Source organism: Oscillospiraceae bacterium (assembly GCA_034925865.1).
Classification (GTDB): domain Bacteria; phylum Bacillota; class Clostridia; order Oscillospirales; family SIG627; genus SIG704.
The window spans coordinates 1-57671 of record JAYFRN010000005.1 but is presented as its reverse complement, the minus strand read 5'-3'; the positions used below and the strand labels follow the sequence as shown (position 1 = coordinate 57671).

The following is a 57671-nucleotide window of genomic DNA, read 5'->3' as shown; positions in this document are numbered from 1 at the left end:
ATGTGTACCTTATTTACAAAATAACCTTAAAATGGCGTAGCCGAAAGGCTGCGCACTTCCGTATATAATTACCGTTTTGAATAATTTGAGCCATCTTTAAATGTTATCATGGGACCATTCTGGTTTCCCTTAATTGAAAAACAACGCTGATTCTCGAAATAAGACGAATAAGGCGATTTATCTACAGCTTTTAATGAACCATCAGAATATAACAAGCATATCACGAATATTCCTCCTGAGAAAAGTAAAAACAGAATAGCAAAAAGGAATACAGACTTATTATTAATACGAGATAATCTCACCTCCATTTTCCTCCTTTCCATAACAAAGCAAATTAAATGCCATTTAAAAGTACTTTCTGTCAAGGCTCCGCAGCTGAACAGCCTCAAGCACATGATCAGACCCGATCATGTCCTCTCCTTCAAGATCGGCAATAGTCCTTGAAACCCGCAGGATTCTGTCGTATCCCCTCGCTGACAAGTTAAGGCGTTCAAAGGCGGTCTCAAGCACGTTTTTCGCGGCTTCACTGTAATTACAGTATTTTTTCGCGTGTGACGGACCGAGCAAACCGTTTGCAAAAACGCCGATCTCCTTATATCTTTCCGCAGCGATCTCACGCGCTTTTTCGACGCGTTTCCTAATTTCAAAAGAGGATTCGGACGAAACCGGAGCGGTGATCTCGTCAAATGAGACCGCCGGAACCTCGATCTGGATATCTATCCTGTCAAGCAGAGGACCGGAAATTTTAGACAGATATTTTTCAACAGCTGCCTTTGTGCATGTGCATTTGCGCTTTTCGCTTCCGTAATAACCGCATGGACAGGGATTCATTGCGCAAACCACCATGAACGACGCGGGAAACGTGATCTTTCCTGCGGCGCGTGTTATTGTAATGACGCGGTCCTCAAGCGGCTGGCGCAGCACCTCAAGCGCTCTTTTATCGAATTCCGGGAGCTCGTCAAGGAAAAGGACGCCATTGTGACACAGAGATATTTCACCCGGCATAGGAACGGCTCCGCCGCCCGCAAGACCGGCGAAGGACATGGTATGATGCGGCGCGCGGAACGGACGTACCCGAACCAACGATTCGTTCGGTGGCAAAATTCCGCTTACCGAATGGATTTTCGTGGTTTCTATCATTTCACTGAAGCTCATTTGAGGAAGAATGCCCGGTATTGCCTTTGATATCATGCTCTTCCCGCTTCCGGGAGGACCGATAAGCAGCACATTGTGCGCCCCGGCGGCGGCAATTTCTATTGCGCGCTTTGCGGTTTCCTGTCCCTTTATATCCGCGAAATCTATCGCCGGGGCAACGAACCCGAAAGCCGATTCCTTTTCGAACACTGCTTTTTCTATCTGCTCCGCACCGTTGAGATGTGCAATTAATTGTATAATATTTTTTACGCCGTAAACGTCTATCCCGTCGACGACGGCTCCTTCCGCGGCATTTTCCGCCGGGATGAACACCCGGCGTTTACCGTCGGCCTTGGCCGCGAGACACATAGGCAAAACGCCTTTGCACGGACGCACATCACCCGTCAGAGACAGCTCTCCGATAAAACAGGCGTCCGAAAGCTCGGCCGAGGGCATCACGCTCTGAGCCACGATCGCGACGATGATCGCGAGGTCGAATCCGCTTCCGCTCTTCTTGCGGTCGGCAGGCGCGAGGTTTACGGTAGTGCGTCCCTTGATAAACGGAAGTGAATTATTTGAGGTCACGGCATGTATGCGTTCTATCGCTTCCTTGATGGCCGCGTCGGGCAGACCGATTATTTCTATCGACGGCAATCCTCTGTCGGAAAAGCATTCAACTGTAACGGTGAATCCTTCTAGCCCGGAAAGCGATGCTGAATATACTGTTGTAAGCATGATCGATGCTTTCCTCCGTAATTTTGTTTTCGTTTAACGTGGTTTTATGTAAAATATAATTATATTGCTTAGCTCGACTGTCCTGTGTATATTCGGGCAAAATCCATACTATATTATTCATCAGTAATTTATTATAGCACATAAAACGGACGTTGGCAACAATCATCGCCATGATTTGACATTATGCCTGTCAAAACACGCCTCGAATTCATATTATATATAGGGCGCGAATTATAGCGCCTCCATCAGTTCTTTTTGAAAGAAGCGGTAGCGTAATGAAAAAACAATATGAAAAAGGAAATAATTATATAATAAACCAGGCCGGCGGCATGACGCCTTCCGATACATCGGAGCATACAATGGATATTGATAAATCAGGATTAATAAAAGTGGGACCAAAAGGGAACGAGTATATCGATTGTTCCGCATATATCTCCGAAAGTAATGCATTTTCCCAAAGTAATGCATTTTTACGAAGCAAAGGCGAAGAAGATGATTCAATCGGCATTGAAAAAAAGACCGGTGATATCGTTACTTTAAAGCGTGACGCCGTTTATATCAACGGTATACCGGTTCCGGCACGTTATATCGGTGTGCCGCTTACCGTATCTGCGGAAAATAACGGCGTGCTTTTATTAAGAGAAATATGTTCATGGGTTGATAAAAGCGAAATAAATTACGAAATATGAAATATAAATACTTCTGAAAAGGCGGTTTCTCAATGGATGCCGCCTTTTTTACGTTATAGTCCATAATACGGCTTTTTTCTTGTATTTTCTACTTGAATTAAAAATACATAAGTGTTATAATACAACAGTATGCTCAGAAGTGAGATAATTTCGTCATAACATCGTTAAGAAAATAACAAACATATACCCAAGGAGGACTTTATCCGTGGCAAAAATTAAATCGAATGTACCGTTTAATGGTACGCCAGAGCAGGAGCAAAAGCTCAATGAGATAATCGCACAGCATAAGAATGAAAAGGGTGCGCTCATGCCCATAATGCAAAAAGCACAGGATATCTACGGCTATCTTCCTGTTGAAGTACAAATCATAATCGCGGAGGCTCTCAATGTTCCGCTTTCAGAGGTGTACGGAGTTTCTACATTCTATTCTCAGTTTGCTCTCGTTCCGAAGGGTGAAAACGTAATCAGCGTCTGCACAGGCACAGCCTGCTATGTAAGAGGCGCGAAGCTCATAGTCGAAGCTGTTGGCAAAGAGCTCGGCATCGGTCTCGGCAAAACAACTGCAGACGGCAAGTATACTTTCCAGGAAACCCGCTGCCTCGGCTGCTGCGGACTCGCGCCCGTCATGGTTGTCAACGGCGAGGTTCACGGAAGACTTGTTGCTTCCGATATCAAAAGAATTATCAGCGCCATTAAATAATCCGGCATTATGGACTGTCGGGATGTGACTAAGAAAGGCACATAATATGAAGATCAGCCGTATCAGAGAACTGCTCAACGCCGAGATACTTTGCGGCGCGGACAAAGCCGAAAGCGAAGTAAGCTCCGCCTGCGGAAGCGATATGATGAGCGATGTGCTCGCTTATGTAAAGGAGCAGGCCGTTCTTCTTACCGGGCTTGTCAATCCGCAGGTCATACGGACAGCAGAGATGATGGATATGAAATGCGTCGTCTTTGTAAGAAGCAAACGTCCTTCACCGGAAATGATATCATATGCGATAGACTGCGGTATCGTGGTAATGGCGACCGATATGCGTATGTATGAGGCTTGCGGCGTCTTGTTTTCCTCGGGACTCAAATATGAGTGAATCTTTAAAATTTCACTATAATGTAGATGGCGAAAATTTTTCATCAGCCGGAGAAGCGGCAATACTTTTGAAAAAAAAGCTCCGTCAGCTCAATTTTGATCCCGAAACCATCCGCCGCGTTTCAATCGCAATGTACGAGGGCGAAATCAATATGGTCATTCATGCCGGAGGGGGAGCGGCCGATGTATATATCACAGAAAATGATATTACCATCGTGCTTGAGGATCACGGCCCGGGAATTGCCGATGTGGATCTCGCCATGCAGGAAGGATATTCAACCGCGCCGGAACGTATCCGGGCGCTCGGCTTCGGAGCCGGCATGGGGCTTCCTAATATGAAGCGCTATACTGATGATATGATTATAGAAACCGAGGTCGGCAAGGGTACGAAAATCACAATGACAGTAAATATCAAATAAAAGTCAACAGAGTAATTGTGCATTCTTTTTGTATGTCAAAGTCCATATAACAGTAAAATGGTTTCAGGTAAATCGATATTTAATCGGCAATTTATTACATAGTAATCACTTTATTTAGGATAATGCATATATCAAAGCTATTTCCCTTATGAAGCACGATTATTAAATTACCTGATTATAAATTAAAAGGAACCTCTGATAACAAAAACTTACAACAAAATGAGAAGCAGCTGTCGCTGCTGCACAATCGATTTTAAATACAACGTTGCGAATTATCGTGTTTTCATAGGTTACCTAAAAACACATGGGAGATAGTCATCATGCCTGATTACAAGCATTCGGTATCGCTTGATGTCTCGAAATGCAAGGGCTGCACCACCTGTCTCAAGCGATGCCCGGTCGAGGCTATCAGAATACGCGACGGGCATGCTCAAATAAACGCCAAGCGATGTGTCGATTGCGGCGAATGCATAAGAGTATGTCCATACAAAGCAAAAAAAGCCATAACCGACGACCTGTCCGAGGTTATGAAATCCAAGTATAAAATCGCGCTTCCGGCGCCGTCGCTTTACGGACAATTTGACAATCTTGATGATATTGATTATGTTATTCAAGGACTGCTTGACTGCGGATTTGACGAAGTGTACGAGGTAGGCGCCGCCGCCGAAATCGTAACGGGTTATACTCGCCGGTATTTAAAGCGGGACGATATTCCCCGCCCCATAATAAGCAGCGCGTGTCCTGTGGTGGTCAGGCTCATCAGTCTGAGGTTTCCTTTCCTGTGTGAAAACGTAATGCCGATACTTCCGCCGATCGAGATTGCCGGACTTAAAGCGCGGCAGCAGGCAATGGAAAAGCATCCGGAGCTCAGGGCTGAGGATATAAACGTTTGTTTTATCTCACCATGTCCGGCAAAAGTCAGCTATGTAAAAAACAACCTTTCCGGGAATACCAATATTGACTCTGTGGTATCGATGAACGACGCTTATTTCGCGCTTCTTGGCGTTATGCGTAAATCCAAAGCTCCGCCGCCCGTTTCGTCGGTCGGTATGATCGGCATAGGCTGGGCGTCGACCGGAGGAGAAGCGACAGCAATTTTCCGCGACCGTTATCTGGCTGCCGACGGTATTGAAAACGTGATACGCGTGCTGGAGGAGATCGACAACGGAAATATTCCAGAGCTTGATTTTATTGAGCTCAACGCATGCAGCGGAGGCTGTGTGGGCGGAGTCCTGACAGTCGAAAACCCATATATAGCACAGGCCAGGCTTCAGACTCTCAGGCGTTATCTTCCCGTCTCTCTTAATCAGGTATACACTTCTCCCGGAAAAAACGAAGGATATATTCCTGACGGGTTTTTCTTAAAACACGGCCTGACATATCAGCCTGTTTCTCAGCTTGACAGCGACCGCGGCGAAGCAATGAAAAAAATGGCGGCACTTGAAAAAATCCTTCAGGAGCTTCCTATGATCGACTGCGGCTCATGTGGGTCTCCATCATGCCGCGCCTTCGCTGAAGATATAGTAAAAGGCGAGGTGTCTGCGGACGAATGTGTAGTGAAAATGCGAGCAAAGCTTAAAAACCAAATCGATAAAAATGATATTAAAAACAATTGAAGGGATCAAAGCTATGACTGCAAAAGAGCTTGCGAAAGGCCTTGGCGCTGAGATTCTCGCTATGTCCGACCGCGGAGCTGCGGCCGAGGTTGACGGCGCATATACCGGTGATCTGCTCAGCTATGTAATGGGCAACGCGGAACACGGCAACGCCTGGGTCACAATCATGACTAACATCAATATAATAGCGGTTGCTTTGCTTGTCGGAACGAGCTGTATAATCGTATGCGACGGTTCTGAAATTGATGATAACGTAGTTTCGGCCGCAAAGGTACGCGATGTAACTCTTCTGCGCTGTAAAACGGGCGCATACGAAACCTGCGCCTCGATATCCAGATTGATTTAACACCGTAATGCGTCTTTTTTACGATCTGCACCTTCATTCGTGTCTGTCTCCGTGCGGCGACGATGAAATGACCCCGATGAATATCGCCGGAATGGCAAAAATTCTCGGGCTTGATATTATCGCGCTCACCGATCATAATTCCGTCGCGAATTGCAACGCCTTTTTTGAAGCGTGCGAAATATACGGAATAGTGCCAATCCCGGGCATGGAGCTTACGACATCGGAGGAAATTCATCTTGTTTGTCTGTTTTCATCTCTCGAACAGGCCGACGAATTCGGAAGAATCGTGAAAAGAGTTCTGCCGGGAATAAAAAACCGTCCGGATATTTTCGGCAGACAAATCATATATGCTCCCGGAGATATACCTGCCGGCGAAGAGGAACTTTTACTTATAAACGCCGCCTCGCTTTCACTTGAAAATGCCGCCGACACCGTCCGTTCAATCGGAGGCATATGCTTTCCAGCTCATATTGACCGCGACTCCGGCGGAATCATTGCGATACTCGGCGATATGCCACCGTATCCAAGGTTCGGTCTGTGCGAAATCAGCGACATATCTAAAATTAACGGATATATTAAAAAGCACCCGCTTCTTTCCGGATGCCGCTTTATTTCCGACAGCGATGCTCATTCTCTTGAAACAATGAAAGAAGCGCGGAATGCGTTCGAGATTTCTGTCCCTGCAGGCGAAAATTCCGACACTATCCGCAGCGGCATTATCGAATATCTCCGATCATTAAGTCAACAATAATATCTGGAGGCACTCCGAAATGAAAGAGTTATCTCTGAACATACTCGATATCGCAATGAACTCGGTTAAAGCAAACTCAAAAAACATTGAAATAACGCTTGACGAGGACGATGACAAGCTTGTTTTTACAATAACAGATGACGGTTGCGGCATGAGCGAGGATACTGTCAAAAAGGTCACAAGTCCGTTTGTAACCTCCCGCACGACGCGAAAAGTCGGCATGGGCATACCATTTTTGGTTCTTGCCGCCGAGCAAACCGGCGGAAGCGTAAAAATCACCTCTCAACCGGGTAAAGGTACAACCGTAAGAGCAGAATTCATAAAGCATAATATTGATTATACTCCATTGGGCGATATCACTTCAACAATTATCACCTTGATTAATGGAAGCCCGGATATAGATTTCATATTCAGACATAATATGACCGATAGAGTGATATTTTTTTCAACGAAAGATATCAGAAAGGTTTTGGGCGATGTCCCGCTGTCAAACGCGGAGGTAATAACCTTTTTAAAGGAATATCTCAGCGATCAGTATGAAGGCAATCCCGGCTGATTCACAACATCAGAAACAATATATTATTTACATATATTATTCATTATGACCAAACAGAAAGGAATAAATCATGAAATCACTGCAAGAGCTTGCGGCAATCAGAGAGAAAATGAAGGATAAAGTTTCTCTTCGCGAGGGAGTTAACGACATTCGTGTCGTCGTCGGCATGGCAACCTGCGGCATTTCCGCCGGTGCGCGCCCCGTTCTCAACACACTCGTAGAGGAAGTCGCCAAAGAAGGTCTTTCCGGCGCAGTCACCGTCACTCAGACAGGCTGTATCGGCATCTGCCAGTTCGAGCCGGTCGTCGAAGTCTTCCAGGGCGGCAAGGAAAAGATCACATACGTAAAAATGACGCCGGTCAAGGCGAAGCGCGTCGTCGCCGAACACCTCAAGGGCGGCAAGCCGGTCGAGGAATACACGATCGGAAATGTAAAAGCATGAATTCATGGGAAATGCAAAAGCATAAATACAAAGGCATAAAGGAGTATAATTTATGATTCGTGCACATGTATTGGTTTGCGGCGGTACCGGCTGTACCTCCTCAAACAGCCCCGCAATAGCGGAAGCAATGGAAAAAGAACTCGCCGCAAAGGGGCTTGCTGATGAAATAAAAGTCGTCAGAACCGGATGCTTCGGCCTTTGCGCGCTCGGACCTGTCATGATCGTCTATCCGGACGGCACATTTTATAGCAAGGTCACGGTAGGAGACGTCCCCGAAATCGTCGAAGAGCATCTGCTCAAGGGCAGACCCGTTACGCGCCTTGTTTATGATGAGGCGGCCGACAAGGATACCCACGGGGTCACCAGTCTTTCCGACACCGCATTTTATAAAAAGCAAATGCGTCTCGCGCTCCGCAACTGCGGTGTTATCAACCCCGAAGTCATCGACGAATACATAGCGCTTGACGGATATATGGCTCTCGGAAAGGTTCTCACCGAAATGAAGCCTGTTGATGTCATTCAGCTCATGAAGGACAGCGGGCTGCGCGGCAGAGGCGGCGCAGGATTCCCAACAGGAACAAAATGGGACTTTGCCGCCAAGAGCGTTTCCGATAAAAAATATGTCGTATGCAACGCCGATGAAGGCGACCCGGGCGCATTCATGGACAGATCAATACTCGAAGGAGACCCGCACGCCGTCATTGAAGCGATGGCAATAGCCGGATACGCTATAGGTGCCGACGAAGGATATATTTATGTCCGCGCGGAATATCCTATCGCAATCAAGCGTCTTGAAATAGCCATCGCTCAGGCAAGAGAATACGGCCTGCTCGGAAAAGACATATTCTCCACGGGCTTTAATTTTGATATACAGCTTCGCTTCGGCGCGGGCGCTTTCGTCTGCGGCGAGGAGACGGCGCTTCTCACTTCCATTGAAGGCAAGCGCGGAGAGCCCCGCCCCCGTCCTCCGTTCCCGGCTGTAAAAGGTCTTTTCGGTCAGCCAACGATAATAAACAATGTCGAAACGCTCGCGAATATTCCGCAAATAATTCTTAAAGGCGCCAAGTGGTTCAATTCCATCGGTACTGAAAAATCAAAGGGCACAAAGGTCTTCGCGCTCGGCGGCAAGATAACCAATACCGGTCTTGTCGAAATACCGATGGGTACGACGCTGCGTGAGATTATATACGATATCGGCGGAGGCATACCCAACGGAAAGAAATTTAAAGCCGCGCAAACCGGCGGTCCCTCCGGAGGATGCATTCCCGCATCTCACCTTGACACTCCGATCGATTACGATTCACTGATATCAATAGGCTCCATGATGGGCTCCGGCGGACTTATCGTAATGGATGAAGATAACTGTATGGTCGATATCGCAAAATTCTTCCTGGAATTTACCGTCGATGAATCCTGCGGTAAATGCACTCCGTGCCGTATCGGAACACGCAAGATGCTCGAAATCCTTGAAAAGATCACCTCCGGTAACGGCGAGGACGGAGATATTGAAAAGCTTGAAGAGCTCGCTTACAGCATCAAGGCCAGCGCTCTCTGCGGTCTCGGTCAGACCGCTCCCAACCCCGTTCTCAGCACGCTCCGTTATTTCAGAGATGAATACGAAGCGCATGTATATGAAAAACGCTGCCCCGCCGGACAATGCAAGGCTCTTGCACGGATTACAATAGATCCTGAAAAATGCAAGGGCTGTACGCTCTGCGCTAAGATATGCCCGGTCGGTGCCATTTCCGGTACCGTTAAAAATCCGCATGTCATAGATCAATCCAAGTGTATAAAATGCGGAGCCTGCATGGAAAAATGCAAGTTCGGCGCAATCTCCAAGGCGTGAGCCGATTATCAGAAAGGATGCTAATTATATGAATACCGTTACTTTAAAAATTAACGGCACCGAGGTAGAGGCGCCCGCCGGTTCCACGATTCTTGAAGCCGCACGCATTGCAGGCGTCAAGATTCCGACTCTCTGCTATCTTAAAGATATCAACGCCATCGGCGCATGCAGAATGTGCGTTGTCGAAGTCAAGGGCGCCCGCAGCTTTGCCGCCGCCTGTGTATATCCGGTTACCCAAGGGATGGAGGTTTTCACCAACACTCCCAAAATAGTAACTGCGCGCAAAACAACTCTTGAGCTTATGCTCTCAAACCACAGAACCGACTGTCTTTCCTGCGCAAGAAACACCAACTGCGAGCTTCAGGCTCTCTGCCGTGACTACAGCGTCGACATGAACAAATTCCATGCCGACACAAAAAAGCCAGACATCGAAGACAGCGCGATTCATCTCGTCAGAGATAATTCCAAATGCATACTTTGCCGCCGCTGTGTTGCGGTCTGCCGTCAGAACCAGCATGTCGGCGTGATAGGCGCGGTCGAAAGAGGCTATGACACCCACATCGCCAGCCCATTCGATATGCCGCTTGCCGAAACCTCCTGCGTAAACTGCGGCCAGTGCATCGCCGTATGCCCAACCGGCGCTCTCACCGAAAGAGACGACACCGGAAAGGTTTGGGCCGCGCTTAACGATCCGACAAAGCATGTCATCGTCGCGCCCGCTCCCTCTGTCAGAGCACAGCTCGGCGAATGCTTCGGCATGCCGATAGGCACCAACGTCGAAGGAAAAATGATCGCCGCTCTCCGCAGACTCGGCTTTGACAAAGTGTTCGACGTTGATACTGCCGCCGATCTTACGATTCTTGAGGAAGGCACGGAGCTTCTCAACCGTATTAAGAACGGAGGAAAGCTTCCGCTTATCACCTCCTGCTCTCCCGGTTGGATCAAGTTCTGCGAGCATTATTATCCCGAATTCATCGACAACCTTTCATCCTGCAAGAGCCCGCAACAGATGTTCGGCGCGATGACAAAGACATACTATGCCGAAAAAGCCGGTATCGATCCCAAAGATATATTTACCGTCAGCATCATGCCCTGCACGGCAAAGAAATATGAGATCCAACGCGAAGATGAGAACGCCTCCGGATATCCGGATATCGACGTTTCTCTCACTACCCGCGAGCTTGCCGAAATGATCAAAAAAGCCGGCATTATGTTTACGGAGCTTCCTGACGAAACCTGCGATCCCGTCTTCGGCATCGCATCAGGCGCCGGACACATCTTTGGCGCGACAGGCGGTGTTATGGAAGCGGCTTTACGTACGGTATACGAGATCGTCACAGGCAAAACGCTTGACAAGCCCGAATTCACCGAAGTACGCGGCATAGCAGGCGTAAAGGAAGCCCAATACGACCTCAACGGACAGAAAGTTCGCGTTGCCGTAACCTCGGGCCTTGAAAACGCTTCAAAGCTTCTTGACAGAGTAAAATCCGGCGAATCGCAGTATGACTTCATCGAGGTCATGGCATGCCCGGGCGGATGCGTAAACGGCGGCGGTCAGCCTTATCAGCCAGGTTACGTCCGCAACTTCACCGATATACGTTCGCTCCGCGCGAAAGCGCTCTACAGCGAGGATGAAGCGATGACGCTCCGCAAGAGCCATGAAAATCCGGTGATCAAGGAAATATACGACACATATCTCGGCGCTCCAGGAAGCCACAAGTCGCATGAAATTCTCCATACCTCTTATGTAAAGAGAAGCAAATATAACAATAAATAATGTGAGTTAATTCAATTCACATAGAGAACCCCCGGCGCAATCGCGCCGGGGGTTCTTGTAATTTTTTTGCTGCAACCCATAATTTATAGCATGAATTAATTTAGAAGTTAACGTAAATGATTCACAGCTTAGTCGTTGATTTTAATCATCTTGTGAGTTTATAAACATTTTTTTGCAGCAAAGTCTAACCATCCACTTTGATAAAAATGCAATTATGCAATGGTGGCCAACCAGGCTTGATTGATTCGTTCAACCGTTGTGCCACAATGTTTTTCAAACTCATGTATATTTGCGATTATATCATCACTGGTATAGGCATCTACATCTCATGTCTAAAATGAAGCGCGCTCCACAAAAGTGAAGTGTGTAATATTTCTGACGCGGGTCATCATTTGCCGCCGTTGAAATAACACAAGCAACCTTGAGCTTTTTGAGCTGTTCAATGTCAATGTTAAGGGGACTATATTTCCCAAACTCGTAAATTCTACGCTACAACAGGCAATCGAGTGTAAGCTTATAGCGGTGCGCAGCTTCTTTGCTGACGCCGACAACTTGTGCTTTGAAGCCATTTGTAAACACAGTGCTGATATAGTGGTCGAGCAAAATGACCGCCGACGATGTGAACACATTGAAAGCGTCCGCCATTACATTTTTATATCGAACCGTTTCGACTGCCTGCGAAAATTCCGGGCTTACTTTTTTATCGGCGTATTCTTTGTTTACCTTGTTTACCGCCGATTCCTCGGCGGCTTTCATTGCCTGATTGTATTTTCGATGAAGTTCTGTTTCGTAAGACTTAGAGATTTCAGTGCAATATCCGGCAAAGCAGTGCCTACCGCTATATTAATGAGAATCAGTAGAAATGCTTTGTACCGCTTAATAAACACTATCATTACAGCACCACTCCAATCACAACCGCGGCAATCAAAGAAAACACAAAAGCTGCAATATTTCTAACTATCGTGGCACGTTTTCCAAAGGTCTTTATCTCAAGCGGCAGTGTTACAACGCCAACCGTCATGAGCGTGGAGACGAACGCTGCGATCTGCATGTATCCCGCACCGTTCTTAAGTAGCGCGACAACCAACGGGAACGCGATTAATCCCGGTATCAGCGTAACAGACTCAATAATCGTAGCTCCGAGCACGCCCCAAATTTCTGAGCGCATTCCGAGAAAATTTGTAATTGTTTCGGTACTCAGAATTGCCAGCGCAAGACCGATAAAAATGGAATACCCGGAAAGGATCTGATGTTCTTTCCGGGGTGACCAATTATCTGACCTTTTGTAGAATTTTTACAACCTCTTCTGTTTTAAGAACCTTGCCGTAGGAAACCACTTTACCATCTACAACGAGTGCAGGGGTAGACATAACGCCATATGCCGCGATCTGTGAAAAATCAGTCACATGGTCGATCGTCGTGTCCATGCCAAGCTGTTCTAAAGCGGCTTTTGTAGCTGCTTCAAGTTGATTACATTTCGCGCAGCCGCTGCCTAAGACCTTAACGCCCGCACCCTCTGTTTTTGCGTTTTCAGCTTTTGCCATGCTTTCCGCATTACAATTACCGCCGCAGCAGCATGAAGTTGTTTTTTCCTCTTTGTCTTTCTTTCCGAACAGTGCCATAATCAATATCTCCTTTATAAATTATTAGATTCCAAGATAGAATAGATAAAAACCAATGAGTAAAATCAATGAACCCATCACTATTTTTAACATGATACTTGCCTTACCATATTTTTCGCTGGAAGACAGCTTTTGCATAAAGCCTATCGATGTTCCGGCGACAATGGCGAGTATTCCGTGTCCGATAGAATAAAGTAGTAATAATAGTATACCCCAAATAATATTGCCTTTTCCGGCAACAATGGCAAGTAGCGCAATAAGTACAGGCGTGGAGCAGGGCGACGAAAAGATGCCGCCAAGTATACCAGCGATGAACGCGCCTATAAAACCCTTTTTTGTGTTCTTCGATATGAGATAACTTGACGGGATAATCTCAAATATGCCCCAGGTTTGCAGCGCCATCAAAATCATAAGAACCCCCAGAATGATGTACCACCATGAAGCCCCGTATCCGATCATCTTCCCGGCGAGGGAAGCAAAAACTCCAAGTACGGTGAAAGTAACCGCAGCACCCGCGGCGAAGGTCACAGAAAGCCAAAAAGCTTTTTTCGTGTTCCTCTGACCGATACCACCCACATAGCCGATAACAAGGGGAATACTTGACAGCGAACAGGGAGTAAATGAAGTAAGAATACCAGCAAAAAGGGCGAGAATCGGCGCCAGCCAGCCGCTTGTGTTAATAAGGTTTGATAAGTTTTCAAGTAATTCTGTCATCATTTAATTCCCATGTCAGCAAGAATTACCCGCATCTGATCTTCGGTCAGACCGCCTTGATGTACCGTGAAGGCATGTGCCCCGGTATCTTTGTAATCATACATAGTAAATTCAATACCAATATTGTTGCTCGGAACGTATGGTATCCCGTCTGTGTTGAAAAAAATCTGCGTCGGAATATACTGTATCGGGTAACCGTCCGCCGCTCCGGCATGCTTCCAGACGTCAACAAACTTAATAATGACCTTGCCCTGCATTTCGGCGTTCATGGTCTGAAGAACGGGGGCCATTGCCTTGCACGGGATACATGAGTCCGATCCGAAATCAATAATAATCGGCAAGCCATAAGCTTTTAATGCTTCAAGGTCGATTGATTCCGCCTCAAGAACAAAGTCTGCTATGTTTCCGTTTTCATCAATCTGAGTAGGTGTCGGATGCGTTTTTACTATCCAGATAACAGTAAGAGACACCGCAATCAATACCGGAACCAATATTTTAACGAATAGCTTTTTCTTATCAGTTTTTTTATTATCCATCAGCAACAATTACCTCCGCATGAACATCCGGATTTGCTTTTCTTTCCATTAAAGAAGTCTCTCAGATTTTCGGGTAGTTGATACTCGCCACAGGAACAGCCAGTTTCAAGTTGCCCAAATACAACACTTAGGATGGCTTCGGCGAGCATTTCTTTTGGCGGCACTTCATACGATTCCCCGTTATATTCAAACACCCTACAGTCCACATCGGTTCCACTGATGTCACTGCAGCAGCCGCAGCTGTTTTCAGCAACCGATTTACAGATGTCCTGACCGTTTACACGAATTGTAGGAGAAGAAAGGAACTTATATTGCGTTGCAATTTCCGCTGTCTTCATATCAATTTTATTATATTCTACTTCAAAGCCCGAGATTTTTAATGCCGGGGTAATCGTCATCATGACCTCGTCAAGTACGTTGTCCGTTCCAATACAGCGGTCACAGGTCTGCAGATCAAGATAAAGATATTCAATAATAACCTTCTTTTCAGAAGCCGTTTCACACCCGCAGGAACAGCAGGATTCTTCCTCTGGTAGTTCTCCGTTTGGCGGTGTCCAGCCTGTGTCCTCGCCTACATAAGTTATCGCTCCTACCGGACAACGGTTGCCGCATCCATAGCAATGGTCTGCGCAGGATTCAGGGTTCTTTACAACAGGTGATGGCGCTTTCGATGTGTCATATACACCATGGGGACACTTTGCGATACAGGTGCCGCATTCTACACAGGTCAAGTAATCGATAACGGGATACCATGTTTTAGCCATAACAGTTCCTCCTAGATAATAAATGATTGAATTGCGTTAAAAAAGTAGCCCACGATGATGATGCCAATGGTACATATGGCGATGAACAACGCCAGGAGCTTTGGTTTAACAGCTTTTCGCAGCATAATCATTGACGGCAGAGACAGTGTTGTGACCGCCATCATGAAAGACAGGATAGTGCCAAGCTGAGCGCCTTTGGAAAGCAGTGCTTCCGCAATCGGAATTGTACCGAATATATCGGCATACATCGGTATGCCTATGAGTGTTGCCAGTATTACTCCAACAGGATTATTGCTGCCAAGTACGGCCGCAACCCATTCTTCGGGTATCCAATTGTGGATGACAGCGCCTATGCCAACACCTATCAAGATATATGGGAATACTTTTTTAAAGGTTGTAAGCATTTGCTCTTTTGCATATACAAGGCGGTCTTTTCTTGTCAAATCGGGGGATTCTATATCTACGCTGCCTGCAGTTAGTATAAAGCTCTCAACATGCTTTTCCATGTGTAGTTTCTCGATAAGTGTACCGCCGACGATGGCGACAATTAACCCTACAATCACATAGATGACAGCGACCTTTGCGCCGAAAATACTCATCAGGAGAACCAAAGAACCAAGATCAACCATTGGAGAAGATATCAAAAATGAAAATGTCACGCCCAAAGGCAGTCCGGCGGATGTAAAGCCAATAAATAGCGGTATTGATGAGCATGAACAGAATGGCGTTACTGTTCCAAGTAAGGCTGCGACAGAGTTCGCTCCGATACCATGAAAACGCCCTAAAATCTTCTTGCTTCGCTCAGGTGGAAAATAGCTTTGTATATAACTGATAAGAAATATGAGAAAACACAGCAGTATCGTGATTTTTATAACGTCATATGCGAAAAACTGAATGCTTCCAATCCAGCGGTTTATGGTGTCAAAACCTAATGCTTGAAGACCGCTGCCGATTAATTCATTTAGCCATTTCATTCCAAGTATTTGATTCTGGAAAAAATCCCAAATTAACTTTAGTATTTGCATAGCGTATAAACCTCACTTTCAATAAAAGGACAATAATATCAAATAATTTTGATGTGTTTCGCTGTTTTAAAGCCATCGTCAGATGGCTTATTTTTTGCAGCAATTTTTTTCTAATGTAACCGCATTCGGTGTCGTCAGTTCCTTCAGCAGAATACCGGCATAAGCACTGCCTTGTTCACTTATTGTATAGTGTGTCCATTTGCCCTTCTGCCTACTCTCTACAACGCCTGACTCAACCAGAATCTTCATATGGTAAGAAAGTCCCGACTGCCCCAAGTCCAGTTGCTCAAGTAAAACGCAGGCGCATTTTTCTCCGCCACGCAGTAGCTCAAGAATTTGCAAACGCTTTTCATCACAAAACGCTTTGAATATCTTTGCGTTTTTTTCATATATAGTTTCCAAGTGATCACCTCATATCATAATTATTTGATATGTTGTTATTATATGCGTCAAATCAAGTTTTGTCAATATGTTTAGAGCATTTTATAGAAAATATTGCTTTAGTGTTCTATATTTTGTACCTTTGTCAGAGAATAGCTATTGAAAAAGTAAATATTTATGCTATAATTCAACAGGATGAAATTGAAATAATTAATGTAACCGGAGGCTGTTATTTTAGAGAATTTAAATAAAATCCGAACGCCAGAATGCTTGTCTGTTTATAAAAAAATTATATATATTCATCAATTATATTTGCTATTGGAATTGCACTTGGCATAATTTCAAAAGCATTGGATGTGACTCCGAGCAATTTGCTGCCAGCATTTTTAGAAGCTTTGGATTTGAATAATTTCTTTTCACGTATGGGTGTATGGATGTTTATTGGCGTCTGTATATCTGTCTATTCAAAGACACCATTAAGAGCTGCCTTAAATAGCTTTATGTTTTTTATAGGTATGGTAGGCAGTTATTATATATATACAATAAAAATAGCCGGCTTTTTTCCAAAGTCATATATGATGATTTGGATAGCCATGACAGTATTATCACTGTTTTTAGGAGCAGTATGCTGGTACGCAAAAGGAACTCATGTTGTATCAGTCTGTATTTCGGCAGTTGTTTTTATGATGTTTGCACGGCAGGCGTTCTATTTTGGATTTTGGTATTTTGATATCAGCTATATTCCGGAATTGATTCTATGGGCAGCGACAATTATGGTTTTATATAAAAGCCCGAAGCAAATAACTTGTGTTTTAGTAATTGGCACAGCTCTGTTCTTTATAATGTCGCAAATAAACCTGTTCGGGGAATGATGTAAGTTAAGATTTGCATAATGAGCATAATCCACAATAATTTCATGATGGACTTTCTTGGCACAGGTAAACGACCGCGTTACCATCGTGGTTACGGTTACAGTTGCCGTTACTGAAGCTATGAAAAAGCATTGATGATACCGGCATAAATGTTATAATATATAATGAAAAATAGAGGAAGTGAACGGCATGGATAAAAAAGCATTTATGAAAAAGGCAGCTTTGGGTTTTATTTTATTAATGGGTATCGTAAGCTTGTTTTCCGATATGACCCACGAAGGAGCGGCAAGTATACTTGGAGATTTTCTTAGTCTTGCAGGAGCTTCCGCTGCGGCCATAGGCTTTGTGTCCGGTCTTGGTGAGCTTATAGGCTATTCCCTTCGGCTCGTCACCGGTTGGATAACGGACAGGACGAAAAAATACTGGCTGTTGACCGTTTTGGGTTATCTGATAGACTGTATGGCTATTCCCGCGTTGGCTCTGGTCGGGCGCGGCGGCTGGCTGCTGGCATGTATGCTGATTGTTGTGCAGCGCGCAGGTAAGGCCATCAAGAAACCTGCGAAGGATACGATATTATCCTTCGCCACATCGCAAACCGGTGCCGGAAAGGGTTTTGCCATACAGGAGTTCCTTGATCAGATCGGCGCGTTTCTCGGACCGGTTCTGCTCTTTATAGTTATGCTCCTGAATAAAAGCAAAGATCATTTTACCACGTATAAAATCTGTTTTGCAATACTCGGTATTCCCGCCATAATAACCGTAATTTTACTGCTGATCGCAAAACAGCGTTATCCGAATCCGGAAGAATTCGAACCTGCCGCGAAAGAAACTGTACCTTTCAGAATGAACCGTTCGTTTATTCTTTATATCATCGCCATCAGCTTATTTGCCGCCGGCTTTCTGGATTTTACTATGATAACTATGCATACCGCCCGGACCGGACTCATTTCTACTGATACATTACCGCTGATTTATGCGGGAGCTATGGCAGTGGACGCTTTTTCCGCTCTCTTTTTCGGATGGCTGTTTGATAAACGCGGTATCAGAGTTTTGATGTTATCCACTCTTATTTCTGCGCCGTTTGCTATTCTGATTTTCTCGGTTACGTCGCGATGGGCGCTGTTTCTCGGTGTCGCATTATGGGGTATCGGCATGGGGGCGCAGGAATCAATACTAAAAGCTGCTGTGTCAAGTATCGTACCAAAGCAAAGCCGTTCCTCCGGTTTCGGTATTTTCCAGACTGCTTTTGGTATATGTTGGTTTCTGGGAAGCTGGATGATGGGCGTTCTTTATGATTTATCGCCCATGTGGCTGGTAATATTTTCAGTGGTTATGCAGTGCGCGGCACTTCCGTTTTTCTGGATGTCAGACCTTACCCACAGTTTTAAGCCAACTAAATAAAAATAATTGATGAAATTTTTAAAATGTCATGCTTTGTTACAGATTACTTGACAGACTATGTATATTGTGTTAAAATGTTATTTGTTAATCTAGATGTGTATATGCTTTTAGCTATACATCTGGACAAGTGGACAAGTGGACAAAATATTGTCCAAATATATTTGAAAAAGGTAAAATGATGATTATCAAACGGTTAAAAAAGATTATTTCCTATACTTTATGCTTTGCTCTCACGCTCACTTGTATGATATCTGTCGGTTGCAGCCGTAATGAATGCACGATAAACAGCTTGGTGTATGCAGGCGTGCCTGTATCATCCGCTGTTTTAAGCGTATACGACACAAGCGGCAAGCAAATTCTTAAATCAGATAACCTTATTACTGACGAGCAGGGCAGAATGCTGATTAAAACATCAGCTCTTCCCTCTGACTTCAGAATTGTCACCGAAGACGGCACTATATACAATGAGAAATTCTCAGGAAAACTGAGCGTTGATGTGCGTGACTATAACACTGAATCAGATACAATCTACATAAATCCCGTCACAACCATTGTCAGCGCATATCTCGACAAATATCCTGAAGCAAGTCTTACCGACGCTTTTCTTGCGGTAAAAAATCTTCTGGAAATACCGGAATGGTTTGATCTTCCGAGCGGGACGCAGATTTCAAATGAATATTTCAACAATGATCAATTTTTGAAAGAAGCCAGTGAAAACGGCGGAATAAATCCTTTTATAGAAAAGCTTCTGATTGAGATTGACTCCGGTAAAACTCATCCATTTCAGGAATCCATAATGCTGCAAGGTGCCGCCTCTTGGCTGGCAACTACGCTTGCAGAGGGTGCAGTGTCCTATGTCGGCGGCGAACTGATGGGCTGGGGACTTGACAAAGCCGGGATCAACTTCGGCGAAGAAGACCATACCGCCGAGGAACTGGCGAAAATCCAGGATGGCATGGCTGATATGAAAGCAGAAATGACGAAAATGTCTATAAAGCTTGACGCAATCAGCAATCAGCTTGACAATATCGTCACACAGCTGAAAGATATGCTTAAACAACTAACGCATCAGCAGGCTTTGTCTGATTACGGGAATCGAGTACTGCAGTTAAATGATCTGATTTCTAGTGTATACAGTATACGAAGGGATTTAAACAATTTTATAACTAATCCGCCCGCAAATCCCGAGACAGCAAGACAGAGTCTTATAAACAGGATTGAATCGAAAATTATCGATAACGCGGATGTGATTCACAACCAGCTTGTAGGTTTGGCCGGTGAAAAACCTCTTCTAACTCTTTGGCACGAGATCGTTTATGAAGACCGCTATCTGGATTCTGATGACTATAACAAAGTCAAGGCGCAATACGATTTCTTCAGACAATATCAGGATGCTATTCTTATTCTTCAGGTTGAGTATTATCACGCCACAGAACAAAAAACCGGGGACAATGCTGCAATAATAATGGACTGTATTAATCGATATAAATCCCATCTGGAACAGCAAGAAGCGCTCATGGTTCTTCCTATAGAGAAAAATATCGTTGTTGATGCAAAATGGGATGGCATGTATTATTCAAAAAATATTGAGTTTGGAAACTCCGGTGATGATTTTATAATGGCAGGCAAAACGAAAAATCAAGTTACGACATATATGTCCGAGCTTGCCGGTTCCAATTATGCAGGATTTAATGATTGGAAGGCTCTGGATTATGATTCCATCGGAGCACTCATCGAGAATCACATTCAAAATAAGACTCAATGGAATTGGTCAGAGTTCATGGTGGCTCAAGGCTGGCCGGGCGTAAAGCTTGATACCGGGACAATTGTTCCGTTCTATAATACATCAGATAGCTCAAAGTTTGTCTTTTTGCTGAATGATAGTTCTCATTTTCATAATATCTTTGATTTTCCTGAAAACGGATTAAAAAACACAGCGTTCAATATGATTATGGTTTATCGTGAAATTTCGGCTAAAGACTATGGGTATGAACATTTGAAGAAATAAAGCAAACCGCTTTTATTTCAAAGCGGTTCACCATACTGTATGGATGTAGTATAAACAAGAAGCGAAAAACAACAGCTAAGGCGATGACTTGGCTGCTGTTTTTTCATGTGTGTCTCACAATGTGAGCCGAATAATTATTATTGAATTGCTGTTTTAATAATAACTCTGCATCTGTCACTGCTCATTAAAGTGCTTTCAACTGAAATTTTCTTAGAGTCCATTTTACCAACGGCGGATAACATGGCGATCATCGGATCAAGACACCATCCATTACATGGGTTTGCTCCTCCCATCTTCTTTGATAACGCACAGAGCTTACACGATGTTGCAGTAGCTATGTAAACATCATCAGTTTTCTCCAAAGACCAGTCTGCGCAGCCATAGACCTCCGAAAGCTTATAGAAAACGTCTTCAATGCATTCAATGCTCAATTGCTGATTAAGATAAGGCGCTGTCTGCATCTGCCTTTCTTTTCTTCGCTCAACAACTACCTCCAGCGCTTTTAACTTTTCATATGTGTTGACCGTTTCTGCGACTGATGCTGCATATGTGTTTTGCAGCAATGCAAGCCTTTTTTCAATTTTCACTTCTGCATCTCCTTTTCAATTTATTATTATTAACTCGGCATTTAAATGATTACCGCTTATAGAGAGAAAAACTCTGGTGTATGGGCTTTTCTCTCTTATGAAACAAGGCTTATTTAAATGCCGTTTTAATAGCGCGGCAATAAATATTATAAACCAATATCTCATTGATTTTTAATAACGTTCGTTAGATATCGAGGTAAATATTAACCGGCATTTTCATATGCCGGCTGATTTTGCGTTAAATTGTCAGCTTATATATAAATTATTCGCATCCGCGAAGGACAACATCGATTTCTTCCCGAATCTCTTTTTCAGACAGATATCTATTTTTCACGATGATGTTTTCGATCATTGTTTCCAATAAGTGCACCAGAGTTCGAGTAATTACCGTATCGTTATTCGTATTCATCAGATATGGCTGCAGAATTTTATAGTGTCTGGGAAGTATGGTCTTTTCCCACTCATCCATGAGTTTCATTAGTTCCTCATCTCCGTCAAAGGACAGATAAACCTTGATACCAAGTCGGTAAACTTGTTTATCATAGTTGCTCAGGTCGTTCAGATCATATACGAACTTCGTATAAAAATCTATTATATTGTTGATTTTCAAGAGCAAAGCTTGCCTTTTTAAAAGATTAAAATAATCTTTTTTTATAATTTCATCAAACAATTCTTTTTTATTCTTGTAATAATAATAAATCATCGGCAAGGAACAATTCACATCGCTTGCTATGTTGCGTATGGTTGTTCCATAGTATCCTGTTCTGTTGAAATGCTCAACAGCCACTTCTTTAATTCGCTCTTTTAAATCTTTATCGACCATAATACATATTCCTTATATTTAACGTTCGTTATAATTATAGCACACCAATGACCATTTTGCAATAGTATTATAAATTTATTTATTAACTCGGCATTTAAATAATTATAGCTTAATGAGAGAAAAGACTCTGGTATATGGGCTTTTCTCTCTAAATGCCGTTTTAATAATATGTGATAGGGTTTTAATCGATTGTTATAGATAATAGCTTAAGAACCGGCTGTGTCAAAGCGCAAATCATGCGCAAAGATACAGCCGATTTTTTATCGCGCTCTCGTTTAACATAATGTCCGTTTTACCATATACTTATTATAGAAACTATGCCGGAGGTTATCTAGTCATGAAAATATATATTGATCAGGGGCATAACCCTAATAATACTGATGCCGGAGCAGAAGGTCACGGATACCGTGAACATGAGCTTACATATGAAATCGGGCTGCTGATTGCCGCAATACTGAATGATAACGGTTTTGAAACTCGTTTATCGCGAAATTCACCTGATATACAGCTGGGTTATTCAAGATCAAGCTCGTCGTCTGTGCGGATCGACGATGCAAGGAGGTGGGGAGCGGATTATATTATAAGCTTACATACAAACGCTTCAACAGATCCGTACGCGACAGGTTCAGATTGTATTGTATCTTCTCCCGATGCGAAGCCGCTTGCTGAGACAATTCTGGAACAGCTATATATTACGACAAAGCTGCAGAACCGCGGCGTTTATATAAATCCGGGCTTTCATTCTTCCGTTAGAAATGCCATACCCGTAATCCTTATCGAAATGGGATTTATAACAAACAAGGGTGATGCCGATCTGATGTTCGATCATCCCGATCAATTTGCGTTTGGCATTTCAAACGGTATAATATTTTATTTTCATTTAGCCACAATGTCCGAAGCATATGATCCGGCTCCCACTCCGTTTTACCAGCTGTATCCCGATAATAACAAAGGAGTATGCCGCCTGTTTATCGAAGTGTATTCTCAAGACAAGAGACATAATCCGGTATCAAAAGCTGATGTTATTGTTTACCGCGGTATGTGCGGAAATCATATCGTTATCTATCACGGACAAACCGATTTGTCCGGACGCACAATACCGGTCGAGCTGCCTTTATATGACGCAATAGATTCTGATACCGTTGACAAATCAAGCGGAAATAGAATCATGTATTGCATATGCGTACGCCATCCGGAGTATTTGCCTAATAATCATTGGATAAATATCGACAGCAGGAAAATCATGTATGAAACGATTGAGCTTGTTGAAAGACATAAGTAATTATTAAAACGGCATTAAACAATTTTTGTTTTTATAAAAGAAAAAACCTATATATTAGAGCCTTTTCTCTCTGTGAGCGGTAATTATTCAAATGCCGAGTTAATAGTATATCATCCTAATTCAGACAAACGATTAACGGCAACATAAATATTGGATATTTTATACCATGTCGCGAAATCTACAACTCCTGTAGCCGGCAAATAAAATATTTTCTGAAAGGTTTTTACCGCATTGGCGGTTTTCGGACCGTAGATACCGTCTACCTTGATCTTCGGAATCATCGGATAGTTATCGGATATGCTGTTCAGCTGTGTTTGAATAGTACGTACATCCATACCGGAGGATCCGATTCTGAGCGCTTCACCGGGATAAGAAATCGGGACGCCCTGAACCTTATCGGCCTGCTTCAGGTATACATTTGAGCCATAATATGAACGCAGGATCGTGAGGGCATCCTTTCCCTGGTCTCCCATACTTTTTGAGCCCCATTGCTCAAGGCCATCGCAGGTTACCCGTGAACCGTCACAAAATTGAGTAAAAAGCGGTTGTCGTATACCGGGTTTGGTTACATAAGTTGTAAACAAATCATCGACAATATTTTGTATATTGTAATAATAATTGCGTCCGTAAACAAACATGAGATCATAAGCGGTGCTGTTTGTTATTGTAAAATCATAGCCCTTCCCACGATACCATTCGGTATATACACGATTCAACGCAAAAGATAATATAGCTAAAATATTGGCGCGTATAGTTTGTACTGGCCAAGTGGAATAAATTTCCGAGCAGGTAACGTTTGTAATATAATCCTTGAAAGGAATCCAGACATTTCTTGCGGTTTTATCATTCGGCACTCCCAAATGTACGACCATATATTCAGGAATTGCCGGTTGGGGAAGCACGATATAGCCATTGCCGTCGGGAAGCGGCTTGACCTCAGCCTCGGGTATCTTTGGCGGGAATGTTCCCCATAATGTATGTTGCTCGATAGTTATTTCCTGCGTCCCGGGTGTATTGGTCGCAAAAAGACGTATATCCTGTATCGCGGTACTCTCTGAAAACAGCTGTACTCCGTTAACTGTGACACGTTCATATCCGGGAGCCTCAACATCTACCTGATATTCCGAATAAGGTTTCACGCCGAGCACTTCCTCTGAATATTCCACAGGCGGCGCTCCGAGCGGAATGGTTTCAGTTTGACCGGCAGAGTCTGTATTCAACACTTCAACAACCGTATTTGGTTTGGATACAGTTACTTTTGCATCTGGAATAGGCTGTGCGTTGCGAACAGACTTAACACTGACATTTAGATAACCGGTGTCCACTTCCTCATTATTTCTATTCATAATTATCACCTCCGTAATTGAATTTTATGACTGTTGCTTTCTTATTATTACTTTTTATTAATTACAGTCACAGTTTATTATCGGCAATTTTTAAAGTTGTCTTATAGATAATATTTGCGTGGAAATAAACGTGTCCATAACACGGGATTATTACCAAAGGAGAAAAACAATGGATATACGGGAACAATTAATAAGGCAATTCCAGGGCTTCGATCCGGAACAAAATATAGAAGTTATAATAAAATATCACGGCAGCCTTGATGAAATCGCAGAAAAACTGGAAGCCTCCGCTGAAGAATTAAATGAAAATTACGCAATCTTGACATTGCCCGCTTATCGTATTCCCACAATTATACAACTAAGTCAAATTGAATATTATGAGCTGCCAAAAACGGTCACTTATCAATTGGAACGCAGCCTTGACGCCGCCTGCATCAGTCCTGTTCAGCTTGAAAGCGGTTATAATCTGTCAGGCAAAGGAGTATTTATCGGAATAATAGATTCCGGCATTGATTATACGCATCCGGATTTTCGACAACCTGACGGAACAAGCCGTATTATGTACCTGTGGGATCAAACTGCTGCCGACATCTCTCCGCCCTCGGGATTCAAAAACGGTCACCTTTATACAAAAGCTGATATTGATCTGGCGCTTGCGAGCGATAATCCATTATCAATTGTACCTGAACAGGATTTTTTTGGACACGGAACAGCTGTCGCCGGAGTCGCAGCGGGAAACGGCAGAGCCAGCAATGGAGATAACATCGGAGTGGCTCCACAAGCTGAAATAATAATAGTAAAACTCGGTTCTGATAAACCCGGTTTTGCAAAAAGTACGGAAATCATGCGGGGAGTGAAATTCTGCATTGATATAGCGCAAGGCGTAGAGAAACCGATTGCGATTAATATAAGCTACGGAACAAATGACGGGGCGCATAACGGCACTTCACTTTTCGAGGGTTACCTTGATTCAGCCGCGCAGAGATGGAAAAACGTCATCTGTGTGGCCTCCGGAAATGAAGGAAGCGCGGGGCATCATTATCACAACCAATTGAAGCAACTGCAAACTGACAATGTAGAATTCTCCATCGGTGAAAATATAAGTCAGCTTTATATGACCTTATGGAAAAATTTTGCCGATTCATTTCAAATTGAGTTATTTACTCCGTCAGGAATTTCAACAGGAGTAATAAACGCTTTTGAACGCGTGAAACAAGTAACATTAGGCAATGTTAAAATAATGATCCTTTACGGTCAGCCAAATCATTATAACTTCAATCAGGAAATATATATTTCGCTGCAAAGCGTATCCGGTTCAATGAATCAGGAAATATGGCGGCTCGCAATTACCGGGACGAAAATTGTAGACGGCAATTTTGATATATGGCTTCCTATGACTGATATGGTCACAGAAAAAACCGCTTTTCTTGTGCCAAGTATTGAAAACACAATAACACTTCCTGCTACATCATTCAGAGTTATCGCTGTCGGCGGATATTCCGCAATTCTAAATACCTGCGCCGAATTTTCCGGACGAGGCACAGGATATTGGACATATGGGCAAAAGCCGGATCTGGTTGCTCCGGCAATAGATATAACAACTGCCGCTGTCGGCGGAGGATATGACAGCTTCAGCGGCACGAGTATTGCCGCGCCTTTTGTTACCGGAGCGGCAGCACTCATGATGGAATGGGGTGAAAATCAGAAAAACGACTTCTTCCTGTACGGGCAGAGAATAAAAGCCTTTTTATGCAGAAACGCCGAAAGAAAATTCCCCATAAAATATCCTAATCCTATATGGGGATACGGAACACTTAATCTATGTGATACCATGGATGATCTCGTGTTATATAACCAGTAAGGGAGTATATCATTTTGGACAGCTATATAGATTGCGAAAAGAATAAATGCTTATTACAGAAGTTGCTTTTGGATCCGGACTCAGTGGCTTTTGTCATACGCAAAAACCAGTATTCAGAAACATTAATAAATAAATATGATATAGCATTGGCGAAAACACTTTTAGGACAATATACAATATGTTATTCCAAGCAGGATATTTTTTCAGATATAAGAAAAAAGCTGGGCGCAGGGGTGATAAGTATCAGGGGAGTAATTCTCGGATTACTTGATAATATAAGCCTTAAATCAAGCGGTATTACTCAAGTTCATGATCAGCCATATCTGAATTTAAGAGGTGAAGGAGTCATTATCGGGTTTGTAGACACCGGAATTGATTACACATTGGATATCTTTCGGTATGAGGATGGAAGCAGCAAGATAGTATCAATTTATGACCAAACAATTGAAGACCGTCCTCCGGAAGGATTTTATTTCGGTACGGAATATACAAACAATCAAATCAACGCTGCTCTTAAAAGCGATAATCCTAAACAGCTTATCCCGGAGGAAGATGTCTCCGGCCACGGAACCTTTCTGGCATCGGTGGCTGCCGGACGGGAAACGGCCGATTTCATCGGCGCTGCACCGGATGCCGAGATCATAGCCGTCAAGCTCAGGAAAGCAGCACCTTATTACCTCGATTTATTTTCCGTGCCAGAAGCACAAAATTATGCTTTTGAATCCAGCAACGTCATGATAGGGATTGAATACATATTGGAAAAAGCGAGTCGTCTTAACAAACCCGTCGTCATTTGTCTTGGTCTCGGCACTAATTTCGGAAGCCATGATGGTTATACAATATTTGAAGAGTATCTAAACAATGTATCCAACCTTAAAGGCGTTTGCCTTTGTATTGCGGCGGGAAATGAAAGCCAGGCAAAGCATCATGCAGAAGGTCTGATCACGGCAACCGGCGAAACTCAAGATATTGATATAATAGTTGGTGAAAACACAGGGAACGCCTTAATTTCAATATGGACAGGTGTGTCAGACAGAGTTTCAGTTTCAATCCGTTCGCCAACCGGTGAATTAGTACCGAGAATACCCGCTCATTCAGGAAGCATTTTTACGACAAAGTTGTTATTGGAAGGAGCATCCATCGGTATATCATATTATTTTCCGATAGAAGGTACGGGCGGACAGCTTACGGCAATTAAACTCATCAATCCAACGCCGGGAACATGGACGATTACTGTTTTCGGAGAAATCATTTTAAACGGTAAATTCAATGCGTGGCTGCCCATGACAGGGTTTGTTGATCCGAGTATAATATTCCTTGCTCCCAATCCAAATTATACCGTAACCATCCCGGCAACGATGATAGGAGCCATTGTCTGTGGCGCTTATAATTCCAGCCTGAACAGTCTATACTCATATTCATCCTGGGGACCGACAAGTATTGGAAATTTATCTCCCGATCTTGTTGCGCCCGGTGTTAATATAGATGGCTTTTATCCTTATGGGCGCGGAACAATGGACGGAACCAGCGCGGCGGCAGCAATAACCGCAGGCGCCGCGGCTTTGATGCTTCAATGGGGAATAGTCAAAGCAAACAATCCTTCCATGAGTACATATCACATAAAAGCTTATATGATCCGTGGATGTAACCGGAGCGAAAATATGACATATCCCAATAACAGATGGGGTTACGGAAGCCTCAATCTGATACAGGCCTTTCAAATAATGAAAGAAATGTAAATAGCGACATGTTGGATTGTTTTTAATGTGGCAATTAACGTATATTATTAAAAAGGCAATTCAATATACCTCTGCCGCATATTTAAAACTTTTGACATATAGGATTTTAATCATATAAAAGCATTATTCTATTACCGTTTAAAAACAGTAAAGGAGTGTATTGATATAGACAGCTACATTAACAGTCCGGAAAACAAAGAATTATTGCAAAAGCTGCTTTATGATCCTGACACTGTGGATTTTGTCATACGAAGTAATGAATTCACCGAATCAATAATTAAAAAATACGAAGTTGCTATCGCAAAACAGTTTGGAGGACGGTATTTAATTGCTTATTCCAGACAGGATGTTTTTATCGAAATGAGAAAGCTGCTGGGCGCCGGGCTAATCAGTATATTATCGCTTGTTTACGGCTTGCTTGACAATATCAACCTTAATTCGAGCGGTATCACACAAGTACATGATCAGCCATACTTGAATCTGAGGGGACAGGGCGTTATCTTCGGAATTGTGGACACAGGAATAGATTATACATTGGATGTTTTCCGTTACGAGGATGGGAGCAGCAAAATAATATCAATCTATGACCAGACAGTCGAGGGCCCTCCTCCGGAGAGATTTTACATTGGCACAGAATATACAAACGAACAGATCAACGCGGCCCTTCAAAGCGACAATCCAAAGCAGATCGTTCCCGAAGAAGATACCTCCGGGCACGGAACCTTTCTGGCATCGGTGGCCGCCGGACGGGAGACGGACGATTTCATCGGTGTGGCACCTGATGCCGAAATCATAGCCGTAAAGCTCAGGAAAGCAAGACCCTATTATCTTAATTTATATGCTGTACCTGAAACGCAGGAATATGCTTATGAATCCAGTGCCATAATGGTTGGCGTCGAATACATACTGGACAGAGCGAGACGTTTAAATCGGCCGGTGGTCATATGTATAGGATTAGGCACGAATTTCGGAAGTCACGATCAATATTCCATATTTCAAGAATATCTGAGCGGTGTGTCCGATCAGGTAGGAGTCTGCCTTTGTGTCGCGGCCGGAAATGAAAGTCAGGCAAGACATCATATGAATGATATTATTACGGCAACCGGGGAAACACAGAACATAGACATAAGAGTTGGAGAAAACGCAGGAGATTTTTTTGTTTCAATATGGACAGGAGTATCTGACAGAATTTCGGTTGCTGTCCGTTCTCCTGCGGGTGAATTTATCCCAAGAATACCGGCACGCTCGGGAGAAATTATTTCAACCAAACTGATCTTGGAAAAATCATCTGTTGATATAGCGTATTATTATCCGATAGAAGGAACGGGCGGGCAACTGACAGCAATTAAGCTCTTTGGTCCGACACCGGGAATTTGGACCATAACCGTTTATGGCGACCTGATTCTGAACGGCAAATTCCATTCATGGCTGCCTCTTACCGGATTTGTCGATCCGAGCGTTGTATTCCTTTCTCCGAACCCAAATTATACGATTACAGGCCCAGCGACAATGACAGGCGCTATTGTATGCGGCGCTTATAATACCACTTTGAACAGTTTGTACGCAAATTCGTCACGGGGACCTACTCGTATAGAGAATTTAGCTCCTGATCTTGTCGCACCCGGCGTTAATGTAGAAGGCTTTTATCCTTACGGGCGAGGAACAATGGACGGAACAAGCGCAGCGGCGGCAATAACCGCCGGAGCCGCGGCCCTCATGCTTCAATGGGGCATAGTCAAAGGAAATGATCCTTCTCTGAGCACATATCAAATACGCGCCTATATGATACGAGGCTGTAACCGGAGCGAAAACATGATATACCCCAATAACAGCTGGGGTTACGGAAGCCTTAATTTGTTTCAAGCTTTTCAGCTTATGCGAGAAACATAGATATTTTAATATCATAATATTGAAGAATATCAATTTATGCAGTATATAAGTAAAAATGTCATATAAATAAGTAAGGGAGTGTATTGATATAGACAGCTACATTAACAGTCCGGAAAATAAAGAACTATTGCAAAAGCTGCTTTATGATCCTAATACCGTGGATTTTATCATACGAAGTAATGAATTTACTGAGGCGGCAATCAGACAATATGAAGTAGCCATTGCTCAACAGCTAGCGGGCCGCTATCTGATTGCGTATTCTAAAGAGAATGTTTTTTTAGAATTGAGAAAACTCTTAGGCTCCGGGCTTATCAGTGTGCAATCACTCGTTTTCGGCTTGCTGGATAATGGTACTCTTGATATAAGCGGTATTACTCAGGTTCATGATCAACCATATCTGAATCTGAGAGGACAGGGCGTTATCTTCGGTATTGTGGACACCGGAATTGATTATACTTTGGATGTTTTTAAATACGAGGACGGAAGCAGCAAAATAATATCAATCTATGACCAGACTGTAGAGGGTCCGCCACCGGAGGGATTTTACATTGGTACGGAATATACAAACGATCAAATCAACGCGGCTCTTCAAAGCGACAATCCAAAGCAGATCGTTCCCGAAGAAGACACTTCCGGGCACGGAACCTTTCTGGCATCAGTGGCCGCCGGGCGGGAAACGGACGATTTCATCGGTGCGGCGCCTGATGCTGAAATCATTGCCGTAAAGCTCAGAAAAGCAAGACCATATTACCTTGAGCTTTTTGCCGTGCCAAAAACACAGGAATATGCATATGAATCCAGTGCAATCATGATTGGCATCGAATATATACTGGACAGGGCGAGACGATTTAACCGACCGGTGGTCATATGTATAGGATTAGGCACCAATTTCGGAAGTCATGATCAATATTCAATATTCCAGGAATATTTAAGAGGAATATCTGATTTAGTCGGCGTATGTCTTTGCATTGCGGCAGGAAACGAAAGCCAGGCACGGCACCATATGGATGGAGTTATTGCGGCGACAGGGGAAACGCAGAATATAGATATAAAAGTGGGAGAAAACGCAGGGGATTTTTTTGTTTCGATCTGGACAGGAGTATCGGATAGGATTTCGGTAGCCATCCGTTCTCCTACGGGTGAATTTATCCCCAGAATACCGGCGCGCTCGGGAAACGTTACACTGACTAAAATGATATTGGAGAAATCATCTGTCCGGCTGTCATATTATTATCCTATAGAAGGATCGGGCGGACAGCTGACGGCAATTAAGCTCATCGATCCTACTCCGGGCATTTGGACCATAACCGTTTACGGCGACTTAATTCTAAACGGCAGGTTTCACTCTTGGCTGCCTCTGACAGGGTTTGTCGATCCCAGTGTTGTATTCCTTTCTCCGAGCCCGAATTATACAATTACAGGTCCAGCGACAATGACGGGAGCCATTGTATGCGGCGCTTATAATACCACTTTGAACAGCTTGTACGCAAATTCATCATGGGGACCCACTCGTACGGAAAATTTCGCTCCCGATCTTGTCGCTCCCGGAGTAAATATAGAAGGCTTTTATCCTTACGGGCGCGGAACAATGGACGGAACCAGCGCAGCGACGGCAATAACCTCCGGTGCCGCAGCCCTCATGCTTCAATGGGGCATAGTCAAAGAAAACGATCCTGCCATCAGCACATATCAAATACGCGCTTACATGATTCGCGGATGCAACAGAAGCGAAAATATGACGTATCCCAATAACAGATGGGGATACGGAAGTCTTAATCTGTTTCAGGCATTTCAGTTGATGCGGGAAACATAAGAGGCAAATGCTGCTTCAATGCTCAGCATTGACACAGCTTACATTTTATAGTATTATTAAAATGACGATTAAATAACCATTGCTTTATAAAAGAGAAAAGCCTATATACCAGAGTCTTTTCTCACTTAATGCGGTAATTATTTAATTAAATGCCGAGTTAATATATTCGCGAATTCATATTTGACTCTTCAACGGATATATTGATGCAAAAAGAGAGGCGATGAAAAGCGGATCGGTTCTTTCAAACAAAAAGAATAAGCGGAAGTGTCGTATTGACGGCGATTATCTTGACATATTCTTTAATAATATTTGTTATTTTCCCTTCCCCATATAGACTTTTCTGTTTCCTCGGTATGTTGTTTTCATCCGGAGGAGATATACTTCTGGCCAAATGGGAACCGATAATGACAGCTTTTTTAAAAAAGCATTCATTTGAAGCGGGGACAATGAGTTTTATTATTGCCCATTGCCTTTACAGCGCGGCCTTTATAATCCGTCAAAGAATGTCAGGAACAATGTTCTTTAATTACGGAACCGTATTGGGAACTTTTATTTTTATTATCTTGGTTACCTTTTTATTTTGGCTGAACAAAACAAATTCCAGCGGAAGCAACATACAATTACTAATCCTATGTGTTGTATATCTTGCCTTTATATGCTTTGACTGTACGTCGGTATTGTCCTGCTCAGCCGCGTCGGGCGGATGGCTGTGGCTTTCCGGTATCGGCGCGATTTCATTCCTGATATCCGATGTTTTTATCGCTGTCGACTTTGTCGGCGGACGGCATATAAACAATAAAGATCAGTTGATTTGGTGGTTTTATCCTATCGGACAGATATTGCTTCTTACCGGAATATAAAAAATTTGCCCGGAGCTTTTCGTTTTGAAGGCTCCGGGCAAATTTTCAATTAATGGAACTCCGTTTTTAAAGAATTACCGATACTTCAGCGCTTTTGTGTTCAGAACAACGCCGATGGTGGATAAAATAATCCCTGATAATAACTGCGGAAGACAAATACGAAGGGCCATTGCTGTTGTAATCATATCATTATCTAAATACAGAATAAAGTTAGCTTTCGGTATTGGCGTCACCATTACCAGAAGCATATAAAGCAACGCAAACATAAGGGTCAAAGTAATGGATTTTGTCAGAAATATCAGGACTCCGATATTCCGGGTAGGTAAGGACATTTAATACTGTACCGATTTTCCCGGTGGGAGTGCTTAAATTAGCGGGAATTTCTGAAATAGCCAAAAATGCTACTGAAGCTAATATACTGTCATCTTCCACAATACTGGCGAAAAAGTCAACGCATAGATGCTTTAAAAAGTATTGCCGTAATTGGTTTTCAATTTCCGATTGTTGTTTTGTAGTTACTTCCCACTTTTCAGCTTCAAAATAACTGAATCTCGCCTTAATCAATGATTCTATGTCATGATTATCTGCCAATCTTACATTTATGTTCATATTATCCTCCACCGATGTCTAAATAATAAATTATCACATTAATAACGATAATACATTATACATAAATATACCATAGTTGGATTATTTTTTCAATACCAAATGGTAATTTATTTAAGTATTAAATTTTTATCCGCATTCCGTCAAAGGCGACGATAAAGCCCATTTTCTCCGCGTCTGAAATAAACTCCGTTTGTGTTTTTCTCGCGCCGTTGTCGACAAAGCCGTTATGTGAAAAATGGTGACATATAAAGCGTGTCTTATCATTCGCCGCGCCTATCTCTGTCAGGCGTTTTCTCATTTTTACATCGCCTTCAAGTCCCATGTGCCCACTGTCATGCTTCAGATATACATATGTACAGTCGAGCGAAATGACGTCGCATAATTTCCCTTTTAGAAATTTCATCGTTTCATCAGGAAAAAGACCCGTATCGTGACCGTAAAGGAATCTTTTTCCTGTGGCGTCCTCCTCCAGAAGGAATATCCTACATTCCTCCTCATAATCATGATCGGCGGGAAGCGGATACGCCGTTACGCCCGACGCGGTTTTGACAGGCTCATACATCGGCGAATATGTAAAGCATAAACCCGGCGTGGAATCGCCGTGACCCTTGGCGGAACCTGGCACATACTGATCCAAAAGCTTTCCGCAACGCATATTGCCCCAAACCCTCATCTTTTCTTCGTCCGGTCTGAAACAATAAACAGGGGTGCGGCGTGTGGAAAGCTCATACGCATCAAAATGATCCTCATGTGCATGCGTAACGACAATATCCTTGATCTCGGAAAGATCAATACCCGCCGCGACACAGCCGTGATAAATATCCGGCGGAGCATCTATCAATAGATTTTTATTTATACATACTCCGGCTCTTCCCCTGAATTCCCTTCCCATCGTTTTGCGCGCTTCAACGCATGTCGGGCATTTGCAGAACAATGCCGGTATGCCCTCCGAAGCCGCCGTGCCAATGTATATTATCTCCATGTATTTCCCTTTCTGTCAAAACGCCGCAAGCTGAGATCAGCCTGCGGCGGTATTTTTATTTATTGTCTTTATTTTCTCCGGATTCCGCCGGATCATTACTTCTGTTTTCGTTATAATTCTGAGCAGAGGGCCTTGCTATATCTTTTGCAAGCTTTTCGGCCAGTTCTTTTCGCTTTTGCTCATCCTCATTGCGTTTTTTATCATTTTCGTCGCGGCTTGTTCTGGCTTTTTTTTCACTGACAGCTTCGATTTCTTCGTTCGTTGCGTCCGTGGTCATGGCCATTTCGAACTGCTCTCCGTCCATTGCCTCATTTTTAATTAAAAATTCGGCTATAAAGTGGAGCTTCTTTATATTATCTTCGAGAATTGAACGAGCTTTGTTGTACGCGCCGTCTATGACATTCATAACTTCATCGTCAATCATTGCGGCAATCTTTTCCGAATAATTCCGTGTGTTGTTGAAATCACGTCCGAGGAATATTTCAGAATGACCGGAGCCGTAGACAATGGGTCCGAGAGATTCGCTCATACCGTATTGTGTCACCATGCTGCGTGCAAGCTGTGTCGCGCGTTCGATATCGTTTGATGCTCCGGTGGATATGTCGTTAAGCACCAGCTTTTCGGCAACACGCCCGCCGAGCAGCGTGACGATTTCTTCATCCATTTCGGTCTTTGACATGTATTGCTTGTCATGAGACGGCAATGAAAGCGTATAGCCTCCGGCGCGTCCGCTTGGCGTAATAGATATACGGTGAACAGGATCCTGCGTCTTGAGCAGCTTTGTGACAATGGCATGTCCGGCCTCGTGATATGCGGTCAGACGTTTATCCTTTTCCGTTACGACCTTGCTCTTTTTAGGAGTGCCGACGATAACCTTCAGAGTCGCCTCTTCAAGATCCGCATTTCCGATAAGCTTCTTATTTTTGCGAGCGGCAAGAAGAGCCGCTTCGTTTAATACATTAGCAAGATCAGCGCCGGTAAAGCCTGCTGTAGTCTTCGCGAGGTTCGCGAGATTGATGTCTTTCTCAAGCGGCTTGCCTTTTGCGTGAACCTTTAGAATATCTTCTCTGCCTTTGATATCCGGATAATTAACTGTTATCTGGCGGTCAAAACGGCCGGGACGCAAAAGCGCTGGGTCGAGAATATCTGGGCGGTTGGTGGCCGCAATAATGATGACACCGTCATTGCTGCCAAAGCCGTCCATTTCAACAAGCAGCTGGTTCAGAGTTTGTTCGCGCTCATCGTGTCCGCCGCCAAGTCCTGCGCCTCTGTGACGTCCAACCGCATCAATTTCATCGATGAAAACAATGCTCGGAGAATTCTTTTTCGCTGTTTCGAAAAGATCTCTGACACGCGAAGCACCCACACCGACATACATCTCGACAAAATCAGAGCCGGATATCGAATAGAACGGCACCTGAGCCTCTCCTGAGACAGCCTTTGCAAGCAGTGTTTTACCTGTGCCGGGAGGGCCGACAAGCAGCACACCATGCGGGATTCTCGCACCTAGTTCCTGATATTTGGCCGGATTTTTCAGAAAATCGACAATTTCCCAGAGCTCTTCCTTTTCTTCATCCGCTCCGGCGACATCGCTGAACAGCGTCTTTTTCTTTTCATCGCTTCCGAGCTTTGTATGAGCCCGACCGAAGGATGAAATTTTTCCGCCCTTGCCGCCCGCCTGATTGAACATGTATACATACAGGAGTATAAATCCTATAATGACCACCGCATACGGAATAAGGCTGATCCACCATGCATAAGTGATCGGCTCTTCATAGTTATATTTCGTAATGATGCCGCGTTTGTATTGATCCTTGATCAGATCTCCGACATGTTCTTCGAATAGGTATAGATCTCTCAGGCGGAAAGAAACCGTTTTCCCGTCCTGAGTCAATATTGTAATATTGTTGTTGATATCAATATTAAATTCCTTGACCTGTTCGTTTTCAAATAACTTAACTATATCGCTGTATACGGGCTTTTGAGTTTCCGTCCCTCCGACAAGGAAATTGACAAGCATCAAAACGACCGCAATCATAACAACATAGAATAAAATAACCTTAAAATTACTCTTCATTAAAAAGTTCTCCTTGCTGTTTGGTCTGCTTTTCGTTAAATCGATTTATTTCAGGAATACAATTCTTTTTTCAGAACTCCGATATACGGTAAATTCCTATATTTTTCATTATAATCAAGTCCGTATCCTACGACAAACTCGTCAGGTATCTGTTTTCCTTCATAATCTATGGTGACTTCTGTTTTGCGCCGTGACGGTTTGTTGAGAAGCACACACAATGAAACGCTGTGAGCGCCTTTACCCGCAAGATACTTTAAAATATTAGACAGTGTGTGTCCGCTGTCGAGAATATCCTCGACGACAAGGACATCGGCTCCGATTAAATCCTTTTCGTCGATTGCAAGGCTGATTTCAACCACTCCCGAGGATACAGTGCCGCTTCCGTATGAGGTAGCACGTAAAAACGATACCTCCAGCGGTAATTTGATTTCACGGATCAGATCGGCGACAAAGACGAGAGAGCCTTTCAGGATGCAGACAGCCAACAGCTTTCTGCCGGTATTTCCTGTTTCAACGGAAAATTTGTTCGTGATTTCGCATCCGACGCGTTTTACGATAGTATCTAGCTCTTCCGCGGTAAGGAGAACGTGATCAATATCGTCAGTAAGCGCACCGAATACCGGAATGGCTTTTTCAATGCTCATAGTTTTCTCCGATTTATTGATAATTAAAAATGATCTTTGTTAATCCGCAGTTTTTTTGTGGGCGCAGACGATCGCAAAGAGGACCGCCCGGAATCCAGATTATACCTTGTTCATCGCATATAACTGGTGTTTTTTGTCTTTCAGAGCGCGTAAAATCCGAACCGGAAATGATTTTTTTTACCTTACGGGTCATTCCGCCAGCGATGTAACAATCACCTTCGGCACGGCTTCGTGCGGTTAAACCGCTTTTTATCATATCAGAATTGACATATATAATCTTGTGCATTTTGTTAATATTTTTAAAATCAGAATACCCGCCGCACCGTTCAATTTCAATAACAACGCCTGTTTCTTTGATGCGATTTACTCCTTCGCAAAGCATAACCGTATAATTTATATTGTCAGGAGGCGTCCCGAATTCGAGATATCTCATGTCAGCATCCGGATATGCGCTTAACCCGTTTGTAATTTCTATAACCTTATCGGGCTTCGGCTCTGCGATTAACGCTGAAAGCGCATCAAAACGTTCAGTCGTGACCGGCACCGATGTTTCCCCGGCGATCGCGCGGACGATCAGCTCATACAGTATGCATTTTTCCGTTCCCGCATTCAGCCTCTGCGCGAGCTCTATTGGTATGCGGTTCTTACTGCATTCGTTATTATATTTGTCCGCCTGCGATATAATATATTTCCTTTGTTCAGAAGCTGACCGCGAAAGCCTGCGTGCGGCATTTGCAAATGAAGGATTTATTCTTTCAAGCTGCGGAATTATCTCCGCACGGATCAGATTGCGCGGATACGATATATCCGCATTTGTGCTGTCTGTGCGGAATTCGAGACCGAAATAATTACAATACGCGATTACTTCATCAGAATTTAAATCTATTAACGGACGGATAATATTGTCTCTGACAGGCGGGATACCGCACAGACCAGAAACAGACGTTCCGCGGGCAATCCGAAATATTATGGTTTCGGCATTATCACTCGCCGTGTGCGCCGTGGCAATCCTGTCACAGCCAGATATACCCGCCGCTCGGTCAAAAAGATCATATCGCGCATCTCTCGCCGCTTCTTCTATGGATTTTTTGGTTTTTTCGGCAATCACGGGGATATCGCGCTTTTCAGAAATGAAATCAACACCGAGCGAACGGCAGAGATCACGGCAGAAATTTTCGTCTGCGTCAGCCTCCGCGCCGCGGATCATGTGATTCAGGTGACATGCGTATACGTTAATTTCACAGCTCCCCGAACTGAATTGCGAAGCAAGATAATGTAAAAGGCATACGGAGTCCTTGCCTCCGGACAGCCCGACCAGTACGCCGCGGCAGCCCGCAAGCATCGAATATTCTTCGACCGCTCCGTCGATTTTTGATATAATCTTTTTAATGTCCATTTGATTATCAAGCGGTACAACAGCAGCTTACGCGTCTCCGGAGCCCTCGTGAGGTTCCTGAAAATTCTGCTCAATTGTACAAAACCGCGTATATTTTCCTTCCCATCCGAGCGTGACCGCTCCGGTTCCGCCGTGACGGTTTTTTGCGATCATACAGCTCGCCTGGTTTTTCATATCGGTATTTTCTTTATAATACTCGTCACGGTATAAAAACATGACGATATCGGCATCCTGTTCGATAGCTCCGGAATCTCTCATGTCGGAAAGCTGAGGCTTTTTATCCGGGCGTCCCTCCGGATTTCTTGAGAGCTGACTGAGCAGCATGACCGGAACGCCAAATTCCTTGGCCATTATTTTAAGGTTTCTCGATATATCTCCGATTTCCAGAGTTCTGTTATCTATTCTTTTATCCGAACTCATCAATTGAAGATAATCTATTACGACAAAGCTGAGATTTTTTAGTCTTCTAAGCTTAGCTTTCATCTGAGAAACCGTAATGTCAGACGTATCGTCTATGTATATTTCGGCGCCCGAAAGCATAGTTGAAGCGGCGGCAAGACGGGCAAACTCGTCCGCGTTCAATTCGCCTGTGCGTAAATTATAGCTGTCAATCCTTGCTTCCGAAGAAAGCATTCTCGAAACAAGCTGGATTTTTGACATTTCGAGAGAAAAAACAGCGGCAACCTTTCCGTGCTTTGCGGCGGAGGTCGCGATATTCATGGCAAAGCTCGTTTTGCCCATTCCTGGGCGCGCGCCGACAACTACGAGATCGCCCTTGCCCATTCCGACGAGAAAGTTGTCGATACCGCCGAAATATGTCGGCAGTCCCTTAGCTTCCTCCTTGTTTGTGCGCGTAAAATTCAGATTCGCCATGAACTGCATTATTATGTCGCGGACATGCGCGAAATCCTGAGTTATGTTTCCCTGTGAGAGCTCAAATATTTTGGCTTCGGCGCAATCGACTATTGCTCTTGCGTCCTCGGACTGCTCATAAGCGCTTTCCTCAATTTCGGAGCAGATTCCGATCAATCTGCGTAGCATCGCCTTATCTCTGACGATTCTCACATAATCGCCGATATTTGCGATGCTCGGAACAGTCTCAGCAAGCCGGTGAATATAGCTGCTCGCTCCGGCTTCGTTATATAACCCGCGCTTCACAAGAAGATCCACAAGCGTGACGGCATCGATTGTACGCGACTGTACAAACAGTTCCGTGACAGCCTCGTATATGCCGACATGTTTATCAATATAAAAATCTTCCGGAGAAATTTTACCGGCGATTTCGTTGATTTTTGTTCCGTCGAGAATCAGCGCACCTAACACCGCCTGCTCGGCCTCCGGCGAATAAGGCAGCTGTCTTACTGTAAGGTCGGAGGCGGAAACAGCTGTTTTTCGATCCACTTTATTTATCTCCGGTTTTATTTATCAGTTACCAATATGTTAAGCGACGCGCCAACACCGGGATACAGCTTTACCTCAAGCTTGTACGCTCCGTATGCTTTGATCGGTTCGTCTACAGCTATTTTTCTACGTTCAATATATATGCCGTACTGTTGCGCGAGTGCCTCCGAAACCTTTGAGTTTGTTATGCTTCCGTAAAGCTTTCCGTCCGCGCCGGCTGAGGCAACCAGCTTAACAGTGAGACTTTCAAGCTTTTTCGCGGTTCCCTTTGCTTCGTCAAGCTCTGCGGCAAGACGGAATTTCTCGCTTTCCGCTTTGGCCTTATGTTCGTTTTCCGCTTTGGCATCCGCTATGGCGGCTATTCCGCGCGGAAAAAGAAAATTTCTCGCGTATCCGTCTGAGACATTTACTATATCGCCCTTTTTTCCGAGCGATTTTACATCTTCCTTTAAAAATACTTTCATATTTATCCCCTTTTTGCTTTTTCTCGTTTAGTATTTTACCCGATAAATTACAAATAGCGTCAGGTCAGCCCTGATTCAGATAATAGTCTATCGCTTCCTTCAGCATTGAAAGCGCGGTTTTCATCGGCATATTTTTCAATTGCGCTCCGGCGGCATCGTAATGACCTCCGCCATCAAGTCTTTCAAGAATGAGCTGTACATTAACGCTTCCGGAAGAACGCGATGATATATGTATCGCGTCCTCTATTTCACAAAGGACGAACGAAGCGAGAACTCCGTCCACATTCAATAATCTGTCCGCCGCCTTTGCGGCCGCGATTTTGTCCGCCGCAAAGACTTTTCCGTCATAGACGGATATCGCTATTATATTTCTGTATATTACAACGTTATTTTCGAATTTTATTTCTCTAATGAATTCCTTGAGGTCGATTTTTGAAAGCATCTGAGCTTCGGCGGGATTAGCGCCTTCTCCTCTCAAATACAACGCGGCGGCGAAAGTTCGCGTGCCTGTATTGCGGGTAAACTGCTTTGTATCAAGAATTATACCCGAAAACAGAATTTCCGCTTCTTCTTTCAAAAGTCCGCCCGGAGCTATCGCCTGTTCAAGTATTTCCGCGACAAGTTCGCTTGCCGATGACGCCGACGGCTCTATATATGTGACTTTCGGCGTATTTGTGAATTCACCGGTTTTCCTGTGGTGATCGATGATCACTACATTGGCGGTATTTTCATAAAGCTCAATGGATTCAAAATGCTCGCAGTTGTTCACATCTAAAATCACAAGCAGAGTGTCTGGAGTGATCAGATCCTGCGCGGAGGACGAATCAATAAAAATTGTTTTATATTCGTCAATGCCGCGAAGCTTTTGAAATATGGGTTTCAGGTTATAATCATTGAGATTTACAATAATATTTATCTTATCGCAGCAGACGAACGCCAGCCTCGCTATGCCGACGCAAGCTCCGACTGAATCGTGATCCGCGTATCTGTGTCCCATAATCAGCACGTTTGATGCTTTTTTCATAAGACCGGTAAGCTCTCCGGCAATTATACGCGAGCGAATTTTGGTTCGTTTTTGAACCGTTTTCGTCTTGCCTCCGTAAAATTCTGTCACGCCTCTGGTTTTGACGACCGCCTGATCACCTCCGCGCTGAAGAGCAAGATCAAGCGCGGTATGAGCAACGGCTTCCTTTTCGGCAAATGTCCCGTCCACACAGGCAGTGCCGATCGAAACCGTAACCGGTATATCGACATTATCCTTCGATATATCGCGGACTTCGTCAAGGATGTCGAATTTCTTATCGGTAATCGCGGAAAGGTGGCTTTCATCTATGATAAGTATATATCTGTCGCGTTCGACCTCGCCGAGTATTCCGTCAAGCCCGGATGCCCACTGCTGCAGGAGGATCGAAATTTTAGCGGTGACGGCGCGATAATCGTTCTGATGGTATCCGGAAGCTTCCGAGTAGTTATCGACAGCGATATAGCTGATGACAGGGTTCTTCGCACGAAGCTCTTCCTCGCGTGCGATCAGCTCGGTCTTGTCCTGCCATACAGTCAGATAATAAAGCTTTTGATATGAACCGAGCGAATATGACGTTATATCATATGTCACATCAGAAAGAACAGCACGGGCACATCTGTCCGAATCCTCGTCAAAAAGCTTTTTTGTGTTGAGCTTTTCCGGAAGAAATTCGTTTATATTGAGACCGTACAGCACAGCTTTCGTGCCTGTTTTATCGGAAAAGCTCCGATTGTACCAGACAATACCGCCTTCTGCGTCAAGAATGACAAGCGGGAATGTAAACTGCATCAAAAAATCAAGAGTGATATTACCAAGAAGCGATATATTTTCTTCATTGATCGCATTTCTTTTTGCGACGAATCCGCTGTAAATTAAAAATGCCGTGAGCTCAAAAACGGCAAATATCATTCCGATAAGAGTAAGTCTTATGTCAACTGAAGCGCATATAAGCGAAAAGCAGATAAGCACAAGCAGAGATATCAATATCAATCTGCGAGTTCCGTTCAGCGAAGAACCGCTCTTTTTCATTGTACGAACCTCCTTTTCTATTAATGATTGCATGTCAACGGTACGAAACCCGATAAGCAGTATAAGTATTAGTCAAAATAAACGTGTACGTAAAACAAATATAATATAATATCAGTGTTTATGCGCGTTTTTGCGCTTGTTGTATTCATTGGAAACAACGGCGATAAATCCGATAACAGGCAAAACAATATATATCGAGCTGCAAAACAAAATCATCATAATTATAGCGGTCACTTTAAAATACCCGCCTAATACTTCTTCACGCTTTGAAATATATGAGCACAGCACATTAAAGCCATATACCAAATATATACTGCTCATTATGATGCGGATATTTAATGCTGTCACATATATTACCGGAGAACTGTCAAGCGTGAATAAAACCGCCGCAACAGATGAAGCGAATAACACTATAGCTGACGCGAGTGAAAGAGACAGCTTCCAGCCGTCACGGAAACGCGACAAAAGCATGTTGCTTTTTAAAAGATGCGTACGGAGGATATAAGTGGAAGCATATCCGAGGGCCAGACATATGACAGATACGGCAGCTACTGAAGAAAAATAGACCTGTGATATTATCTGTTTGGAAAACTCCTCAGCCGAAGACGCGATTTCATTAAGCTTCAGCGCATCAAGAGCGCCGGCAGACGTATTCTCCTCCAGCAATGTATAATATTGTTTATATATGGTTGTTATATATTCGCTCAAAGCATATGCGATATCGGAAAAATAGCCCGAAAAAGACTGGATACTCAATGACCCTTTTGTCATTATAACATCGACGCAGAGCATCACTCCGAGCGATAATAAAAACGCCGCAGACGTCAGGAGCGCGGTGATTCCGCGCCCGGCAGAGCGCCTGACGCATATGCAAAGCGGAATAAACGGAAAAATATACAACACCGCCGCAGCGAATATCATCGGCGAAAAGTTGAATATTCCGGCTGTTATCAAGCCGAGCAGTGTACCGATAAGGTTGACGGGAGTAAAACGCAATACAGTCATTGCCGCAAGCAGTCCTACAGAAAGGGAGGCGAAAATATAAGTTAAAACACCGTATTTTATCACACCCGCAAAGGCGAGAAAAAACAACAGAATTTCATATATTATAAAGCGCCCGGGTTCCGAAAGTCCGCGGTTCGTTTGATCCGCATGCGCGCCGGCGTTATCGCCGACGGGAGAGCCGTTTTGAAAATCGTTCATTTTATATTCTGTTCCCTATGCCGGCGCCGCAAAAGCTGTTCCGAATCGGTATGGTTCACAAGCAATGCGGTCGCAGTATAAATAGAGTTTACATGTTTTTTCCATTATACAACAGTATTGATTTTAATATTATAACAGAAAAACACTTTTTTGTAAATAGCAACACATAAACATACAAATTTATTTCATTGCGGTGAAAATTACTAGTTTAATTGTCGCAGTTATCAGTCAGACACTGTTTACACAAGTTTAGCTCTAACGGTAGCCACTAAAAGAATATCACATTTGTGCAGCAGCAAAAACGAAGCTACATTTTTGTTATAACGAGTTATCCAAACGCTTCGTATACCTGTTCAATACGAAAACGAACTCCTCTATCTTTCGGGTCAATGTTCCGGAGCATAAGGCGATGTTGTTTGATAAAACAGACTGAAGGTAAAGCATCAGTTGCATCTTTTAATTTATCAGCGTGATATTTACTCATTATAATTGTGATTCATGCTTTTTAAAAAAGTCAATGCGAGGTTCAAGGAACTTCAATGTATGATTTCGATCAATAAAAAAGTTTAAGGGTTCAAAAATATACTTCCAATCCCAGATTCTATCATCAACATTCAAATACTCCCGGATCATCTCACAACTGACAGGTGTTATGGGATGAAACAAGGCAGCAGCTGTTCTGATAACATGGATGCTATCGGATATTAATTTCTTAATATCATCAGGATTATCATTTTTGCTTCTTGTCGACCAGTCTTTGTTGGCATCGCGAAGATATAAATTCAACAGCTCAAAAACCTTATCGAACGCAAATATCGACATTAATTTTTCATATTCCAATATCACATCATCTGCTCTCCTTTTTACCTCACTGCTTACCGCATATTCAGGCAGAATGCCATTATTATATTTCTGAATGGTATAGAAGCAAGAACGTAAAAGCCGATTAAAAACATTTGTCGCCAAATTACCCTCATTTAAAACATTATCAAAACCGCTGTTACCTTTCATAAATGCTTTTGGCTCAAAGCCTACACTTCTATCGCTTAAACTGGTGTTCATAAAATGTAATCTTAGTTGTTCTGGAGTATAATAATCAAGCAGTTCATCCGCTTTGGGAGGTTTATTATCGCCGCTGCTTGAAGCCTTTGTCTTTCCGTATAGAATGTGGCGATTAGGTACTATCTCCGGCATTTTATAACCTTCGTTCAATGCCATAAATATTCCCATTTCAGCTATAGCATAAAAATACATATTATCTTCACCAATAAATTGATATACCTTTGAATCATCCGATTTCCACCATTCCGACCAACCTGTATTGCAGCCTTTTTCACGGCATACCGCTTTTGTAAAAGATATTGGTGCCCATAATGATTCTGGCCATACCCAGAATGTCAGACCCTCTAATCCATCTTTGCTCGGGACAGGAACACCCCAACTTACATTACCTGATAACCTGAATGGTACGATTGTTTTACCCGTTCTAAAATGTATTCCTTTTTTTGTTAATAGCAGAATTGCTTTATCTCTTTCAATTAAAGTATCAAACTCCAGTGCTGATGATGCTTTTGTTTCATCTTTAATCAGAACATAAGAAGGCATTTCATCATATTTTCGTACTTCATCAATTAATTCATTTTTTATATAAATTGCAGGCTTACGTAAAAATTCTCGTACTACTGTTGTTAATGTTTTTCTGCAAGACGGATTATTTTCCCATTCTTCCAACAGGTTGTTTAGTTGTTCAGAAATTGCAGGCAAGTCAAAAAACCAGTTATCAACAGGAACACGCTCCGGTGTTTTTACTGAAAGAACACTTATTGGATCTATAAGCTCATCTGGGCTATATTGATGACCGAGAGAGCATTCGTCGGCATATGCATTTTCTGATTTACAACCTTGTATTGGGCAACGGCCTTTGACTTGCCGCCCATTAAGATAAACGCCCTTTTCAGTGTCAAAAAACTGCATGGTTCGTTCCAGTTTCAAATAGCCATTGTTATAAAGAGCATTAAATATTTCTGCGGATAAATCATTGTGAATTTTTGCAGCATCGTCTAATGCTGAACCTGAATATATATCAAGAGATATTTGATACTTTTCAAGCACTTCTTTTTGCTTATTGTGTTTTTGTAAAACAAAATCGTTTATGCTTCCGATAAATCCGGCACACAAAGCTTTTTTATAGCCGAGCTCAACACCGGCACCGTAACAGTCAGTTCCTGATATGAACAAAACATTTTCTTTTCCGATACGATCGCGCATGAAGCGTGCAAATATATCGGCATGAACAAAAACTCCTCCGATATGATGAAAATACAATTCTTTCTCACCGTATGGCATACCGCCTGTCACCAGTGCTCTTTTTGGAAAAGAAGGTCTTTCTGATGCTTTTTTGCTTTCCATGATTATTGCTCCCATTAAAATAATATTAAGTCTTCTTCGAAAAAAAAACGGTCAAAATCCTTTTTTGGACTTTAACCGTTAATTCTAATAGCTATATTTTTGTGCGATCTATAGAATACAACAACAAAAGCCCGTTATCGATTTGATCACGAGTTGCTGCTGCTGTTGATTATTACGATTGTATACGGATGTCATGACGTGCTTTCCTCTCCATAGATTTTAAATATTGTAGCATATATTTTCTGAAACGTCAATAGATGGGATTCAATCTTACATTAAAACTAACCGGACGCTGCACACATTGCTGCGGCAGCGCCCGATTTAATCAGAAGCTGAACAATATTTCGCCGTATGAGGGGAACGGCCATGCTTCACGGCTTACCAGCGTTTCCTGCTCGTCGCAGATTTCACGCAGCGAATCCATAGCGGGAATCACATCAGACTTGTAATAACGCGCGCAATCAAGTGTATTTTGAATCTCTTTAATTTTTGCGACGCATTTTTCGAGTATTTCAAGCCTTTCAGAAATAGTGAGCATATTATCGGAAAGTCTATTTGCGTAGTTTTCTTCAAATTTCGTTGAGATACTGCCTGAAAGCTCTTTTTTTACTTTTCCGGCGTTGCAGATTTGAGCCGTATATTTTTCAATAGCAGGGATAATTTCCTGATGTGTCATTGAAATCATAGTGAGAGCTTCGATATTGACGACCTTGCAATAATTTTCAAGATATATTTCACAGCGGGAACGTAGCTCGTTTTCAGTGAATATCTTATGGCGCTTAAATAGCTTTATGCTCTTTTCAGATATTAAATACGGTATGGCGTCAGAAACTGACGGCAGATTTAATAATCCGCGTTTCTTTGCTTCCTCAAGCCATTCCGGAGCGTAGTTGTTGCCGTTGAATACTATTCTCTTATGAGCAGTGTATTCACGGGCAATAAGCTTTTCTATGGCCAACGGAATGTCGGACGCATTCTCAAGTTCATCAGAAAATCTCATCAGTACATCAGCGACAATAGTATTCAATACAGTCGTCGAATCCGCGACGGAAAATGAAGAACCAGGCATACGGAATTCGAATTTATTCCCTGTATACGCAAAGGGCGACGTACGGTTTCTGTCTGTGGAATCACGCTTGAACTGAGGCAGAACATGAACACCGGTTTCCATTGCCGCGCGGTCGCGGTTTATATATTCACTGCCCTGGCAGATCGAATCAAATATTTCGCACAGCTCATCGCCGATAAACATGCTGATAATTGCCGGCGGCGCTTCGTTCGCTCCGAGGCGGTGATCGTTTCCGGCGCTTGCGCAGGTAAGACGCAATAGTTCCTGATACTCGTCCACGGCAGATATTACCGCGCAAATTGAAAGAAGGTAACGGTAATTCTTTCTCGGATTGTCACCGGGTTTAAATAAATTTACTTTATCGTTTATGCCGACAGACCAGTTTTCATGCTTTCCCGAGCCATTGACTCCGGCAAAAGGCTTTTCATGAAGAAGGCAGGCGAGATCAAATTTTGCGGCTACCTTTTTCATCATTTCCATTGTAAGCTGATTGTGGTCTACCGCAACGTTCGCGGTGGTGAATATCGGAGCAAGCTCATGCTGAGACGGAGCAACCTCGTTATGCTCGGTTTTCGCAAAAACCCCCAGTTTCCAAAGCTCCTCGTCAAGCGCTTTCATATAAAGGGAGACACGCGGACGGATCGCGCCGAAATAATGATCCTCGAGCTCCTGCCCTTTAGGCGGCATTGCTCCGAAAAGCGTCCTTCCTGTAAATATTAAGTCGCGGCGCTTTTTAAATGCGGCGCGGTCGACAAGAAAATATTCCTGTTCCGCTCCTATTGTAGTCTGAACGGAATCGCATTCGTCGCCGATGGCTTTCATCAGGCGTTTTACTTCATTGCCAATCGCTTCCATTGAGCGCAGAAGAGGCGTCTTCTTATCAAGAGCTTCTCCGCTGTATGAACAAAATGCGGTAGGAATGCAGAGCGTTCCGTCTTTAATAAACGCGTATGAAGTAGGATCCCAGCTTGTATAACCGCGTGCTTCAAATGTGGCGCGCAAACCGCCCGAAGGAAAACTGGACGCATCCGGCTCTCCTTTAATCAATTCTTTCCCGGAAAAATCCATAATCACGCCGTTTGCGGAGACTGTTATGAAGCTGTCATGTTTTTCGGCGGTCATTCCTGTCATTGGCTGAAACCAATGAGTATAATGTGTCGCTCCTTTTTCGATTGCCCAATCCTTCATTTCGCGGGCAATTATATTAGCGACCGGAAGCTCGAGACTTTTTCCCTGTTTGATCGAGTTCTGAAATTCATCGTATATTTCGCGCGGCAGACGTTCTTTCATGACGCTGTCGCTGAATACCATCGATCCGAAAACTGATTGTATATCCATACGCTTATTTGCCTTTCAAATATATTTTCAGAGAATGGCTATTCCCGCTTTTTTGCATGTATCCAATGTGGCGTCGTCCCAGACAGACACCTGTACTTCTCCTATATGAGCCTTTTGAAGAATCAACATGCAAAGACGCGACTGTCCGATTCCTCCGCCCATAGTAAGCGGAAGTTTCCCTTCAAGAAGCATTTTGTGAAACGGAAGCGAACGGCGATTATCACATCCGGCCTTGGTCAGCTGCGTATCAAGTGACGCGGGATCTACGCGGATTCCCATGCTGGACACCTCGAAGGCACATCCGAGAAGGTCATTCCAGAAAATAATATCTCCGTTCAGCTTCCAGTCATCGTAATCCGGTGCGCGCCCGTCATGCTTTTCACCTGATTTGAGCTTGTCACCTATTTGCATAACAAACGCGGTTTTATGCAGCTTTACAAATTCGTCCTCGCGTTGTTTCGATGTCAAATCGGGATACATATCTTCGAGTTCCTGAGAGGTAATAAAAGCTACCTCACGGCAAAGCTCTGTATTAATAATAGGATACTGAGCCTTCATTTCATCAAGTGTGTCACATATCGCGCAAACGATATCGCAAACGGTTTCACGCAGATATTCCTCATTTCTGTCTTCTGCAGTTATAACCTTTTCCCAGTCCCATTGGTCGACATATATAGAATGAAGGTTGTCCATTGTTTCGTCACGGCGGATGGCATTCATATCGGTATATAGACCTTCACCATGTTTAAAACCATATTTCCAAAGCGCAAGCCTTTTCCATTTGGCGAGTGAATGAACAACCTCGGCGTCTGTGCCGGTTTCAAGAATATCAAATTTTACAGGACGCTCAACTCCGTTAAGATTGTCATTGAGCCCCGTTTTTGCGTCGACAAACAGCGGCGCGGATATGCGCTTTAAATTGAGCGCGTTAGACAAATTGTCCTCAAAGTATCTCTTAAGCTGACCAATTGCGGTCTGAGTTTGATAAACTGTGAGCTTTGACGAATAATCTGTTGGAATCTGAATTTTGCTCATATGACAATCACTCCTATAATAAATAATAATAACAAAATAAGGTGCGTAGGCCTCACCTACAGCACCTTTGCTGTTAGGAAGCAGTATACCACCGCCAAACAGATTTGTCAATAGAATAATAAATAATTTTATATATTTGTAGAAATTGAATATCTGCCTGGCAGAAAAATATTATTAAACGAAGATTATTAAACAGTAAGTAAAAAAGTTATTTTATGTGACTCAGACAGCAAGAGAAAAGCCCGTATATCAGAGTCTTTTCTCTCACAAGCAGCGATTATTTAATTACTGTTAATAATAGCAAACATGTTAAACGCATTATATTCCGAGTATTTTCTGCATGTTCTGATATAAAATCTGACTCTTTTGAATATCGTTTGTCGCTTTTGTAGAAAACAGCTTCACAAACTGCGGCTCTATATATTTGAACGGAGCCATTGTGCCAAATACCAGATGCTCTGCGCCGAGAACGGATATTGCGTCGTCAAAATTCTTACCGACGAATGAATCGCATCTCATTACATCCGCGAAAACATTGGCACGTTCCTTACAGAGTGTCGCGAATCCGCCGCCTAATGAAGCAGGGAACTGAGCGTTGATAACTGTAACGGTTTTATCGCTTGCTTTTGCCATTGAGCAGATCTGATCTCCGGTCGGCTCGCTGAAGTTATCCATCCAGTGACGCTGCCGGATATTTTCAAAGCCGGCGGAAACCTTTACCATCAGGCCGTTTTCTCCGGCAAGTACATATGCTTTTCTTGCGCAGTCAGAATCAAGCGAATAGGCATGATAGCACGGAGTAAGCTCTATTCCGGCGAAGCCCATTTCTTTATATTCTTTGATTTCGCGTTCAAAGCAAATATAAGCGGGATTTACAACGGCAAACGGATATATCTTCATATCACCTTTATATGCCTTTACAGCCTTGATTAGCTCGATATTCCCTTCGCATGTATCCTTATAAAAAACAGCGTTCAGATTTGTGACAAACATGTGCGTAACCATGCGCTTTGACGCATACTCACAGAGCTCCGGCAAAGTCTCCTGCGGAAGCTTTCTGAAGGGCCAGTGCCCGATATATGTACAGGTATCAATAAGCATTATTTTCTAACCCTCCTTACAAATCTGTCATATGCTCCGCCGCCTAAAATTTTAACCTTATCGGCGTAAGAAATATCGGCGGCAAGCATTTTACCTACTCCTGCGAAAAGCGTTCCGTCGGTGCCGAAAAGCACTCTGTCAGCTCCGAGCAGCCTTACCGTTTCTTCGATAACAGGATTATCAATTATACTTCCGCTTAAGTCTGTATAAATATTTTTTACGTCTCTGATAGCTTTAAGCTGCCATTGCCAATCTCCGCCGCCGGTTATATGCGCCATTATGATATTAGCTTCGGGATATCTTTTGCCAATGTCCGCAAAATGCTGTCCGCCGGAAAGCCTCGGCTGTGACGAGGGCTCGTAAGTAAGCTTGCCTGCGTGTTCGAGAATAGGCACATCAAGCTTGATACAGGCCTCGATCAAAGGGTACATCACAGGGTCATTGATGAAATGCTGGTGATACAGCTTCACTCCCGCAAAGCCCATGTCCACGCAGCGTTTCACCTCTTCAACAGCTTCTTTTTGAAAGCCGCCGTCAACAAAGCACATGCCTATATATTTGTCAGGATGACGTTTTATTGCCTCCGCGACAACGTTGTTCGCTTGTATAAACCGCTCCGGTGAACAAACCGCTTCACCTGTTACCGGAGTGGAAATCAATACATAATCCATATATGTATTGACGGCACCTTCATAAAGAGACTCACATGTCTGCTCGCTGAGCACTCCGGGGCTCGTTTCCCAGACGTGTTCGTGCCAGTTTACGACATAATTATCTCTGAACAGACTCATTGCGTCGTCATAGAACCGCTTTATATCATTCATAAAGTTTGCCTCCGCATTTAAAATTTCATTTTGTATTATATCATAAAATCATAAAAATTAAAAGGATTTTTCAAATATTTCATTACCGGCAGCAGGTATGCCTTCATTTATCTGCTGTTTTATGTTGAATTCAATACATCCCTTTTTATGTTTGCGGCAAAAAAAGAAACAGTGTAAAAGGTCGTGAAAAGGTCTTTAATAGGAAGAATTTCTATTGGCGCCTCAAATGTAAGCCGCAATTTAGTTGATTGAAAATTAAGGGAACAGCAGACGCGTCAACAATACGAATCCGATACAATCAACCGCATAATCATTTTATTACTATCTGTTTGAATTGTCATTGACATCGTTATGCTTATGTATTAAAATAATATTGCCGCATATTGCGGAGATGGAGGTAATCATATGTCCTGTAAATGTAAAATCACAGTGCTGGAAAGAAAATATTTTTCAGATCTGGCAGAAAAATATCTTAAGGATCCCGGGGTGGGCAAATGCCCTGTATTTTCCGAGGGTCAGATAATTATTATTGATCCGAAAATAGGCTTCGATATGCCGAAAGGCTTTTGCCCTCAGGCATGGAACGACATAAAGGATTATGTCTACAAAACGCTTTCCGGAGAGACAGTCATACCGGACTGGTCAAAGGATGACAATGCTTTGATAGTATGCTGTGCCGACGGAGTGAGACCGGTCATATTCAAAGTCGAACGCATTTGAGATCGCTTTTCTTTGATAAGACAGTGAGATAAACGCTGAAAACTATCGCATCTCGTCGGGAAATAAGTAAATTTGCGCAAATTATCGGTAAATCAAGTATTATAAGCCTGAGTTCCCTTTTCTTTCCTCGTATTCAAAACGTGTCATACGGCAATACTCTGAATATAAAATCATATTCGGAGGCTGCCGGATGTTTAATAAAGTTGAAATATGCGGCGTCAACACCGCCAAACTCGAAACCCTCGGAGAAGCCGAAAAGGTTGAGCTTTTAAAGTTGTCCAAAAGCGGCGACAGTTACGCCAGAGAAAAGCTGATAAGCGGAAATCTGCGTCTTGTTTTAAGCGTTATTCAGAAATTTTTAAACCGTGGTGAAAACGCAGATGATCTTTTTCAAGTCGGCTGCATCGGACTCATAAAGGCGGTCGATAACTTTGACATTTCTCAAAACGTGAAGTTTTCAACATACGCTGTTCCGATGATCATCGGTGAAATAAGGCGTTTTTTACGTGACAATAATATGGTGAGAGTCAGCCGTTCAATCCGCGATCTCGCATACCGCTCGCTTTGTGAAAAAGAACGACTCGGCGCAAAGCTCGGAAGAGAACCTACTCTAAGTGAAATATGCGCGGAGCTAAATTGTCATTTTTCATCGGATCAGGAAAGCACAGCATACCAAGGCCCAAAGGTTACCGAAGCCGATATAGCTTCGGCTCTTGACGCAATAATCACTCCGGTGAGCATATACGAACCGATATATTCTGACGGCGGAGATTCGGTTTATCTATCCGATCAGCTCTCAGACGAAGAAGCCGGTATGGACAGTTGGACCGAAAACATCGCATTGGCAGAAGCTATGAAAGCGCTCGGAGAGCGAGAACGAAACATTCTCATGCTCAGATTTTATGCTGACAAAACTCAGACTGAGGTGGCACGGGAAATCGGAATTAGTCAGGCGCAGGTGAGCAGACTTGAAAAAAGCGCGCTCGGGAGAATTAAAAAGCAGCTTTAGTATATTATTAAAACGGCGATTTAATTCTTATCATTTTATGAAATAAATAGCTTTGCTGTATAGGATTTGCTTCAGTTTATATCGATTATTATTTGATTGCCGTTTTAATAATTATATATTAACTTTTTTATTTATCGTCCGTTCCTCTTGACTTGAATGTAGACACGGTGTAAAATTGATACGGCGGGAAAACCCACCGTATCTTTTTTTCGGAAAGGAACCAGGCTTAAAATGAAAGGCAGAATTGCGCTGCTGTTCCTGCTTACCTTATTACTTGCAGGTACAGTTTATGTAGCCGTGTCGATATCAGGCGGTTTACTTCCTACAACCGTCACCTTAGAAACCTCATCAACAACTTGTATTTCTCCGACAGGAACAGGAGAAGACAATACAGGTACGGCCGGCTCAGATCCCACCACAGGAGCTGTCAAAACCACAGCGGAAATAACTAACCCGACCACAAGCGATGAACCCGACCCGACCACAGGCAGCGAAACCGGATACAGAGTTGTATCCTTCTTCGGTATGGGCGATGATATCATACACAAAAACGTTATTAACGAAGCTTCAAAGCGAATGGGCGGCACTTCGACCGATTTTTCAAAGGGTTTTGATTTCGCGCCTGCTTACGCGGCCATAGCACAATATGTTAAAAAAGCCGACATCGCTTTTGTAAATCAGGAAACCACAGTCTGCGGCGACGAAACAAAAGAACCTTCGGGATATCCCTTGTTCAATACTCCGAGAGCTTTAGGCGATACTCTCGTTGATTTAGGCTTTAATGTAATAAATATGGCACATAACCATATGTGCGACATGGGGGCATCCGGGCTGTCCAACTCGCTCGATTACTGGCGCACAAAAAAAGGCGTCACGGCGATCGGCGTATATAAAAATGAACAAGAATATAAAAATTTGAGTATTATAACAAAGAACGGGATAAAAATCGCTTTTCTGTCATATTCCACATTCACAAATGTCCTGCCAAAGGATAACTCTGTATACATTCCCCTCTCGTCAAATATGACGACGCTTCAGGAGCTTACGACGGAACAAATCGCGGCATATAAAACCGAAATAACAGCTCAAATCAAAAGCGCCCGTGAAAAAGCAGATTGCGTCATAGTCTCAATGCACTGGGGGCAGGAGGATCAGTATTACGAAAACGATTCCCAGAAGGAAATCGCACAGGCAATCGTGGACGCGGGCGCCGATGTGATTCTCGGCACTCATCCCCATGTTTTACAGGATATGAAATGGAAAACCCGTCCCGACGGAGGCAAAACTCTTATCTGCTATTCGCTCGGAAATACGATATCGACGATGCATTATCTGCGCAATATGCTTGCCGGCTTTGTTACCTTTGATATCACAAAAGACGGAGACAAAGCGGTCGAAATCAAAAATGTCGTGTTTACGCCGACCATGAATTATTATGAGCAGGCAGTCAAAGAAACCGAATTGAGATATAATATTCATCTCATGCTTTTCAAAGACTTCACAATTGATAATCTCAAGAAGCATGGAAGCATACTTTATCAGGGCATAACGAATGTTCAGAAGGAATGGGATACGCTGGTAAAGAATATATCCGATCATATTCCTGATTCATTTATTAAGAATTAGTATCATGAGACTGTGGCAAAATGAAAAATTTGCCACAGCTTTTTTTAATCTGTTATAAAATGGTTGTCTTATTAAAATTATGAGAGAAAAGCCCATAAACCAGAGCCTTTTCTCTCTTTTAGCGTTAATTATCTAAATGCCGAGTTAATAAAAATACTCTTCACCGAATTTTATGGAATAACAGAAACAAACAATAGAAAATAAGTTTATAACATGACTGTAAAGAAATTGCTTTGTGCAATAAAAAAGATGTAGTCGGTAAGACCGCCACTGTTCGATACTATGTAAGCGATAAATGGACACCTATGGCTTAAAAGGTATGCGTACTCGAATACTATCAATATTGCACAGTCTGCTTATGATGACTGGTATATAGGGAGATAATTTAAAAAGATAAAAGCAGAGGAAACGAATTTATATACTCGTTTCCTCTTTTTAATGCTTTGTGAATATTACACTACACGTTATAAATCCTATTACATTCATGAATCATATATTCCAAAAAATTGATCATATCGTACATTCTAATAAGTGGTGAATAATATTGGCGTTTTCCTTGTCCAGTACGGATATAAATTGCTTCTCTCAATATCCGCTTGTATTTATCTGGTACATGAGATAGTGTATATTTTGTTGCGTTGTCTTTGGATGCTACATCCTGCTCAAATAATGTGTAAAACATTCGGCAGACTCCCATAACACCCCATTCAATCGATGAATGATGAAGCGCATAGAGCCATTTTATTGATAGAGGCTTTTTAGTACTAAATAGCCAATATGACCAATATGAATTTAAATTTTCGATCACATATTTAGATAAATCTTCAGTAGAAATATTTAAATCAAGCTCACTTGCAGGGGTTCCCCAAACTGTAATACCATAGTTTTTCAGCGTAAACCAAGTAACTGAGTTTATATCATGGTGTGATTTTGATAGTTTTGCGTCATGAATTGTGAATACCGGTTGAATCTCATTCGGTTGTTTACCAAGGTCATTATTCGAAATATAGTGACCTTCAAATTTTTGGTGAGGAAATGCAACAACCAGTTCTTTATGTAAATCCTCTAAATGTTTGAAATAATCATCAGACAACGGTGATCTAACTAAAACCGTAAAATCAATGTCACTCTTTCGGTAGTGATAGCTTCCTAATGCGATAGACCCAGTGAGATAAATACCAACAAGCTCATCACCAAATAATCTCTGAGTTTCTTTAGAAAACTCAGTTAAAGCGAGCTGCAAATTTTCTTGCATAAGTACCTTCATTTTTTAATATTATAACATACTAATATTTATTGAATTCGCGAGGGATGCTTGACAGATATTTAAATTAGAACACAATTAAAATCACTCTTCTTATACCCGTGCCATATCATTTATCCCGTTTTAATTTTACAGGCGCATAAAGATTCATCTGATGGTATCCAAGACCTTCTTTAATCTCATCATCCACATAAATCATGTGCCCCATAAATTCGCGGTCGCTGTCAATGATGAAATTTGTGCTTTCAAGCCATTTTTCTGTCTTGCTTCTCACTCTATTATGGCTTTCGCCGTCACCATCTACGCTAACCGCAACTGCATACAGCCCACCAAAATATTCAATAACTTCATACGGGTGAGTATCGGTTTCCGTCACTTCGTCCTTGATCGCCCATATCCATTCGACTTTTCCTTCTTTTCCATACAAGAAATCGGGGGAATCGAAAATAACGGGTTTAAATAAATGGTTGTGAGCTTCTTGCCACGAGCCGAACTCTCCGCCGAAAAGTTCTTCAAACGTCATAAGCCCTGATGTTACCGCTCTGAACTTAGGTATTCTTACAATCATGATGTCTGGCACCTTGTTGTCCAGTTTCTCCGTGACTTCTAGCAAACGATTCACTGTTGAAGGGTTGCCATTATAATTCACATTTACAAGCTGGTTCTCAATCTCTTTGGCTTTTTCATACAACAACTTGACATCAGAATCCTTTCCGAAATCAGCGTTTTCTATCTGCCTGATAAACTCAAGAACGACTTCTTTCAGTTCATGTAAAAGAGATACTTCGCCGTCTATATAGTCAACCTTTTTACTAAGCACCTCTAAGACAACCTCCGAACCGGAAGTGTTGAAAATGCGTTGAATATCTTTAATGCTGATATTCAGCTTGCGCAAAATTAAAATCTGCTCCAACCGTTTTACAGCTTCTTCATCATACATTCTGTAAGAATAATCGTCGCTTCTTGTGCTATTAATCAGTCCCATATCCTCATAGTAACGAAGCGCACGGGCTGATACATCATATTTAGCTGAAACATCTCTGATTTTAATTAGTTCGTTCATATAGGAATCCTCCTGTTAGTGGATTATAGATAAAGTATAATCTCTTCCCCAACGGCAGAGTCAAGAGGAATTTTTGAAAAATATTTATAAATTTTTAAAGCTTGATTTGTAGTTTCTTTATTGTAAATTATAACATAAAAAGTACGAATTTTCAATCGCTGTCTCGGCATTTAAATAATTACCGCTTAAATAGAGAAAAGACTCTAGTACTGTGTAACATCTAAATGTTTATTATCGGATACAAATGCTTGAGCTTCACTCGGGCATCCTCATTAGAGAAATGCCAATCAATACCACGTTGTTTTTCATTACGGCTAATCACCCATGGCTTCAGAAGATTGCGAAGAGTGTCTAAATCGGGAATGCGGTTGCTGGCAATACATTGCCGACCGAGAGCCGAAAGTTCAATCTCAGCCATATCGAGCCAACTTCCATGCTTGGGCGTGTAATGGATTTCAAGCC

The 57671-nt window shown here is 43.1% G+C and carries 52 protein-coding genes; 23 read left to right on the top strand and 29 right to left on the bottom strand.

Going from position 1 to position 57671, the window contains the following annotated elements; all coding sequences use genetic code 11:
• Window positions 1-345 precede the first annotated feature (345 nt).
• Window positions 346-1869 carry a YifB family Mg chelatase-like AAA ATPase gene (locus VB118_01910; GenBank protein MEA4831356.1) on the bottom strand — a complete coding sequence of 508 codons (1524 nt, stop codon included), beginning with the start codon at window positions 1867-1869 and terminating at the stop codon, window positions 346-348.
• A 275-nt stretch (window positions 1870-2144) separates the two neighbouring features.
• On the opposite strand from VB118_01910, the gene VB118_01905 reads away from it, so the two are divergent.
• From VB118_01905 to VB118_01855, 11 genes are all read left to right on the top strand, one after another.
• Window positions 2145-2558 (top strand): hypothetical protein, encoded by a 414-nt coding sequence (locus VB118_01905; GenBank protein ID MEA4831355.1) that lies wholly within the window; start codon window positions 2145-2147, stop codon window positions 2556-2558.
• Between the two features lie 205 nt (window positions 2559-2763).
• A complete protein-coding gene (gene nuoE / locus VB118_01900; protein MEA4831354.1) occupies window positions 2764-3258 on the top strand; it encodes an NADH-quinone oxidoreductase subunit NuoE in 495 nt (164 codons plus the stop codon).
• Between the two features lie 46 nt (window positions 3259-3304).
• Complete coding sequence (locus VB118_01895) at window positions 3305-3646, top strand: hypothetical protein (GenBank protein ID MEA4831353.1); 342 nt, start codon at window positions 3305-3307, stop codon at window positions 3644-3646.
• Window positions 3639-4064: an anti-sigma regulatory factor gene (locus tag VB118_01890; GenBank protein ID MEA4831352.1), complete on the top strand. Its 426-nt coding sequence runs from the start codon at window positions 3639-3641 to the stop codon at window positions 4062-4064. The genes VB118_01895 and VB118_01890 overlap by 8 nt, the downstream gene beginning before the upstream one ends.
• Before the next feature lie 320 nt (window positions 4065-4384).
• Window positions 4385-5680 carry a [Fe-Fe] hydrogenase large subunit C-terminal domain-containing protein gene (locus tag VB118_01885; GenBank protein MEA4831351.1) on the top strand — a complete coding sequence of 432 codons (1296 nt, stop codon included), beginning with the start codon at window positions 4385-4387 and terminating at the stop codon, window positions 5678-5680.
• 13 nt (window positions 5681-5693) lie between these two features.
• Complete coding sequence (locus tag VB118_01880) at window positions 5694-6026, top strand: DRTGG domain-containing protein (GenBank protein MEA4831350.1); 333 nt, start codon at window positions 5694-5696, stop codon at window positions 6024-6026.
• A 7-nt stretch (window positions 6027-6033) separates the two neighbouring features.
• Window positions 6034-6777 carry a PHP domain-containing protein gene (locus VB118_01875; GenBank protein ID MEA4831349.1) on the top strand — a complete coding sequence of 248 codons (744 nt, stop codon included), beginning with the start codon at window positions 6034-6036 and terminating at the stop codon, window positions 6775-6777.
• Window positions 6778-6796: 19 nt separating this feature from the next.
• Window positions 6797-7333, top strand: a complete 537-nt coding sequence (locus VB118_01870) for an ATP-binding protein (protein ID MEA4831348.1) — start codon at window positions 6797-6799, stop codon at window positions 7331-7333.
• Window positions 7334-7403: 70 nt separating this feature from the next.
• Window positions 7404-7775, top strand: a complete 372-nt coding sequence (locus VB118_01865; GenBank protein ID MEA4831347.1) for a (2Fe-2S) ferredoxin domain-containing protein — start codon at window positions 7404-7406, stop codon at window positions 7773-7775.
• A 52-nt stretch (window positions 7776-7827) separates the two neighbouring features.
• Complete coding sequence (gene nuoF, locus VB118_01860; GenBank protein MEA4831346.1) at window positions 7828-9621, top strand: NADH-quinone oxidoreductase subunit NuoF; 1794 nt, start codon at window positions 7828-7830, stop codon at window positions 9619-9621.
• Between the two features lie 28 nt (window positions 9622-9649).
• Window positions 9650-11398: an NADH-dependent [FeFe] hydrogenase, group A6 gene (locus tag VB118_01855; protein ID MEA4831345.1), complete on the top strand. Its 1749-nt coding sequence runs from the start codon at window positions 9650-9652 to the stop codon at window positions 11396-11398.
• A gap of 489 nt (window positions 11399-11887) precedes the next feature.
• On the opposite strand, the gene VB118_01850 is transcribed toward VB118_01855, so the two are convergent.
• From VB118_01850 to VB118_01815, 8 genes are all read right to left on the bottom strand, one after another.
• A complete protein-coding gene (locus VB118_01850; protein ID MEA4831344.1) occupies window positions 11888-12154 on the bottom strand; it encodes a hypothetical protein in 267 nt (88 codons plus the stop codon).
• 136 nt (window positions 12155-12290) lie between these two features.
• Window positions 12291-12566 (bottom strand): hypothetical protein, encoded by a 276-nt coding sequence (locus VB118_01845; GenBank protein MEA4831343.1) that lies wholly within the window; start codon window positions 12564-12566, stop codon window positions 12291-12293.
• Window positions 12567-12669: 103 nt separating this feature from the next.
• Window positions 12670-13020 carry a thioredoxin family protein gene (locus VB118_01840; protein MEA4831342.1) on the bottom strand — a complete coding sequence of 117 codons (351 nt, stop codon included), beginning with the start codon at window positions 13018-13020 and terminating at the stop codon, window positions 12670-12672.
• Window positions 13021-13044: 24 nt separating this feature from the next.
• Window positions 13045-13737 carry a cytochrome c biogenesis protein CcdA gene (locus VB118_01835; GenBank protein ID MEA4831341.1) on the bottom strand — a complete coding sequence of 231 codons (693 nt, stop codon included), beginning with the start codon at window positions 13735-13737 and terminating at the stop codon, window positions 13045-13047.
• Entirely contained in the window at window positions 13734-14270 is a 537-nt protein-coding gene (locus VB118_01830) for a thioredoxin family protein (GenBank protein MEA4831340.1), read from the bottom strand. The genes VB118_01835 and VB118_01830 overlap by 4 nt, the downstream gene beginning before the upstream one ends.
• Window positions 14270-15034 carry a DUF2703 domain-containing protein gene (locus VB118_01825; GenBank protein ID MEA4831339.1) on the bottom strand — a complete coding sequence of 255 codons (765 nt, stop codon included), beginning with the start codon at window positions 15032-15034 and terminating at the stop codon, window positions 14270-14272. The genes VB118_01830 and VB118_01825 overlap by 1 nt, the downstream gene beginning before the upstream one ends.
• Window positions 15035-15045: 11 nt before the next feature.
• Window positions 15046-16059 carry a permease gene (locus VB118_01820; GenBank protein MEA4831338.1) on the bottom strand — a complete coding sequence of 338 codons (1014 nt, stop codon included), beginning with the start codon at window positions 16057-16059 and terminating at the stop codon, window positions 15046-15048.
• Window positions 16060-16146: 87 nt separating this feature from the next.
• Window positions 16147-16461, bottom strand: coding sequence for a metalloregulator ArsR/SmtB family transcription factor (locus VB118_01815; GenBank protein ID MEA4831337.1), 315 nt, complete (start codon window positions 16459-16461; stop codon window positions 16147-16149).
• Between the two features lie 554 nt (window positions 16462-17015).
• Here VB118_01815 and VB118_01810 point away from each other — a divergent pair.
• The 3 genes from VB118_01810 to VB118_01800 all read left to right on the top strand — a co-directional run bounded on the left by VB118_01810 (window position 17016) and on the right by VB118_01800 (window position 20721).
• A complete protein-coding gene (locus VB118_01810) occupies window positions 17016-17312 on the top strand; it encodes a hypothetical protein (protein ID MEA4831336.1) in 297 nt (98 codons plus the stop codon).
• Window positions 17313-17501: 189 nt separating this feature from the next.
• Window positions 17502-18713 carry an MFS transporter gene (locus VB118_01805; GenBank protein ID MEA4831335.1) on the top strand — a complete coding sequence of 404 codons (1212 nt, stop codon included), beginning with the start codon at window positions 17502-17504 and terminating at the stop codon, window positions 18711-18713.
• A gap of 175 nt (window positions 18714-18888) precedes the next feature.
• Complete coding sequence (locus tag VB118_01800; protein MEA4831334.1) at window positions 18889-20721, top strand: hypothetical protein; 1833 nt, start codon at window positions 18889-18891, stop codon at window positions 20719-20721.
• Between the two features lie 137 nt (window positions 20722-20858).
• Here the strand turns inward: VB118_01800 and VB118_01795 are convergent, their stop codons facing one another.
• Window positions 20859-21308: a hypothetical protein gene (locus VB118_01795; GenBank protein ID MEA4831333.1), complete on the bottom strand. Its 450-nt coding sequence runs from the start codon at window positions 21306-21308 to the stop codon at window positions 20859-20861.
• Between the two features lie 262 nt (window positions 21309-21570).
• Window positions 21571-22131: a TetR/AcrR family transcriptional regulator gene (locus VB118_01790; protein MEA4831332.1), complete on the bottom strand. Its 561-nt coding sequence runs from the start codon at window positions 22129-22131 to the stop codon at window positions 21571-21573.
• 337 nt (window positions 22132-22468) lie between these two features.
• Here VB118_01790 and VB118_01785 point away from each other — a divergent pair, with 337 nt between their 5' ends.
• Window positions 22469-23413 carry an N-acetylmuramoyl-L-alanine amidase gene (locus VB118_01785; protein MEA4831331.1) on the top strand — a complete coding sequence of 315 codons (945 nt, stop codon included), beginning with the start codon at window positions 22469-22471 and terminating at the stop codon, window positions 23411-23413.
• Between the two features lie 110 nt (window positions 23414-23523).
• Here the strand turns inward: VB118_01785 and VB118_01780 are convergent, their stop codons facing one another.
• A complete protein-coding gene (locus VB118_01780; GenBank protein ID MEA4831330.1) occupies window positions 23524-24759 on the bottom strand; it encodes a peptidoglycan-binding protein in 1236 nt (411 codons plus the stop codon).
• 169 nt (window positions 24760-24928) lie between these two features.
• Here VB118_01780 and VB118_01775 point away from each other — a divergent pair, with 169 nt between their 5' ends.
• From VB118_01775 to VB118_01755, 5 genes are all read left to right on the top strand, one after another.
• Window positions 24929-26620: a S8 family peptidase gene (locus VB118_01775; protein ID MEA4831329.1), complete on the top strand. Its 1692-nt coding sequence runs from the start codon at window positions 24929-24931 to the stop codon at window positions 26618-26620.
• Between the two features lie 14 nt (window positions 26621-26634).
• A complete protein-coding gene (locus VB118_01770; protein MEA4831328.1) occupies window positions 26635-28359 on the top strand; it encodes a S8 family peptidase in 1725 nt (574 codons plus the stop codon).
• A gap of 204 nt (window positions 28360-28563) precedes the next feature.
• Entirely contained in the window at window positions 28564-30249 is a 1686-nt protein-coding gene (locus VB118_01765) for a S8 family peptidase (GenBank protein ID MEA4831327.1), read from the top strand.
• Between the two features lie 283 nt (window positions 30250-30532).
• Window positions 30533-32062, top strand: coding sequence for a S8 family peptidase (locus VB118_01760; GenBank protein ID MEA4831326.1), 1530 nt, complete (start codon window positions 30533-30535; stop codon window positions 32060-32062).
• Between the two features lie 272 nt (window positions 32063-32334).
• Window positions 32335-32922 (top strand): lysoplasmalogenase family protein, encoded by a 588-nt coding sequence (locus VB118_01755; protein MEA4831325.1) that lies wholly within the window; start codon window positions 32335-32337, stop codon window positions 32920-32922.
• Between the two features lie 210 nt (window positions 32923-33132).
• Here VB118_01755 and VB118_01750 read toward each other — a convergent pair whose 3' ends face one another.
• The 14 genes from VB118_01750 to VB118_01685 form a co-directional block, all read right to left on the bottom strand.
• On the bottom strand, window positions 33133-33531 hold the full coding sequence (locus VB118_01750; protein MEA4831324.1) for a hypothetical protein: 399 nt from the start codon (window positions 33529-33531) through the stop codon (window positions 33133-33135).
• 118 nt (window positions 33532-33649) lie between these two features.
• Entirely contained in the window at window positions 33650-34513 is an 864-nt protein-coding gene (locus tag VB118_01745) for an MBL fold metallo-hydrolase (protein ID MEA4831323.1), read from the bottom strand.
• A gap of 55 nt (window positions 34514-34568) precedes the next feature.
• On the bottom strand, window positions 34569-36590 hold the full coding sequence (gene ftsH, locus VB118_01740; GenBank protein ID MEA4831322.1) for an ATP-dependent zinc metalloprotease FtsH: 2022 nt from the start codon (window positions 36588-36590) through the stop codon (window positions 34569-34571).
• Between the two features lie 50 nt (window positions 36591-36640).
• The gene (hpt, locus tag VB118_01735) at window positions 36641-37234 is read right to left on the bottom strand and encodes a hypoxanthine phosphoribosyltransferase (protein ID MEA4831321.1); all 594 of its coding nucleotides are present in this window, start codon (window positions 37232-37234) and stop codon (window positions 36641-36643) included.
• Between the two features lie 13 nt (window positions 37235-37247).
• Window positions 37248-38630 carry a tRNA lysidine(34) synthetase TilS gene (gene tilS / locus VB118_01730; GenBank protein ID MEA4831320.1) on the bottom strand — a complete coding sequence of 461 codons (1383 nt, stop codon included), beginning with the start codon at window positions 38628-38630 and terminating at the stop codon, window positions 37248-37250.
• A 27-nt stretch (window positions 38631-38657) separates the two neighbouring features.
• Complete coding sequence (gene dnaB / locus VB118_01725; protein ID MEA4831319.1) at window positions 38658-40031, bottom strand: replicative DNA helicase; 1374 nt, start codon at window positions 40029-40031, stop codon at window positions 38658-38660.
• Between the two features lie 17 nt (window positions 40032-40048).
• Complete coding sequence (gene rplI / locus VB118_01720; GenBank protein ID MEA4831318.1) at window positions 40049-40495, bottom strand: 50S ribosomal protein L9; 447 nt, start codon at window positions 40493-40495, stop codon at window positions 40049-40051.
• A 64-nt stretch (window positions 40496-40559) separates the two neighbouring features.
• Complete coding sequence (locus VB118_01715) at window positions 40560-42548, bottom strand: DHH family phosphoesterase (GenBank protein ID MEA4831317.1); 1989 nt, start codon at window positions 42546-42548, stop codon at window positions 40560-40562.
• A gap of 111 nt (window positions 42549-42659) precedes the next feature.
• Window positions 42660-43751 (bottom strand): hypothetical protein, encoded by a 1092-nt coding sequence (locus VB118_01710; GenBank protein MEA4831316.1) that lies wholly within the window; start codon window positions 43749-43751, stop codon window positions 42660-42662.
• Window positions 43752-44234: 483 nt separating this feature from the next.
• A complete protein-coding gene (locus VB118_01705; protein MEA4831315.1) occupies window positions 44235-46160 on the bottom strand; it encodes a class I tRNA ligase family protein in 1926 nt (641 codons plus the stop codon).
• Between the two features lie 325 nt (window positions 46161-46485).
• Window positions 46486-48567, bottom strand: a complete 2082-nt coding sequence (locus VB118_01700; GenBank protein MEA4831314.1) for a glutamine synthetase III — start codon at window positions 48565-48567, stop codon at window positions 46486-46488.
• 27 nt (window positions 48568-48594) lie between these two features.
• On the bottom strand, window positions 48595-49602 hold the full coding sequence (gene asnA / locus VB118_01695; protein MEA4831313.1) for an aspartate--ammonia ligase: 1008 nt from the start codon (window positions 49600-49602) through the stop codon (window positions 48595-48597).
• Window positions 49603-49920: 318 nt separating this feature from the next.
• Window positions 49921-50703: a hypothetical protein gene (locus VB118_01690; GenBank protein MEA4831312.1), complete on the bottom strand. Its 783-nt coding sequence runs from the start codon at window positions 50701-50703 to the stop codon at window positions 49921-49923.
• Entirely contained in the window at window positions 50703-51527 is an 825-nt protein-coding gene (locus VB118_01685; protein MEA4831311.1) for an amidohydrolase family protein, read from the bottom strand. The genes VB118_01690 and VB118_01685 overlap by 1 nt, the downstream gene beginning before the upstream one ends.
• Before the next feature lie 405 nt (window positions 51528-51932).
• Here VB118_01685 and VB118_01680 point away from each other — a divergent pair, with 405 nt between their 5' ends.
• The 3 genes from VB118_01680 to VB118_01670 all read left to right on the top strand — a co-directional run bounded on the left by VB118_01680 (window position 51933) and on the right by VB118_01670 (window position 54882).
• Entirely contained in the window at window positions 51933-52247 is a 315-nt protein-coding gene (locus VB118_01680) for a TIGR04076 family protein (protein MEA4831310.1), read from the top strand.
• 190 nt (window positions 52248-52437) lie between these two features.
• Window positions 52438-53256, top strand: a complete 819-nt coding sequence (locus VB118_01675; GenBank protein MEA4831309.1) for a SigB/SigF/SigG family RNA polymerase sigma factor — start codon at window positions 52438-52440, stop codon at window positions 53254-53256.
• A 231-nt stretch (window positions 53257-53487) separates the two neighbouring features.
• Window positions 53488-54882, top strand: a complete 1395-nt coding sequence (locus tag VB118_01670; GenBank protein ID MEA4831308.1) for a CapA family protein — start codon at window positions 53488-53490, stop codon at window positions 54880-54882.
• Window positions 54883-55339: 457 nt separating this feature from the next.
• On the opposite strand, the gene VB118_01665 is transcribed toward VB118_01670, so the two are convergent.
• The 3 genes from VB118_01665 to VB118_01655 all read right to left on the bottom strand — a co-directional run.
• The gene (locus tag VB118_01665; GenBank protein ID MEA4831307.1) at window positions 55340-56137 is read right to left on the bottom strand and encodes a DUF4111 domain-containing protein; all 798 of its coding nucleotides are present in this window, start codon (window positions 56135-56137) and stop codon (window positions 55340-55342) included.
• Between the two features lie 118 nt (window positions 56138-56255).
• Window positions 56256-57209: a MerR family transcriptional regulator gene (locus tag VB118_01660; protein MEA4831306.1), complete on the bottom strand. Its 954-nt coding sequence runs from the start codon at window positions 57207-57209 to the stop codon at window positions 56256-56258.
• A gap of 220 nt (window positions 57210-57429) precedes the next feature.
• On the bottom strand, window positions 57430-57671 hold a 242-nt coding region (locus tag VB118_01655; GenBank protein MEA4831305.1), incomplete at its 5' end, for an IS630 family transposase.

Coding starts and splice junctions, on each gene's coding strand:
- VB118_01910 (MEA4831356.1), bottom strand. CDS start 1,869: ATGCTTACAACAGTATATTCAGCATCGCTTTCCGGGCTAGAAGGATTC.
- VB118_01905 (MEA4831355.1), top strand. CDS start 2,145: ATGAAAAAACAATATGAAAAAGGAAATAATTATATAATAAACCAGGCC.
- VB118_01895 (MEA4831353.1), top strand. CDS start 3,305: ATGAAGATCAGCCGTATCAGAGAACTGCTCAACGCCGAGATACTTTGC.
- VB118_01890 (MEA4831352.1), top strand. CDS start 3,639: ATGAGTGAATCTTTAAAATTTCACTATAATGTAGATGGCGAAAATTTT.
- VB118_01885 (MEA4831351.1), top strand. CDS start 4,385: ATGCCTGATTACAAGCATTCGGTATCGCTTGATGTCTCGAAATGCAAG.
- VB118_01880 (MEA4831350.1), top strand. CDS start 5,694: ATGACTGCAAAAGAGCTTGCGAAAGGCCTTGGCGCTGAGATTCTCGCT.
- VB118_01875 (MEA4831349.1), top strand. CDS start 6,034: ATGCGTCTTTTTTACGATCTGCACCTTCATTCGTGTCTGTCTCCGTGC.
- VB118_01870 (MEA4831348.1), top strand. CDS start 6,797: ATGAAAGAGTTATCTCTGAACATACTCGATATCGCAATGAACTCGGTT.
- VB118_01865 (MEA4831347.1), top strand. CDS start 7,404: ATGAAATCACTGCAAGAGCTTGCGGCAATCAGAGAGAAAATGAAGGAT.
- nuoF (MEA4831346.1), top strand. CDS start 7,828: ATGATTCGTGCACATGTATTGGTTTGCGGCGGTACCGGCTGTACCTCC.
- VB118_01855 (MEA4831345.1), top strand. CDS start 9,650: ATGAATACCGTTACTTTAAAAATTAACGGCACCGAGGTAGAGGCGCCC.
- VB118_01850 (MEA4831344.1), bottom strand. CDS start 12,154: ATGAAAGCCGCCGAGGAATCGGCGGTAAACAAGGTAAACAAAGAATAC.
- VB118_01845 (MEA4831343.1), bottom strand. CDS start 12,566: ATGCGCTCAGAAATTTGGGGCGTGCTCGGAGCTACGATTATTGAGTCT.
- VB118_01840 (MEA4831342.1), bottom strand. CDS start 13,020: ATGGCACTGTTCGGAAAGAAAGACAAAGAGGAAAAAACAACTTCATGC.
- VB118_01835 (MEA4831341.1), bottom strand. CDS start 13,737: ATGATGACAGAATTACTTGAAAACTTATCAAACCTTATTAACACAAGC.
- VB118_01830 (MEA4831340.1), bottom strand. CDS start 14,270: ATGGATAATAAAAAAACTGATAAGAAAAAGCTATTCGTTAAAATATTG.
- VB118_01825 (MEA4831339.1), bottom strand. CDS start 15,034: ATGGCTAAAACATGGTATCCCGTTATCGATTACTTGACCTGTGTAGAA.
- VB118_01820 (MEA4831338.1), bottom strand. CDS start 16,059: ATGCAAATACTAAAGTTAATTTGGGATTTTTTCCAGAATCAAATACTT.
- VB118_01810 (MEA4831336.1), top strand. CDS start 17,016: ATGATGATTTGGATAGCCATGACAGTATTATCACTGTTTTTAGGAGCA.
- VB118_01805 (MEA4831335.1), top strand. CDS start 17,502: ATGGATAAAAAAGCATTTATGAAAAAGGCAGCTTTGGGTTTTATTTTA.
- VB118_01800 (MEA4831334.1), top strand. CDS start 18,889: ATGATGATTATCAAACGGTTAAAAAAGATTATTTCCTATACTTTATGC.
- VB118_01790 (MEA4831332.1), bottom strand. CDS start 22,131: ATGGTCGATAAAGATTTAAAAGAGCGAATTAAAGAAGTGGCTGTTGAG.
- VB118_01785 (MEA4831331.1), top strand. CDS start 22,469: ATGAAAATATATATTGATCAGGGGCATAACCCTAATAATACTGATGCC.
- VB118_01780 (MEA4831330.1), bottom strand. CDS start 24,759: ATGAATAGAAATAATGAGGAAGTGGACACCGGTTATCTAAATGTCAGT.
- VB118_01775 (MEA4831329.1), top strand. CDS start 24,929: ATGGATATACGGGAACAATTAATAAGGCAATTCCAGGGCTTCGATCCG.
- VB118_01750 (MEA4831324.1), bottom strand. CDS start 33,531: ATGAACATAAATGTAAGATTGGCAGATAATCATGACATAGAATCATTG.
- VB118_01745 (MEA4831323.1), bottom strand. CDS start 34,513: ATGGAGATAATATACATTGGCACGGCGGCTTCGGAGGGCATACCGGCA.
- ftsH (MEA4831322.1), bottom strand. CDS start 36,590: ATGAAGAGTAATTTTAAGGTTATTTTATTCTATGTTGTTATGATTGCG.
- hpt (MEA4831321.1), bottom strand. CDS start 37,234: ATGAGCATTGAAAAAGCCATTCCGGTATTCGGTGCGCTTACTGACGAT.
- tilS (MEA4831320.1), bottom strand. CDS start 38,630: ATGGACATTAAAAAGATTATATCAAAAATCGACGGAGCGGTCGAAGAA.
- rplI (MEA4831318.1), bottom strand. CDS start 40,495: ATGAAAGTATTTTTAAAGGAAGATGTAAAATCGCTCGGAAAAAAGGGC.
- VB118_01715 (MEA4831317.1), bottom strand. CDS start 42,548: ATGAAAAAGAGCGGTTCTTCGCTGAACGGAACTCGCAGATTGATATTG.
- VB118_01710 (MEA4831316.1), bottom strand. CDS start 43,751: ATGAACGATTTTCAAAACGGCTCTCCCGTCGGCGATAACGCCGGCGCG.
- VB118_01705 (MEA4831315.1), bottom strand. CDS start 46,160: ATGGAAAGCAAAAAAGCATCAGAAAGACCTTCTTTTCCAAAAAGAGCA.
- VB118_01700 (MEA4831314.1), bottom strand. CDS start 48,567: ATGGATATACAATCAGTTTTCGGATCGATGGTATTCAGCGACAGCGTC.
- asnA (MEA4831313.1), bottom strand. CDS start 49,602: ATGAGCAAAATTCAGATTCCAACAGATTATTCGTCAAAGCTCACAGTT.
- VB118_01690 (MEA4831312.1), bottom strand. CDS start 50,703: ATGCTTATTGATACCTGTACATATATCGGGCACTGGCCCTTCAGAAAG.
- VB118_01685 (MEA4831311.1), bottom strand. CDS start 51,527: ATGAATGATATAAAGCGGTTCTATGACGACGCAATGAGTCTGTTCAGA.
- VB118_01680 (MEA4831310.1), top strand. CDS start 51,933: ATGTCCTGTAAATGTAAAATCACAGTGCTGGAAAGAAAATATTTTTCA.
- VB118_01675 (MEA4831309.1), top strand. CDS start 52,438: ATGTTTAATAAAGTTGAAATATGCGGCGTCAACACCGCCAAACTCGAA.
- VB118_01670 (MEA4831308.1), top strand. CDS start 53,488: ATGAAAGGCAGAATTGCGCTGCTGTTCCTGCTTACCTTATTACTTGCA.
- VB118_01665 (MEA4831307.1), bottom strand. CDS start 56,137: ATGCAAGAAAATTTGCAGCTCGCTTTAACTGAGTTTTCTAAAGAAACT.
- VB118_01660 (MEA4831306.1), bottom strand. CDS start 57,209: ATGAACGAACTAATTAAAATCAGAGATGTTTCAGCTAAATATGATGTA.